The organism is Aerococcus sp. UMB1112A (genome assembly GCF_030230715.1).
In the GTDB taxonomy this organism is placed as follows: domain Bacteria; phylum Bacillota; class Bacilli; order Lactobacillales; family Aerococcaceae; genus Aerococcus.
Genome location: NZ_JASPDS010000004.1, coordinates 113,092 through 158,515 on the forward strand (window position 1 = coordinate 113,092; position 45,424 = coordinate 158,515).

At 50.0% G+C, this 45,424-nt stretch carries 42 protein-coding genes (1 of these 42 cut by a window edge); 5 read left to right on the forward strand and 37 right to left on the reverse strand.

The window, feature by feature from the left end; translation table 11 throughout:
• The 6 genes from QP860_RS03820 to QP860_RS03845 all read right to left on the reverse strand — a co-directional run.
• A protein-coding gene (locus QP860_RS03820; protein WP_168162701.1) for a pyruvate kinase crosses the window boundary here: on the reverse strand, positions 1-271 show its 5' portion. It extends 1,169 nt beyond the left edge of the window; the window shows 271 of its 1,440 coding nt (coding positions 1-271); its start codon is at positions 269-271; its stop codon lies off the left edge, out of view.
• Positions 272-1,162: 891 nt separating this feature from the next.
• Positions 1,163-3,763, reverse strand: a complete 2,601-nt coding sequence (gene clpB, locus QP860_RS03825; protein WP_070617683.1) for an ATP-dependent chaperone ClpB — start codon at positions 3,761-3,763, stop codon at positions 1,163-1,165.
• A gap of 78 nt (positions 3,764-3,841) precedes the next feature.
• On the reverse strand, positions 3,842-4,225 hold the full coding sequence (locus tag QP860_RS03830) for a hypothetical protein (protein WP_284912212.1): 384 nt from the start codon (positions 4,223-4,225) through the stop codon (positions 3,842-3,844).
• Entirely contained in the window at positions 4,218-5,573 is a 1,356-nt protein-coding gene (locus tag QP860_RS03835; RefSeq protein ID WP_284912213.1) for a Y-family DNA polymerase, read from the reverse strand. Before QP860_RS03835 ends, QP860_RS03830 begins: the two co-directional genes overlap by 8 nt.
• 109 nt (positions 5,574-5,682) lie before the next feature.
• Positions 5,683-6,876 carry a dicarboxylate/amino acid:cation symporter gene (locus QP860_RS03840; protein ID WP_070617677.1) on the reverse strand — a complete coding sequence of 398 codons (1,194 nt, stop codon included), beginning with the start codon at positions 6,874-6,876 and terminating at the stop codon, positions 5,683-5,685.
• A gap of 226 nt (positions 6,877-7,102) precedes the next feature.
• A complete protein-coding gene (locus QP860_RS03845) occupies positions 7,103-8,260 on the reverse strand; it encodes a helix-hairpin-helix domain-containing protein (protein ID WP_070617674.1) in 1,158 nt (385 codons plus the stop codon).
• Between the two features lie 234 nt (positions 8,261-8,494).
• Between QP860_RS03845 and QP860_RS03850 the strand changes: the two genes are divergently transcribed.
• Positions 8,495-9,469, forward strand: a complete 975-nt coding sequence (locus QP860_RS03850) for an asparaginase (protein ID WP_070617671.1) — start codon at positions 8,495-8,497, stop codon at positions 9,467-9,469.
• A 468-nt stretch (positions 9,470-9,937) separates the two neighbouring features.
• On the opposite strand, the gene QP860_RS03855 is transcribed toward QP860_RS03850, so the two are convergent.
• From QP860_RS03855 to hpt, 13 genes are all read right to left on the reverse strand, one after another.
• Positions 9,938-10,126, reverse strand: a complete 189-nt coding sequence (locus QP860_RS03855; RefSeq protein ID WP_070617666.1) for a hypothetical protein — start codon at positions 10,124-10,126, stop codon at positions 9,938-9,940.
• 204 nt (positions 10,127-10,330) lie between these two features.
• Complete coding sequence (locus QP860_RS03860; RefSeq protein ID WP_284912214.1) at positions 10,331-10,474, reverse strand: hypothetical protein; 144 nt, start codon at positions 10,472-10,474, stop codon at positions 10,331-10,333.
• A gap of 210 nt (positions 10,475-10,684) precedes the next feature.
• Positions 10,685-11,257 (reverse strand): HD domain-containing protein, encoded by a 573-nt coding sequence (locus tag QP860_RS03865; protein ID WP_070617663.1) that lies wholly within the window; start codon positions 11,255-11,257, stop codon positions 10,685-10,687.
• Positions 11,258-11,473: 216 nt separating this feature from the next.
• The gene (locus QP860_RS03870; protein ID WP_070617660.1) at positions 11,474-12,607 is read right to left on the reverse strand and encodes an ATP-NAD kinase family protein; all 1,134 of its coding nucleotides are present in this window, start codon (positions 12,605-12,607) and stop codon (positions 11,474-11,476) included.
• A 676-nt stretch (positions 12,608-13,283) separates the two neighbouring features.
• Positions 13,284-14,072: an L-threonylcarbamoyladenylate synthase gene (locus QP860_RS03875; RefSeq protein WP_141744579.1), complete on the reverse strand. Its 789-nt coding sequence runs from the start codon at positions 14,070-14,072 to the stop codon at positions 13,284-13,286.
• A gap of 21 nt (positions 14,073-14,093) precedes the next feature.
• Positions 14,094-14,690 carry a 3-isopropylmalate dehydratase small subunit gene (gene leuD, locus QP860_RS03880; RefSeq protein WP_070617654.1) on the reverse strand — a complete coding sequence of 199 codons (597 nt, stop codon included), beginning with the start codon at positions 14,688-14,690 and terminating at the stop codon, positions 14,094-14,096.
• Positions 14,677-16,083: a 3-isopropylmalate dehydratase large subunit gene (gene leuC / locus QP860_RS03885; protein WP_070617652.1), complete on the reverse strand. Its 1,407-nt coding sequence runs from the start codon at positions 16,081-16,083 to the stop codon at positions 14,677-14,679. Before leuC ends, leuD begins: the two co-directional genes overlap by 14 nt.
• A 4-nt stretch (positions 16,084-16,087) precedes the next feature.
• Positions 16,088-17,143: a 3-isopropylmalate dehydrogenase gene (gene leuB / locus QP860_RS03890; RefSeq protein WP_284912215.1), complete on the reverse strand. Its 1,056-nt coding sequence runs from the start codon at positions 17,141-17,143 to the stop codon at positions 16,088-16,090.
• Positions 17,144-17,146: 3 nt separating this feature from the next.
• Positions 17,147-18,679: a 2-isopropylmalate synthase gene (locus tag QP860_RS03895; protein WP_070617646.1), complete on the reverse strand. Its 1,533-nt coding sequence runs from the start codon at positions 18,677-18,679 to the stop codon at positions 17,147-17,149.
• 1,349 nt (positions 18,680-20,028) lie between these two features.
• A complete protein-coding gene (locus QP860_RS03900) occupies positions 20,029-20,895 on the reverse strand; it encodes an NAD(P)-dependent oxidoreductase (RefSeq protein WP_070617644.1) in 867 nt (288 codons plus the stop codon).
• Positions 20,892-21,443, reverse strand: a complete 552-nt coding sequence (locus QP860_RS03905) for a GNAT family N-acetyltransferase (protein ID WP_070617638.1) — start codon at positions 21,441-21,443, stop codon at positions 20,892-20,894. Before QP860_RS03905 ends, QP860_RS03900 begins: the two co-directional genes overlap by 4 nt.
• Before the next feature lie 107 nt (positions 21,444-21,550).
• Positions 21,551-22,255 (reverse strand): DUF937 domain-containing protein, encoded by a 705-nt coding sequence (locus QP860_RS03910; RefSeq protein ID WP_070617636.1) that lies wholly within the window; start codon positions 22,253-22,255, stop codon positions 21,551-21,553.
• Between the two features lie 393 nt (positions 22,256-22,648).
• Positions 22,649-23,185: a hypoxanthine phosphoribosyltransferase gene (hpt, locus tag QP860_RS03915; RefSeq protein ID WP_141744578.1), complete on the reverse strand. Its 537-nt coding sequence runs from the start codon at positions 23,183-23,185 to the stop codon at positions 22,649-22,651.
• A 168-nt stretch (positions 23,186-23,353) separates the two neighbouring features.
• On the opposite strand from hpt, the gene QP860_RS03920 reads away from it, so the two are divergent.
• Complete coding sequence (locus QP860_RS03920; protein ID WP_284912216.1) at positions 23,354-23,677, forward strand: nucleotide pyrophosphohydrolase; 324 nt, start codon at positions 23,354-23,356, stop codon at positions 23,675-23,677.
• A gap of 442 nt (positions 23,678-24,119) precedes the next feature.
• Here QP860_RS03920 and QP860_RS03925 read toward each other — a convergent pair whose 3' ends face one another.
• Positions 24,120-25,004, reverse strand: coding sequence for a mechanosensitive ion channel family protein (locus QP860_RS03925; RefSeq protein ID WP_284912217.1), 885 nt, complete (start codon positions 25,002-25,004; stop codon positions 24,120-24,122).
• A gap of 176 nt (positions 25,005-25,180) precedes the next feature.
• Here QP860_RS03925 and QP860_RS03930 point away from each other — a divergent pair, with 176 nt between their 5' ends.
• Together QP860_RS03930 and QP860_RS03935 are read left to right on the forward strand one after the other, a co-directional pair.
• The gene (locus QP860_RS03930) at positions 25,181-26,542 is read left to right on the forward strand and encodes an FAD-dependent oxidoreductase (protein ID WP_070617627.1); all 1,362 of its coding nucleotides are present in this window, start codon (positions 25,181-25,183) and stop codon (positions 26,540-26,542) included.
• 504 nt (positions 26,543-27,046) lie between these two features.
• On the forward strand, positions 27,047-27,412 hold the full coding sequence (locus QP860_RS03935) for a PH domain-containing protein (protein ID WP_284912218.1): 366 nt from the start codon (positions 27,047-27,049) through the stop codon (positions 27,410-27,412).
• Positions 27,413-27,565: 153 nt separating this feature from the next.
• Here the strand turns inward: QP860_RS03935 and dhaM are convergent, their stop codons facing one another.
• From dhaM to QP860_RS03965, 6 genes are all read right to left on the reverse strand, one after another.
• Positions 27,566-27,934 (reverse strand): dihydroxyacetone kinase phosphoryl donor subunit DhaM, encoded by a 369-nt coding sequence (gene dhaM / locus QP860_RS03940; RefSeq protein WP_284912219.1) that lies wholly within the window; start codon positions 27,932-27,934, stop codon positions 27,566-27,568.
• A complete protein-coding gene (gene dhaL / locus QP860_RS03945) occupies positions 27,927-28,520 on the reverse strand; it encodes a dihydroxyacetone kinase subunit DhaL (protein ID WP_284912220.1) in 594 nt (197 codons plus the stop codon). Before dhaL ends, dhaM begins: the two co-directional genes overlap by 8 nt.
• Positions 28,521-28,524: 4 nt before the next feature.
• Complete coding sequence (gene dhaK / locus QP860_RS03950) at positions 28,525-29,505, reverse strand: dihydroxyacetone kinase subunit DhaK (RefSeq protein ID WP_284912221.1); 981 nt, start codon at positions 29,503-29,505, stop codon at positions 28,525-28,527.
• A gap of 186 nt (positions 29,506-29,691) precedes the next feature.
• Positions 29,692-30,426 carry a CPBP family intramembrane glutamic endopeptidase gene (locus QP860_RS03955; protein WP_284912222.1) on the reverse strand — a complete coding sequence of 245 codons (735 nt, stop codon included), beginning with the start codon at positions 30,424-30,426 and terminating at the stop codon, positions 29,692-29,694.
• A gap of 474 nt (positions 30,427-30,900) precedes the next feature.
• Positions 30,901-31,251 carry a 50S ribosomal protein L19 gene (gene rplS, locus QP860_RS03960; protein ID WP_070617610.1) on the reverse strand — a complete coding sequence of 117 codons (351 nt, stop codon included), beginning with the start codon at positions 31,249-31,251 and terminating at the stop codon, positions 30,901-30,903.
• Positions 31,252-31,369: 118 nt separating this feature from the next.
• Positions 31,370-32,077: an HAD family hydrolase gene (locus QP860_RS03965; protein WP_284912223.1), complete on the reverse strand. Its 708-nt coding sequence runs from the start codon at positions 32,075-32,077 to the stop codon at positions 31,370-31,372.
• A 297-nt stretch (positions 32,078-32,374) separates the two neighbouring features.
• Between QP860_RS03965 and tpiA the strand changes: the two genes are divergently transcribed.
• Entirely contained in the window at positions 32,375-33,130 is a 756-nt protein-coding gene (gene tpiA / locus QP860_RS03970) for a triose-phosphate isomerase (protein ID WP_284912224.1), read from the forward strand.
• Between the two features lie 933 nt (positions 33,131-34,063).
• On the opposite strand, the gene QP860_RS03975 is transcribed toward tpiA, so the two are convergent.
• From QP860_RS03975 to rimM, 11 genes are all read right to left on the reverse strand, one after another.
• Complete coding sequence (locus tag QP860_RS03975) at positions 34,064-34,312, reverse strand: hypothetical protein (protein ID WP_284912225.1); 249 nt, start codon at positions 34,310-34,312, stop codon at positions 34,064-34,066.
• Positions 34,313-34,343: 31 nt separating this feature from the next.
• Positions 34,344-34,502: a hypothetical protein gene (locus tag QP860_RS03980; RefSeq protein ID WP_284912226.1), complete on the reverse strand. Its 159-nt coding sequence runs from the start codon at positions 34,500-34,502 to the stop codon at positions 34,344-34,346.
• Between the two features lie 278 nt (positions 34,503-34,780).
• Positions 34,781-34,939 (reverse strand): glycine zipper domain-containing protein, encoded by a 159-nt coding sequence (locus QP860_RS03985; RefSeq protein ID WP_070617598.1) that lies wholly within the window; start codon positions 34,937-34,939, stop codon positions 34,781-34,783.
• A gap of 245 nt (positions 34,940-35,184) precedes the next feature.
• Positions 35,185-35,397 (reverse strand): hypothetical protein, encoded by a 213-nt coding sequence (locus QP860_RS03990; protein WP_284912227.1) that lies wholly within the window; start codon positions 35,395-35,397, stop codon positions 35,185-35,187.
• A gap of 496 nt (positions 35,398-35,893) precedes the next feature.
• Positions 35,894-36,604 carry an MIP/aquaporin family protein gene (locus tag QP860_RS03995; protein ID WP_284912228.1) on the reverse strand — a complete coding sequence of 237 codons (711 nt, stop codon included), beginning with the start codon at positions 36,602-36,604 and terminating at the stop codon, positions 35,894-35,896.
• A gap of 12 nt (positions 36,605-36,616) precedes the next feature.
• Entirely contained in the window at positions 36,617-38,449 is a 1,833-nt protein-coding gene (gene glpO, locus QP860_RS04000) for a type 1 glycerol-3-phosphate oxidase (RefSeq protein ID WP_284912229.1), read from the reverse strand.
• A gap of 25 nt (positions 38,450-38,474) precedes the next feature.
• The gene (glpK, locus tag QP860_RS04005; RefSeq protein WP_284912230.1) at positions 38,475-39,983 is read right to left on the reverse strand and encodes a glycerol kinase GlpK; all 1,509 of its coding nucleotides are present in this window, start codon (positions 39,981-39,983) and stop codon (positions 38,475-38,477) included.
• A 955-nt stretch (positions 39,984-40,938) separates the two neighbouring features.
• Complete coding sequence (locus QP860_RS04010; RefSeq protein WP_284912231.1) at positions 40,939-42,363, reverse strand: AcpB/EbpR/MafR family transcriptional regulator; 1,425 nt, start codon at positions 42,361-42,363, stop codon at positions 40,939-40,941.
• On the reverse strand, positions 42,353-43,696 hold the full coding sequence (locus QP860_RS04015) for an NAD(P)/FAD-dependent oxidoreductase (protein WP_284912232.1): 1,344 nt from the start codon (positions 43,694-43,696) through the stop codon (positions 42,353-42,355). Before QP860_RS04015 ends, QP860_RS04010 begins: the two co-directional genes overlap by 11 nt.
• 151 nt (positions 43,697-43,847) lie before the next feature.
• A complete protein-coding gene (trmD, locus tag QP860_RS04020; protein ID WP_284912233.1) occupies positions 43,848-44,594 on the reverse strand; it encodes a tRNA (guanosine(37)-N1)-methyltransferase TrmD in 747 nt (248 codons plus the stop codon).
• Positions 44,594-45,118: a ribosome maturation factor RimM gene (rimM, locus tag QP860_RS04025; RefSeq protein WP_284912234.1), complete on the reverse strand. Its 525-nt coding sequence runs from the start codon at positions 45,116-45,118 to the stop codon at positions 44,594-44,596. The genes trmD and rimM overlap by 1 nt, the downstream gene beginning before the upstream one ends.
• Positions 45,119-45,424: the final 306 nt, after the last annotated feature.

Genomic DNA, 45,424 nt, shown 5'->3' on the forward strand with positions numbered 1-45,424 from the left:
TTTCAGTCCAACGCGCCTCTTCATTGGCCACTGCCTCCCCCTGGATAACCTGGACTAAGTGGTCGAGACCCGCGAGCACATTGGCCTCAATCCCCCGAAAGCCCTGGTAACCGAGCTTATCCAGACGCTCCTGAAGCTCGCGCAGGTCCCTCCGCCGCATCACCGCATAGGCCGCCAGGTTCTTAGCACTCGATCGAAAATCTTCCCGGATGGATTGCGGCTCCCAACTCGCATAGAGAGCTTGCCCTTCCTCCTGAATTTCTTTTCGCAATTGTCTGACTACTCCTACTAAAGACTGCTTCTCCATAGAAACCACCTCTCTAAATTATAGGACATTCCTTTAACCTTATCTTACCAGTATCCCAAAGAAAACGGAAAGAATATACTCCTAGGGTGTGAAGGCTGGCGTTTAGCTTTCCTTCACTGGAACAAGTCAGCAGAGCCAGTCTAAAAGACTGTGGCGGGGACTTGTGAAGTGACACGAAAGCTGCCAGACCGAACCCGACTACACAGAGTGTGAGCAAAGGCGTTCAGAAAGGGATGACTGGAGGCAAAGAGGATAAGAACGGCTTTAGCCGGTCGTTCCACTTTGCTGAAGTCACTCCCTTACTGCCTTTGCGAACCCGACTAAAGGGCGCGAGCAGTTACGTCCAGACTTGAATGACTAGAGCTCAAGCGAAAAAGAGCGACTTTAGCCGCTCATTCCGATTGGATGCAAGAGGGGGCACTTAATCCTTGATAAGTCTCCAACTTTCAATCCAAGGCTATGAGTGTGGGTTGATAGCAGCTAAGACTCAAATAAAAGCCCTAAGTGTGACTTAACAAAATAAATTCAAGGCCACAGAGTAAAGACAAATAAAAAGCGTGGCAAAAGTCACTATTGACTTTTACCACGCTCTCTTATCGCAGGTTACAGCTTTTAATATTTAAAGCTAACGATTTACTAACAACTAATTAAGCCATCACAGCTATGAGCAGTAGTGGAGCGTTGAAGTTGGTCGTTAGCCATGACCTAGCAAGCGATGTGAATTAGGGATAGTAGGCGCTAGCCGTACTAGCCCTTTGAAGCTCGCTAGGTGAGGGACCCTGGCCCGAACCGATGCCATGGCTTTTTAACGACCAAATTCAAAAGCGGAACGAATGCTCCCCAGCACCATTAAGCTTATTCGACTTCAAAGCTAACTTGGTCGTCTTTTTCTTTAATTTGCACTGCTTGCCCCGATTGGATATCGCCGGCGATAATTGCCCGGGCCAGTGGGGTCTCGATATGGTTGGTGATGAAACGACGCAGTGGACGGGCCCCAAATTGAGGTTCATAGGCTTCATCAGCAATCCATTGTAGGACCTCTTGGCTGTAGTCGAGGTGGATGTTTTGGTCAGCTAAGCGTTGGTTGAGTTGTTCCAAGAGCTTAGCCACAATGCCTGTCATATTGTCTTTAGACAGTGGGCTGAAGAAGATAATGTCATCAATCCGGTTCAAGAATTCAGGTTTGAAGTAGCTATGGAGACGGTCTTTGACTTGGTCACGCGCTTCTTCAGAAATTTCATCCTGGCCTGACTCGCTGTCTTCCAATAAGATATCGGAGCCTAGGTTAGAGGTCATGATGATAATGGTGTTCTTGAAGTCGACGGTCCGGCCTTGGCCATCAGTCAAGCGACCATCATCTAGAATTTGCAAGAGGATGTTGTAGACATCGGGATGGGCCTTTTCGATTTCGTCTAGAAGAACGACAGAATAAGGGTGGCGGCGGACAGCTTCGGTTAATTGGCCCCCTTCTTCGTAGCCAATGTATCCTGGTGCGGCACCGACCAAGCGGGAGACATTAGCTTTTTCCATGTATTCGCTCATGTCGATGCGGACAATGTTGTCTTCGCTGTCAAACATTTGTTCAGCCAAGGCCTTGGCCAGTTCGGTCTTCCCGACCCCAGTTGGTCCTAGGAAGAGGAAGGAACCGAGTGGGCGGTCAGGGTCTTGGATGCCGGCCCGCGAGCGGAGGACAGCGTTGCTGACGGTATCCACGGCCTCATCTTGACCAATCACACGTTGGTGGAGGCGGTCATCTAAGTCGAGGAGTTTTTGCCGTTCACTTTCAGCCAATTTCGACACAGGAATGCCGGTTTGACGAGAAACCACTTCAGAAATTTGTTCTTCTGTGACGGCTTCTTGGACTAGGCTGGACCGTCCTTCCATGTCCTCAGCATAGTCAGCTTCCATTTGGTTCAATTCTTTTTCTAAGGCTGGAATAGTCCCGTGTTGGAGGGTAGCTGCCTTTTCCAGGTCATAATTTTGTTGGGCCATTTCTAATTGCCGCTTGGCGTCATCCAATTCTTGACGTTTGTCTTGGATTTTCTTGAGCCCTTCTTTTTCGTTTTCCCATTCCATGGTTAACTGGTTGGTTTTTTCCCGGACTTCAGCTAATTCTTCTTGGAGTTCAGCCAATCTTTGCTTAGAAAAGTCATCCTCTTCTTCCTTGAGGGCTTCTTCTTCAATCTCTAATTGGAGAAGACGGCGGCGTTGCATGTCTAGTTCAGTTGGGATGGAGTTCATTTCCACCCGGATCTCAGCACAGGCTTCGTCGACCAGGTCAATGGCCTTGTCTGGCAGGTAGCGGTCGGTAATGTAGCGGTCCGATAACTGGGCTGCTGCCACTAGGGCTTGGTCGTGGACCTTGACATGGTGGTGGTTTTCAAAGCTTTCGCTCAAGCCACGCAGGATGGAGATGGTGTCTTCCACAGTCGGTTCTTTAACCAAGACTCTTTGGAAGCGGCGTTCCAGGGCCTTGTCGGTTTCCATGTATTCCCGGTATTCATCCAGAGTTGTGGCCCCGATGCAGTGCAATTCACCCCGGGCTAACATAGGCTTGAGCAAGTTACCGGCGTCCATAGAACCTTCTGTCTTACCAGCCCCAACAATCATGTGGATTTCATCGATGAAGAGAATAATTTCCCCATCAGAAGCTTTCACATCATTTAAAACAGCCTTCAAACGCTCTTCAAATTCGCCCCGGTACTTGGCCCCTGCAATCAGCGCCCCCATATCGAGAGAAATTAATTTCTTATCTTTTAAGTTGCTGGGGACATCCCCTTTGACAATTCTTTGGGCCAGGCCTTCAATAATGGCGGTCTTACCGACCCCTGGTTCCCCGATCAGGACGGGGTTATTCTTGGTCTTACGGGACAAGATACGGATCACATCACGAATTTCTTCGTTCCGTCCGATAATCGGATCCATCTTCCCTTCCCGGGCAAGTTGGGTCAGGTCGGCCCCATATTTTTCTAATGCTTCGTAGTTTTCTTCTGCATTCTTGGAAGTCACACGATCACCCTTTCTTAAGTCATCGATCAAGGCTTGGGCAGCCTCTTTACTGGATACGCGGTTGAGCCACTGGCTGAGCCCTAAATAAGTCAAGTCAAAAATCGCATAGAGGACGACTTCTGTGGAGAGGTATTCATCCCCTCTTTCAGCAGCTAAGTCTTGGGACTTTTGAATTAATTCAGCAAGTCCCCTGGAAATTGCCTGCCCATATTGGACATTATCCCCTCTCACACTAGCAATTTTATCGAGTTCACGGTCTAATTCAGCTTCTAAAGCATTCATGTCGATGTTTAAACGTTGATAGAAATTGTATGCGAAGTTGCCTGGCTCTACCATGGCTTTGAATAAATGTGCAACGGTAATCTCTTGATGTTGGCGGAGCTTAGCAATCTGTTGAGCATTGGCTAAGGCTTCTTGCATGGCCGTTGTCATTTCCATATTATTCATCTTATCACTCCTTTGCATACTCTTATTATAGCCTATTGGTCAGAAAAGGTCAACCTTTTAATTGACATTTTTTGACCTTTATTTTGACCATTTCTGATAAGGCAGGAGTCGGATGTGGCGGAGGTCTTCCCAGGGGTAAAAGTCCCCGCCCAGCCAAAGTCCTGTAGCATCCCAGAGGCCATTAAAATAAGCCTGGCGCTTGTCAGAGATGCGGCCCAGCTGGTCATAGCGGTTGAGCTGGAATTCAACCGGGCGCTGGTAAACATAAGCCTGGTAGAGGACTTGGCTTATTGCTCGAGCGGACATTTGAGCTTCTTTGGCATTATCTTTTTGGTCTTCTTTGATGTTGCCTTCAATGCTCTGGACCAGTTCATCTAAGGCAAAAGCCGTCCGCCACTTCAAGTGAAAACCGCGGTCGTGGTAGGCATTGTAATCGGTAAAGTGCTTGCCCCTTCTAGCCATCCGTCGCCACATCCTCGATTCCTGCCATGCCCCCTGCATGTCCGCCGACGAGCTGGGACCGTGCGATGGCGCGAGCACCGGAACAGAGCGAAATAGCGGGAACCAGGCTCTTAAAGCCATACTTCTGACGGATCTTATCGATGACTGCTTCCAGAGCATCCGTCTTGGGATCAGTGGCGAAGAGGGACAGCTGCTCACAGCCCGCTTCCTCCAGGTCAAAGGCCGAAACGCCGATATTTCGAACCACTTGCCCCTGGTAGATTTGGGCAAATAAGCGCTCGAGGACGGGGAGAAGCTCAGCCCGGCGCTGGCTGGCCAAGAGCCGACCGGAAGCCCGGCGGAAGGTCCTCCCATCCGGCGAACAGTAGCCCTTGGAATAGCCCAGGACCAAGGTCAGGCCCTGCGCCTTATAGCCCTCCCGGCGCAAACGCGTGGCCAGCTGCTCCCCCATCTCCTTGACCACAGTCAAGACCTCGCCAGCCTGGTCATAATCGCGGGGCAAGATTTGATGGTTGCCCAGACTCTTAGTCTCCGGCGGCTTGAGCGGTTCGATAAAGGATCGGTCAATCCCCCAACTGTGGGCATAGACCTGCTCGCCTAGCCGGCCAAACTTATCGCGGAGCAGATAGGGATTGCTGTGGGCCAGGTCGTAAATGGACTGGATGCCCAGGGCCTGGAGCTTGCGGGCCATCCGCTTACCGATCCCCCAAAAGTCAGTCAGGCAGTCCATTTGCCAGAGGGTCTGGGGCACATCTTCATAGCGCCACTCCGCCCGCATATTTTTCTGATGTTTAGCCGCATTGTCCAAGGCCAGCTTGGCTAATAAAGGATTATCTCCGATGCCGACCGTCACATAAATGCCAGTTCCTTCATAAACCGCCCGCTGGACCATAGCCGCAAAGTCGCCCGCTGTCTTCTGCTTGAAGAGCCGCATCGATGCGGTAATGTCCATAAAACTCTCATCGATGCTGTAGACGGCATGGTCTTCCGCCGCCACAAAAGACTGGTAAATTTGGTTAATCTCCTGGTTCTTCTCCATATAATAGCGCATGCGCGGGGGAACGATATAGAGGTCGTCAGGATAAGGATAGGGCAGGTCCCTAGCTCGGGACACATTGGAAATCCCATAGGCTTGCTTGGCAGCTGGTGACGAGGCGAGGATCAAGCCCGAAGCCCTTTTCCTCGGTCCATCTGGCGGGTAGGACATCACGACTAATTTAGCCGTCAAAGGATCTAAGCCGCGGTCTACCGCCTCCACGGAAGCATAAAAGGACTTGCAGTCAATGCAGAGAATCTCCCGGCGCGGTTCCTTATCATAGTCAAAAATATAGTCATCATGAACTTCCATAATACTCCCTCCCATAGAACGTGTGTTCCTATCCATTATAGAACGTATGTTCTTAAATTGCAATTAAAAAAGAGCCCGGTAAAATCGAGCTCTTCAGTGGGAAAGTATTTTACTTCTTGTCTTGGTGTAACTTATCGATGAAGACCGCAATGGCGTTGTCACCCGACACATTGGCGGCGGTCCCAAAACTATCTTGGGTAATATAGAGGGAAATCATCAACTGCTGCATGGAGTCTGAAACAATTCCAACCATGGGCAGGAAAGGCAGGGCCGACATAATGGCTCCACCTGGCGCTCCTGGTGCAGCAACCATGGCGATCCCTAGCATCATGATAAAGCCAAGCATCATCGAGAAAGGATGGGGCATATCATACATCAGCAAGAGGGTCATGGAACAGCAAGTAATGGTGATCATCGACCCGGCCAAGTGGATGGTCGCACAGAGCGGCACCACGAAGTTCCGGATATCCTCAGACACCCCATTCTTCTCAGCACATTCAATATTGACTGGAATGGTTGCTGCTGATGACTGGGTCCCAACGGCTGTGATATAGCCTGGGATTTGATTTTTGATCAATTGGATGGGATTCTTACCCGCATAGAGACCAGCTACCACGAACATAGCGCTGATATAGAGCAGGTGAAGAATAATCACCACAATGAAGACCTTCCAGAAGACGCCCAGAATCGTAAAGACCGATCCGGTGTAGGATAGGTTGGCGAAGTTCCCGAAGATATAAATAGGAAGTAAGGGAATCACCACTGTCGCTAAGACCTGGGTGATCACTTCCCCAAAGTCGCTGAAAACTTCATATAGGGCCTCGCCCTGGCCTTTTTGCCGTAACCAAGAAATCCCTAGCCCCATCATGAAGGCAAAAATAATAGCACCTGTCACATCAAAGAAGGGCTCCAAGGGAATTTCAAAGATAGGGGTCAAGCCCTCCCCTGCCTCATTCAGCTTCTGGACTAAGTCATCCGTGATGAAGTGAGGAAAGAGGGTAATGGCGGTGGTATAGGCGATGGACCCCGCGATCAAGGTCGAAATATAGGAAGTCAGTGCGGTAATCCCCAACAGACGCCCCGCCCCATCACTCAAGTCAGCAATCCCCTTGATCACTAAACCAATGATCATAAAAGGAATCACAAAGTTCAGGAAACTAGAGAAAATGGCGGAGAAGGTGATGAAGGCACGCAGGAACCATTCCGGAATAAAGGACAGTTGACCGGCAATAATCCCTAAAATAATAGCAATAATCAGTCGCGGCACAAGGCCTAATTTTTTCTTTTTCTGCTCACTCGTCATAAGCAATCCTCCTAAAAATAAAAAAACCACCGGGGTGGAAAATATGAGTATTTTTTAATTTTTCCCACTGTATTCTAATCATAGCAAAAGCGTCAGGCAAAGTAAACAAAATTTTAAAGGATCTTAATCTTTACAGCTCCTTGATGACACGGCAAAACAAAAAAAGATCCTGCGGTCAACAGGATCTCAGTTATTTCATTAGCGGCATGACTTTCCAATTGAGCCATTAGATAGCCAGCCCCCATTGTCTGAGACGGACTATCATTTCGTGTTCGATTCCCTTGATGGCGAGGAGGTCATTGGCGTCGACTTGGGCCAGAGCCTCAAAGCTCGCATAGCCTGCTTCTGTCAACAAGGCAGCGCCCTTCTCACCGATCACTTGCTCAAGCCACCAAGCCGCCACTTCTGGCCCAGCTTCTTGGTCATGCGCTTCGCCCCTTTCAAAAAGAAATGCGGAATAGGCCCGGTCCCGGAAGCTCTCGCTGTTATCACTCCCGGCATTATACAGGTGGTAGAGGTTGAGAGCTTCCGCCAGGTTATAGTCCTCTTCCAGGTCAGCCAAAGTCAAGCTTTGGGCTGGCTTGGCTTTAGCCTTTTCCTTGAAGAACTTATAACTGTAGTCATCAGACAAGAGACTAGGCAGGATGGGGTTAGCCGCCAAGACCAGGGTCTGGTAGTCGTGCTTGGTCAGGTAATCGACTAGATTGTGAGGGGTCATTTCGAGGTTCACAATGTCTTCAATAGGCCAATTATCCTGGTTGAAAAACTCGGCCAAGTCTGAGTTGAGCCGGTTGAGTTCTTGCCAGAAGTAATCCACCCAGAGCAAGTGGTCGGTCCGGTAAGCGAGTAGCAGGCAGGGCAGGAGGATGATCTCATGGATCTCGTCCGCCTCTATTTTGGGGTAAACTTGGACCATCCCTTCCCAGTCCCCCATATGGTAGTAGAGAATCAGGATTTCCCGCTTAAATTCAAAACGCTCAGTCATCCCTGCCCGGAGCAAGATGTCATAGATCTCAGCTGCCAGGGGATAGCGCCCCATCTCCGTATAAAGGGAGCCAATCTCGTGGAGCAAGCGGAGATAAGGCCGCTGGGCAAGGTTGGCATAGGACAGCTTAGGCCCCTTCAGATAAGTCGCCTTGTGTTCCTGGGCCAGCGCCTCCAGGTAAAGGAGCCGGGCAGGCAGGGGAATCCGCTCCAAGCGCAACATCAGGGCATCTAAGTTCTCCGGCCATAGCTCCAAGGCCTGGTCCAGGTAGCGCTCATGTGCCGACACAATCTCCAAGGCCCAGGCCCGCTCGAGATACTCCAAGGACTCGGCCTTCTCCTCATCCCCAGGCGCCTTCCGCAAGCGGTAAAATTTCATTTCAACAGTCCATTCTCCCATTCAGACGTCCTCCTCTATTCCTTTCATTTAGGGTCATTATAGCATGTCCAAGTGACAAAATAAGCTTTTTTGATCATTTTGTCCTTTTCTTGCAAAATTTGCAATAATCTTGACAGCTTTGGCGGCTGATCTTGACATCTGCTTGCCTTTTGTGTGAGTTCAGCTGACTGCTATTGACTTTTCCACCGCTGTAGCCTTTAATTAAGGAAAAAAGACCCCAGAAAGGAGCTTATTATGACAAAACGAATTCATGTCATCGGCACCGGTGGCACCATCTCAGCGGCCGGTGCAGCCGGCAAGACCACATCCTACCAGGCAGGAGCCTTCGACGCCAGCCAATTACTGGAGGGCCTCCCCTCCCTGGATGAGATTGCCAAGTTGACCTATGAACAAATCTTCTCCGTAGCCAGCGAGTCCTTGACCAATGCCCAACTCCTCCAACTGGGCCAGCGCGTCCAAGAGGTCCTGGCCGATGAAGGCATTGATGGTGTCGTCATCAGCCACGGGACCGACACCCTGGAGGAAACAGCCTATTTCCTCCATCTCACCGCGCCTTCAGACAAGCCCATCGTCCTGACTGGAGCCATGCGCCCCGCCACGGCTGCCAGTGCAGACGGCCCCATGAACCTCTACCAGGCCATCTGCCTGGCTGCTAGCAACCAGGCGGTGGGCATGGGGGCCTTGGTCGCCTTCTCCGACGGCATCTACTCTGGACGCGAAGTCCAAAAGACCAGCAACTTCCGCCCCCAAGCCTTCGACAGCCGGGACCTAGGCTGCCTGGGCTATCTACGCGAAGACCAGGCCTACTTCCTCCAGCGTCCTACGAAGCCCAGCCCTCGGATCGACTTAAGCGAAGTGGCCCAACTCCCCCGGGTAGACATCGCCTACTACCATGTGGGCGCCTCAGCCGATATCCTGGACTTCTTCAAGGACCGCTCGGACGGGATCGTCCTCGCCGGGGTAGGCACCGGCAATATTAGCCAGGACTGGTGCGACTACATCAAGTCCCATGAAGATCAGCTCCCCCCTATCGTCCGCAGCTCCCGGGTAGCGAACGGCCTGACCCTCTACGAAAGAAGTGTCGACAAGGGTATGCCCTTCATCCCCTCCGGCAGCCTCCCCCCAAGCAAGGCCAAGATCTTGTTGATGCTTCTCTTGACCCAGACCCAGGACCCCCAAGCCATCCGGGAGGCCTTTGAACGCTATTAGAAGATAAGAAAAAAGTTGAGAAACTAGCTTGAGCTAGGATCTCAACTTTTTCTTTTGCTTTAAAAACAGTAACATGATCAGAACAAAGCCTATTACTTTAACAAATTGTACTGGTGAGCATCCGTTTCGCTTTTGAATTTGCCCCTTAAAGAGCCATGGCATCGGTTCGGGCCAAGATCCCTCACCTAGCGAGCTTCAAACGGCTAGTACAGCCCCAAAAAAGGCCTACTATCCGTAATTCACATCGCTTGCTTTTCATGGTTAAGAGCCAACTTCAACGCTCCACTCCTGCTCAAAAAAGCAGCTAGTATAGGCTTCTTTAATTACTGGTTATCAATATTGATAATTAGAGAATCCCAAATTTTGAAAAGTATAGGCTATAAAATTTATAATGGCTTTATTTAAGCATGAAAGCCTCTATCTTCTATAATTAGTGCTGTAGTAACTACTAGCTATTGGGCAAGCCAATTATTTTTCTTTTGGCTTAAATATGATCAGGCAATTAAAGATAGTCACTACGGTAATGACAATAACTTTAAAGACGGTTAAGCCATCTTCGAAGAAATAATCTAATGTAGCAGCAGTTAAAACTGTAAGGTAAAAGAACTTTACAAGGTCAGGTAGTTTGTAAAAGAATTGGTGGATTTTATTTAGCATGAAAAGGCCTCCCTTAGCCTGATATAGCGGTATATCTACATGTCAAAGTTAACAAGAATAATAGGCGCTCGCAAGTGATATTGTCTATATCCAGCTTATATCAGCTATCATTTCTTAATCCCCTAACTTAGAAAAACAGCTCGAAGATGAATCCATTGATTGACCTTCGAGCTAAACTTAGTCTACTTGTATCATTGTTAACATTTAATGATTGTCTTTTTCCTCATCGTCTCTTCCTTGGTCTTGGTCCTTATCTTCAGATAGATATCTCTTTATGATCCATTGAAGAATGCCGTAAGTTACAAAAAATGAAACAAATAAGCCAAGATAAGCAGCCCAATTATCCATACGATCAGTCCTTTCTTACTGTGAACGAATGCTGATTGGGCTTACAAGGCAGAAAGTAAAAGGGCGACGGCAGTTGAGGCTAAAAACTTCTTTTTATACATATAGTGCTCCTTTCTTGTCCAAGGGGCTAGCTACATGTTTAAACTAACAAGAATTACAAGCGCTTTCAAGTGATATTGTCTAGATCTATCTCATATTAGACATTTTTATCTAACTCATTATTTCCTCATCCGCTAACTTAGCCTGGGTATCTTTACGGATTTCTTCGCGGAGCTGGGTCATGTAGTCAGAGAACTGGACCTTGTCGTCGGCGTAGGTCAGGTTGAAGGACTTCTCAAAGTCAGTCCAGGTATCTAGGTCGGAAAGGTTATGCTGGATCAGGGCTTCCTGGCTATCGATGGCCTTATAGATCTTGGCTTCAAGGGTCGTGCGCTCTTCCATCTCACGGTATAGGGCCGTCATTTTGTGTGCGGTGTCATTAGGAAGAGAATTCACCCAATTCTTCAGCAAGTCCTGCTCCTTGATCTCGTCCGCTTCGCCCTTGTCAAAGGTCGGAATATCTCCCGTGAAGCACTCGCCCAGGTCATGGATGATGCACATCTGAATCACCTTGTTCATGTCCGCCTGGGGGAATTCCTCCATCAAAAGAAAAGCCATCAGGGTCATCATCCAGGAGTGTTCAGCCACACTCTCATGCCGGCCCTCCTCTGTGTAACAGTGTCGGGTCGTGTCCTTTAACTTGGCAGCCACTGATAAAGCATCGAGTAATTTTCTTGGTTTCATTGCAAGTCCTCCTTAACAAGCGCTTGGGATTTCATCATTCTCTGCTTATCCTAACACAAATTTTTCAACTTTGAGAAGCCTCTGGAGCTTGCGGTGGGCTGATTCTATTTTTACTCGCTTGAGCCACAAATCATTCCAAATCAAAAAGCCCCTGCCCTCCTTAGGCCGACAAACAAGCTTGCCAAGCCAAGGAGCGGGGCTTTTTACTGGTCTTTTCTACTTCATGGCTTCGACCTTGTGCATGGAGTACTGGCCATAGCCGGTGGTGACCTTGTAGTAGCCGGTGAACTTCTCATCGATGGCGTCGTCCATGGTGTAGATGAGGAAGGGGTTGGTGCCGATGGTCATGATCTTACTTGGGGTGGCGACAATGCTTAACTTGTCTTTGTCGATGTGGGCGAGGACCCGCTTGGAGAGTTGCTGGTTGCCCCGGCCGAGGATGTAGCCCTGGCCGCCCATGGGAGTCACGATCAGGCGGACATCTTCTTCCCCTTCAATGGCATCCAAAATCTCCTGCTCATTGGCATCCTTAACGAGAAGCTGGCGGTTCTTGATGATATCTACCCCGAGAACCGTCACATCTAGACCCAATTCGTCCATGATATGCCGGGTGGAGGTCCCTGAGCCAATCAAGTACATGGCCTCGTCATCCATATGGTCCAAGACATCCAGGGCGATGGATTCCTGGGCCGCCTCGTCCGACTGGGGACTGGCCGACTTCAGGTTCTGCATAAATTGACTGTGCTGGGGCACGCGGAGGTAGCCGAAGACTTGGATATCGACCTCATCTTGGCGGAAACCAGCTTCATCCAGGTCCAAGACCTCGGTTTCATGGTAATCCATGGGGCTGTCCTGGGCCCATTCCGCCAGTAAGCGGCCGGCAGACTCAGGGGAATTAGCATAGACCGCCGAGTAGATCTTAACTCCGGCTGGAACGCCAAGTGCTGGAATGTCCAAGCCAATCTTCCGGCAGACATCCCGGGCTGTCCCATCTCCCCCCACAAAGACAAGGAGATCTGGCTGAGCAGCTTTGGCGGCATCCAGGAAGGCTTCCGTATCGGACTTTTGAGTCTCCAGGGCTTCCTTTCCGCTCGGTTCATAGATGACCTCATAGTCGAGGCCTGCTGCCTTGGCCGCATTTTCACCCATAGCACCAGCAGCCACCAGGAGCTTCACAGGCGCGTCAACTTCTGCCAAGTGTTGGAGGGCCTTGCCTGCTTTGACCTCCGCTTCCGGTTGGGCGCCCAAGTCTAGGGCCCGCTGCAAGATATCGGCCCCATCCGTCCCCTTCAAGCCAGCCCGACCACCCATACCGGCAATCGGGTTAATTAATAATGCCATTGTTTTCATCCCATCACTCCTCTTAAATATGTTAGCGTTTTCATTATAACATTTCTATGAAAAGAGAGCCAGGAAAATGTTGGGAGACATCAGCTTTTGCAAGGCTTCCCTCTGCTGGGGAAAGGAGGATAGCGAATGGCTCCCCTATTCGAAACTAGACAAACATACACCTTCCAAGAGCACCTCTATATATTAGAAAATCTCTAAAAAATTGATTTCATTTTCAAAAATAAAAAAATTAGCCAGGCTAAACGCTGCCTGGCTAATTTATTCATCTATGATTGAGGGAGGTAAGTGCTCGCTCTCATCCCCTAGTCGGATCGGCCTAGCAATCCACACTCGGAGGGCCTGTTTGTGTGTTGCTTGCTATCAACCCACACTTGAAGCCTCTGTTTGTGTGCTGCTTGCTATCAACCCACACTTGAAGCCTCTGTTTGTGTGTTGGCTGCTATCAATCCACACTTGAAGCCTTTATTTGAGTGTTGGACAGCGTCAACCCACACTCAAAGAACCGGTTTGAGTGTTAATTTCTTGTTCGAAATGCCCCGCGCGCCCTCACACCCTTTAGTCGGGTTCGACTTGGCAGACTCGGAATGATTTCACAAGTCAGAAACGAGCGAATCCTTCGCTCTTTTCTGACTTGCTCCAATCATCCGAGTCTAAGCGCCAAGTCTCACACCCTATCTTAATAATAATGTCCGTGGCGGTAGTCCCAGCTGTTGAAGTGGTCGGCTAGGATTTGGAGGATGCGGTCGTTGTAGACGCCTTTACGGATGAGGATTGGAGCTGGGGTGACGTCACGTTCGCCGTGTTGTTCAGGCACCAGTTCGCCGGATTCGTCTTCAACGAAGGAGACCATGACCCCTTGTTCGTAGCGGGTATTTTCGTCCTTGTTGGGTTGGATGGAGGCTACATAGTCATCGGCTTCGATGATCAGGTCGGCTTCCTGTTCGATTTCTTCCCCGATGCCTTCAACGACGCCGCGGTTCCCTTTACCTGAAGGATTGGCAGAGGAAGCGAACATCAGGCGGCCTTCGCGTTCCCAGAGTTCATGGGCGATTTGTTCCCCTGGTACCCCGAAGCGGATAACGAAGCAGCTGGTACCACGAACGTCCGTCGCTAATTCTTCAGACCCGTCTCCTGGCATGTATTTAGCCTTAGCCTCTTCTTGCCAAGGGAGGATGCAGCCCATCAAGATGTCTTCGTCCCAGCATTGTTGGTAGAAGGCTTCGATTTCAGGGGTCATCTTAGCTAGGCTCTTCAATTGTTCCATAGAACCGCAGAGGGTAACGCCTGGTTTGTTCCGTTTACGGTGTTTCACCGCGAATTTACGCTCCAAGCCTTCCTTGTCGCTAGTCCCGATAATGTAGCCCACCTTGGTCGGAGATACAATCATCCCACCTTGGCCTAAAAGAATATCAACGGCTTCCTGGTTTGTTTGGCCATCCCAATGTACTTTCTTTGTCTCTGTCATAGTAATCCTTCTTTCTATTATTTAAGCGTCGTATTTATGGTCATTCGCTGCTTCATAAGCGGCGATAGCATCTTCATGTTTCAAAGTTTCCGTAATATCGTCCAGACCTTGGAGGAACTTGTTCTTGATCTGATCATCGATGTCAAAATGCTTGTCCCCCAATGGTGAGTGGATAACTTGTGCTTCAAGATCGACTTCAATCTCTGTTTCAGAGCCGAGATCAGCCAGGCCTTGACGGTAGGCCTCGTCTTCAATGGCAACCGGCAGGAGCGAGTTCTTGGTACAGTTCATATAGAAGATATCCGAGAAGCTTCCTGCAATGACTACCTTGAAGCCGTATTGGCTGAGTCCCCAAACCGCGTGCTCACGCGAGGACCCACAGCCAAAGTTATCGCCAGCTACTAGGATACTGGCCCCTTTATATTCCTCTTGGTTGAGGATAAAGTCAGGGTTATCTGTCATCTCCTTGTCCAGGTAACGTTGCTCAAAGAAGATGAAGTCTTCATAACCGAACTTGGAGATCCGTTTGATAAAAGCTTTGGGCATGATCTGGTCGGTATCAATATTATCATTCATCATCGGCACGATACGGCCGGTGTGCTGTCTAATAGGTTCCATCGGGCACCTCGATTTCTGCGGGTTCAATTTGACGGACGTCAACAATCTTACCAGCAACAGCTGAGGCTGCGACAGTTGCTGGACTGGCCAGGTGGGTTCGAGCATGTTGGCCCATCCGGTGCTCATAGTTTCGGTTAGAGGTCGACAAGACATGCTCGTAGGCTGGATAGCCGTCGGGATTCATCCCTAGGCAAGCCGAACAACCAGGTTCCCGCCATTCCAAGCCCGCCTCCCTAAAGATCTGGTCAATGCCGAGTCGCTCTGCTGCCTGCTTGACCCGTTTGGACCCAGGCACCACAATACCTGAAATATGATCGGCAACCTTATGGCCCTTGAGATACTTGGCGGCTTCTACCAAATCGGCGAGCCGGGAATTAGTACAGGAGCCAATGAAGATATGCTGGAGCGGAACATCTTGGTGGTACATGCCAGGTTTCTCATCCATGTAGGCATAGGCCCGTTCGTAGTCCGAATTGCCGTTAATTTCTGGATAGGGTTCATCGATAGCTACCCCCATCTCAGGGTTGGTTCCCCAGGTCACATAAGGCTTGAGGTCCGACACATCCAGGGAAATATAGGCGTCATACTGGGCATCAGGGTCCGTCTTCAGTTCTTTCCAGTCCGCAATAGCCGCTGCCATATTTTCTGGCGCATAGGGGCGGCCTTCTAACCAGTCAAAAGTCGTTTGGTCAGGCGCCATCATGCCCATCTTAGCCCCGAATTCAATGCTCATATTGCAAATCGTCATCCGGGCTTCCATGGTTAGATTTTCAATGGTTTCTCCGAAGTATTCTACCGCATAACCGGTCCCAAAGCCTGAGCCATAACTGGCAATTAATTTCAAAATAATATCTTTGGCATAGGTTCCGTGGGGCAGCTTGCCGGTGATCTCAACCCCCAATTTCTTAGGTTTGGTCTGCCAGATGCTCTGGGTAGCGAGAACGTGTTCCACTTCTGATGAACCAATCCCAAAGGCTATAGCACCGAAAGCACCATGGGTCGCTGTATGGGAGTCCCCACAGACAATGGTCCGTCCCGGTTGACTAGCACCGAGTTCCGGTCCAATCATATGAACAATCCCCTGGCCGTCCGAACCGATATCGTTCAGCTCAATGCCGAAGTCCTCACAGTTCTTGCGCAGGGCATCAATCTGTTGACGGCTGATTTCATCTTGTATATTAAAAACATCCTTGGTTGGTACATTGTGATCAATCGTCGCAACGGTCCGGTCTGGGCGTCGGACTGGCCGTCCTTGTTCGCGCAAGGATTCAAAACCTTGAGGCGTGGTCACCTCGTGGATCATATGCAGGTCCACATAGAGGAGTTGGGACCCGCCTTCTTCGCCGGCTAGGACGTGGCGGTCCCAAACTTTATCAAAGAGTGTTTTTCCCATTTTTTTATTTGGCTCCTTTCATCAAGTCTAACAAGGCTTGGGTAAAGGCTGTCGTACTGGCTTCACCCCCTAAATCCTTGGTTTTTATTCCTTTAGCCATTAATTCTTCTGCTGAAGCTTCCACAAAGTCCGCTGCCTCATTGAAAACAAAGCTCTGTCTGAGCATCATAGTCACACTGAGGATCATGGACATGGGGTTGGCAATATTTTGCCCCGCAATATCAGGTGCTGAGCCGTGGATAGGTTCATAGAGCGATGGCCCCACTGTGCCGTGGCTAGCCGAGGCCTGCATGCCCAGGGATCCTGAGAGAACCGAGGCTTCGTCGGATAAGATATCCCCAAAGAGGTTCTCGGTTAAGACTACATCGAAGTCCTGGGGTTGGGTCACAATCTTCATCGATGCTGCATCGACGTAGAGGTGGTTGACCTCAACATCCGGATAGTCCGCCTTGATGGCTTCAACCGTATGGCGCCACAAGCGGCTAGAGGCTAAGACATTAGCCTTGTCAACGCTGGTTAATTTCCCGCGCCGGCTCTGGGCCAATTCGAAGGCTTTGCGGGCGATCCGCTCCACTTCCTCCCGGCGGTAAGGCATGAGGTCAGAAGCATAGTCCGTTCCTTCCACTTTGTCACCGAAATAGGCCCCGCCCGTTAATTCTCTAACCACGACAAAGTCTGTCCCAATTACCCGATCAGCCTTTAATGGCGAGAGGTCGGCTAAAGAAGCCCCCACCTTAACTGGCCGGTAGTTGGCGAAGAGGCCCAAGTCCTTGCGCATGGCTAAGAGTCCAGCTTCAGGGGTCACTTCGCAGTGCTCATACTGGGGTGCTCCAATGGCCCCTAAGAGAATGGCATCCGCTTGGTGGAGGGCTTCTTGGGTAGCCTTTGGATAAGGATGGCCGCAAGCGTCGATCCCAGCCCCACCAAAGGGCTGAGGATCAAGGTCAAAGTGATAGCCGTAGCGGTCGGCCACCGCATCGAGAACCGCCAAACCGCTGGCCATGATCTCTTCGCCGATGCCATCCCCAGCCAGGACAACAATCTTCTTGGTATCAGTCATCGGCTAGGCCTCCTTTGTGTCTTGATCAGCTTTCAGTTTACCGCAGGCTTGGACATAGGCCATAGCCGAAGCGGTAACCACATCGTAGTCGATCCCACTCCCGTTATACTGGGTCCCGTCTTCATTGGCAACAGCCACGTGGACTTCAGCCTGGGCATCGATCCCACCGGTCAGAGCTTCTAAGCGGTAGTCGGTCAAGTGGGAATTGGCCTGCATGATGTCATCCACCGTATTGAAAATGGCTTCGATCGGGCCCTTGCCCATGCCTTGGCCGGTTACCACTTCGGCATCTTCTTTGTTTTCCTTGATTTGGATCACAGTCGATGGAATGCCATTGGTCCCGGTCATCAATTGGAGGCTAACCAGTTTGTAGTCAGCGGCTTGTTCATCTTCGTGGCCGAGCACGAGATAACGAATGTCTTCATTTGATACCTGCTTCTTCTTATCAGCTAGGACCTTGAACTTAGCAAAGGCAGACTTGATGTCTTCTTCGGATAAGTCGAAGCCCAAATCTTCTAGGCGCTTACTGAAGGCATGGCGGCCGGAGAGTTTACCCAGTGGCAAGGCATTGGTTTGAACCCCCACCATTTGAGGCGTAATAATTTCATACGTTGAGGCATTCTTGAGGACACCGTCTTGGTGGATACCGGACTCATGGGCGAAGGCATTGTCCCCGATAATTGGCTTGTTACGAGGGACTGGCATCCCGGACAAGTGGGAGACCAGGTCAGACAAGCGCTTGGTCTGTTCCAGGTTGATATGGCTGGTGCATTGGTAGTGGTCTTCCCGGATTCTTAAGGCCGTCGCTACTTCTTCCAAGGCTGTATTCCCAGCCCGTTCGCCAATCCCATTGATGGTTCCTTCCACCCGGGTGGCCCCGTTCTCAATGGCAGCTAAGGCATTGGCTGTTGCCATGCCCAAGTCATTGTGGCAGTGGCAGGAGAACATCACGTCATCGAATTTGGGACATTCTTTTTGAAGGTGTTGGAAGATCTGAGCCATTTCTTCAGGATTGGTGTAGCCGGTAGTGTCTGGGATATTAATAATGCTTGCCCCGGCGTCAATGGCTGTATTGACGGCTTCGGCTAAGAAGTCCAGCTCAGTCCGCGTCGCATCTTCCGGTGAGAATTGCACACTTTCGAAATATTGTTTGGCATAGCGGACATGGTGGTCAATATTTTCGAGGACCTCTTCCTTGGTCATCTTTAATTTAAATTCGCGGTGGATAGGGCTAGTGGCAAGGAAGACGTGGATGGAAGGTGACTTTGCATTCACTAAGGCATCACGGACCGCCTCGATATCCTTCTCCCGGCAGCGGGCCAGACCAACAGTCGTTGTGGACTCTAGGCTATCTGCAATAGCTTTCACGGCTTCGAAGTCACCAGGACTTGAGATGGGGAAGCCGGCTTCAATGGCATCAATGCCCCACTCTTCTAATTGTTTAGCGATACGAACTTTTTCTTGGGTATTGAAGTTAACGCCTGGCGTCTGTTCCCCATCACGGAGGGTTGTATCAAAAAAATCAATCTGTTTCATTCGTCTCTTCCTTTCCACATTTTTGGAATTCATCACTTCAAAAGAAAAGGCACCTTGTTACGGAACAAGGTGCCTACCACCTGCTCCCTTTGTTGTACGCAAATTAGGACGCAGATGTTAGTTTAAGAACCACATATGCGCCTGCTAGCATAATAATAAGAGAGCAAGATGACGGAAATCGTTACAACAAGGATAGTTGCTGGTCATTGGCATGTTAGTTTGCGAAGTCATAAAGTCCATTGTCCTTACTCCCTTTCTGTGATTTCTTAATGCATGTTTTAATCTTAATCTAATCTGATCGAATTGTCAAACTATTTTGCCGGAAAAATTAAGTTTTTTTGAAATGATTTTAATCTTTGGGTTGTAAAGCTTTTAAAGCTGTGCTGATGAGCATCCGTTACGCTTTTGAATTTGGTCCTTGAATTATAGAGGATCAAGAACGGCTAGCACCGTTTTGTACTATATCGGTAAGTCGCTTACGCTCTAACGGCTATAGCAGCACCGGCTCGAGTCCTAGTGGTCTCTCGACTAGCAAGACTCAAACGGCTAGTACGGCTAAAAAATAGCCTACTAGCCGTAATTCGCTTTGCTTGCTTAGACGTGGCTAAGGACCAACTTCAACGCTCCACTCCTGCTCATAGATGCATTGCTGAACAAATTCTATTAAAAAATTAAATTATGCTGGGAAATGTAGAATGGTTATAAAAAAGATTAGAAGCTGAATTTCAAAGCTTTCTTTTAAACTTGCTTGGTCATAGATTTTAGAAGTGGCTACTTGCTAAGGAGTCTCTCATTTGAAAGTTGGAGAGCGGCTACTTGCTAATGAGGCCCTCGTTTGAAAGTTGAAGAGCGGCTACTTGCTAATGAGGCCCTCGTTTGAAAGTTGAAGAGCGGCTACTTGCTAATGAAGCCCTCGTTTGAAAGTTGAAGAAGGGCTACTTGCTAATGAGGCCCTTATTTGAAAGTTGAAGAGCTTTAGAAAAGAGAAACGTAAATTTATCACATAAAAAGCTTGAGACAAAAGCTCAAGCTCTCAGCATAATAATAAATTTGTTAAATATGTAAGACAGTAGACTTTTCTAAGCTAAGCACTCCCTCGCACCCTCTAGTTAGGTTCGCAAGAGCAGCTTTGGAATGCTTTCACAAGTTGGAAACGTGCAAGTGTAATTTGCCCTTATTCCAACTTACTCCAAGCATCCAAAGCTAAATGCTCTTGCTCACACCCTTAGTCGGGTTCGCAAAGGCAGAAGCTTCTCCACTTCACACGAGCGAAACGTGCAAGCTGAGCTTGCCCTTTTTCGTTCGTGCTCCAGTGGTAAGCTTCTAACCGCCTTTGCTCACACCCTCCTTTAATAATTGTTATCCCAGAGTTTCATCAGGGCCTGGGTGCCGGCGTCTTGGTAGCCTTTGTCGGCTAGGCGTTGGTAGAAGTCGTAGGCCATTTGGCAGGCGGGGAGGTCAATTCCCATGCGATCAGCTTCGGCTAGGGCAATGCCCAGGTCTTTGATGAAGTGTTTGACAAAGAAACCTGGGCTGTAGTCGCCCTTAACGATCCGTGGGCCATAGGAAGTCAGGGAGAAGTTCCCAGCGGCGCCAGAAGATAGGGTGTCAATGACCTGGTTGACATCGAGTCCTGCCGTTTTGGCATAGACCAGGGTTTCCATGACGCCTAACATGGTCGCAGAAATCATGATTTGATTGGCCATCTTGGCATGCTGGCCGGCACCTGCTTGGCCAAAATACTGGACGCTGGCACAGAAAGTGTCTAAGACAGGACGGATTTTATCTGCACTAGCTTGGTCGCCCGCTAAAAGGCAGGTCAAACGACCCTCGCGCGCCCCGACATCGCCACCCGTTACAGGCCCATCCAGAACTTGGACGCCCTTGTCTTGGCCAACTTGGGCTAATTCCTGGGCCAGGGCCGGGGTCGAAGTGGTCATATCGACAAAAACCTGCCCCTGGCGTGCCCCCGCAAAGAGACCCTGGTCGCCGAGATAGACCTCACGCACATCATCAGGATAGCCAACAATGCTTAAGACTAAATCCACCTGGCCAGCGAGGGCTTCAGGTGAATCACACCAATGTGCTCCCGAAGCGACCAGGTCATCTGCCTTGGCCTTGGTGCGATTATAGACAAAGAGTTCATAGCCTGCTTCAAGGATGTGCCGGGCCATGGATTGTCCCATCACACCCAAACCAATAAATCCAACTTTCATCTGTCATCTTCCTCCTTTTCCTGACCGAGCACCAAGGGACGTTTGAGGAGCCAGTCACACTGGACCTCTTCCCCCATCACAAAAGCGTGCTCGGAAAAACGTTCAAAACCATACTTCCTATAGAAGGCCTGGGCCCTTAGATTATGCTCCCAAACCCCCAGCCAAATATAGGGGCAGTCCCAGCCCCCTGCCTTGACTAGGGCAAAATCCATGAGTACAGAACCGAGACCTCTCCCCTGGTATCCCGGACGAATATAGAGGCGTTCGACCTCTAGCCAGTCTCGGGGTTGTTCTTCCGACTGCTGACCGCCGCGATTGACTTTGATATAGCCCAAGACCATGTCCCCTTCTTTAAGATAATAGAAGTAAGAGTCTTCCTCTGACAATTCCTGGACCAATCGCTCTGGCGCATAAGCGGTCTCTAAGTAAGCCGCCATATCCTCATCCGAACACGTTCCCTCAAAGGTCGCTAGGTAACACTCGCGACTCAGTCCAGACAAGCGCCTCGCTTCCTCAACAGGGATCGCTTCAATACTCAACTCTGCCATCCATCTCCCCCTCTCCATAAAGTCTGCTTAGTCCTATTGTGGCAGATTGGCCTCTGAAAATAAAGAAAAAGCAGCTTCCAGGGCTGCTTTTTCAAAGAACGATACATTTACTTGGTCAGCTTATCAATCAGGCCGCCCAAGAGACCGCCGTCGTCATCTTGACTGGCTTCTTTCTTAGCAGCTTGGTCCTTTTCATCGACGGTGACATTGTCGATAACCTTACCCAAGAGGCTATCATCTTCGGTCTGATTCTCATCCACCGTTACGGCATCGAGGACCCGTTCTAGGAGGCTGCCTCCTTCTTGGCGGGCCTGACCCTCTACTTCGCGGGAGGCCTGGTCGACTTCCTGACCCAGGTCTTCCTCAGCTACATTATTAGACTTCCGGCGGTGGGCCAAGTACATGAGAACCATGGGCGCTAGGACAATCAGGGTCCGCTTAACAGAAGCTGTATCCATATTCAAAGCCTGGGCGATCTTATCGATGATCCCCTCTTTCTCATTTTGGTCCTTGAAGACATGGTTGAGGATCTTGTCGCCGTCCTCCTGGTCCACCTGCTCGGCTGCCTGATCGATGGATTCGAACTGGTCGGCCTTGTCGTGATCGTTTAGGGCCTGGTTGAGCGAGTCAATCCCCGACTGGTCCTGGCTGTTGCGGTTGATCGCCTTCATAATCATCGGCAAGCCCAGCGTCATGATCTTCCCAAAGTCCGCTGAAGAAACATTGGCTTGCTTGGCTAAGGAGTCATTGGACTGGCCGCCCTGACCCGTCAACATCCCAATTAAATTGCCTGCTTGGTCAAATAAACCCATTGCACACACGTCCTTTCTTTTTTCCTTTATTATAAGTCAAAAAAATAGCGCTACCAAACAAAAAGCACCAGGGTGTGAGAGGATGCGGGAGAAAGGGAGCTCTGGAGTAAAAGGCTAGAGAAGCTCAGAGAGCTTCGACAGCCTTTTGCGAAGAGGAGCCCTTTCTGCATCCTCGAACCCGACTAGAACAGGGTGTGAGCAAAGGCGGTTAGAAAGGGATGACTGGAGGCAAAAGGGATAAGAGCGGCTAGCAGCCGGTCGTTCCCTTTTGCTGAAGTCACTCCCTTTCTGCCTTTGCGAACCCGACTAGGGTGTGAGGGCGCGCGGTTAGCTTCCTTTCACTGGAGCCAAGAGCCAAAAAAGTACCAGGTCGTTCACCTGGCACTAAGAATTCTAACTATAAACTTCTTTTTTGAGAACCGCAATCTGTGGATAATTGCGCAATTGGCCCTTGAAGTCCAAGCCATAGCCCACTACAAACTTATCGGGAATCTCAAAACCAATCCAGTCAGCCTGGAAGTCCTTGGTCCGGCGAGCCGGTTTGTCCAGGAGGGAGACAGTCTTAATGGAAGCTGCCTGGCGACTCTCTAAGACCTGGTAAAGATAGGTCAGGGTCCGTCCCGTATCAATAATATCCTCCACAAAGATCACATGGCGGTCCTTGACTGGCTGGGAGAGGTCCTTAACAATCTTCACCTCACCGCTCGACTCGAAGCCATCCCCATAGCTCGACACATCCATAAAATCGATCTCCAGGAGAATATCCATCTCCTTCATCAGGTCCGCCATAAAGGGCATGCCCCCCTTGAGGACACAGACCAAGAGCGGATTCTTATCCTGGTAGTCCTTTGCAATTTCATCCGCCAATTCCTTAATCCGAACCTGCAAGTCTTCCTTAGAAACTAAAATTTCTTCCATTAATTCATCCATGATTTGACACTCCCACTCCTTCAAATTGCTGCGCGGCCTTATCCAAAAGGCTTGAATACCCCTATTCTACCAGTAAAGGCACCGGCTTGGCAATTGCTGGTAAAAACATCCAATCTTGGACCAAGCCAGCAGAAGTCTTATAATAAGGAGAAAGAAAGGAGGATTCCAATGACCCTAATTGAACAAATCAACGCTTTCCGTGATGCGAGGGACTGGCGGCAGTTCCACAATGAGAAGGACCTGGCCCTATCCTTGGTTCTCGAAGCAAGTGAACTCTTAGAAATTTACCAATGGAAGACTGCGGAAGAAGGCAATCAAAATATCGAGGCCATCAAGGATGAGCTGGCCGATGTTCTCATCTACGCCCTCATGCTGGCGGACAACCTGGACCTCGACGTTAACGAACTCATCCCCCGCAAACTAGCTAAAAATGCTATCAAATATCCCGTCGACAAGAGCCGGGGGCAGAATAAAAAGTATACGGACTTATAATGTCAACCTTCCGGGGCCTAAGACACAATTGGGGGCGGCGAGTGTGGCTTGACGACCAGCTAGCCACAATCCGGGTCTAGGAGTGTGGGTTGGCAACTACTAAGCCACATTCGGATCCTAGGAGTGTGGGTTGACAAGCGCCAACCCACATTTAGAAAGTAGGAGCGGGGATTGACGACCACTCCCCCACAATCAGAGCTTAAGAGTGTGGGTTACTGCCCCCCAGCTTCCCCTTTAGAAAAAGCCGGCGCGTCTCTGACGAGATGGTGCCGGCTTCTTTTTCTTTCAAGAATATAGGACTAAACGACTTTCTCCCACGCTATTCAAAACCTGCTCCAAAAGTCAGCCCTGGCGTCCACTTCACAAAGGATAATCAATCGTATAGCTACGATTGATCACCCTTTGCTCCAGTGGTCCAGGACTAAACGACTTTTCTCCCACGCTATTCTTCAAATTTAACCACTTGCATGCTAGTGACTTGGATGCCGCGACTGCGCAGGTCGAAGTAGAGGGCGTTTTGCATGATCATCTTGTTGACGGCAATCTTGTCGTAGGGAGTGAAGAATTGGATGTAGACATTCATGGACCGGTTGCCGTATTCGATCCGGATCTGGGGCTTAGTTGAGGCCTCCAAACCATCCATCTTGCGTTTGAAGAGGGCCAATTCTTCTTCCGTGCACTGCTCGAGGAAGCCCTCGTACTTCTCATAGGCCACCTTGGCGGTAATCTTCTTCACCTTTTCCAAGTCTTGGCCGTAATCAATAGGCACCATAACATCCACCACCACATAGGGGCTGTCGTGGTTGTAGTTATAGATGGCGTGCTCGAAGATCCAGCGGTTGGGTACCGAGATGTAGCGGCCGGTATGGGTCCGGGCCTTGGTCATGGTCCCCACTTCAGCCAGGTTAATCTGGAGAAAATCCAGGTCCACCACTTCGCCGGAGACGCCATTAATATCGATCACACTGCCCACTTCTAAAGGTGAGCGCAGGATAATATAGAGATAGGCCACCAGGTCCACCACCACATCCCGCGAGGCCAGGGTGAGGAAGGCCAGGATAATCAGGATGATGACCCCCAGGAGCTTGGCCTGGGAGAACCAGAGGCTGAGGATAAAAATAAAGGCGAAGAAGAAGACAATGAGTCGGCTAAAGCGGTTAATTCGCTGGGCCAGGTTTTCATTATCCGTTAGCTTAGGTAAGAGCCATTTGATCCCCTTCATGAGCAAGAAGGTCAACAAGATGGCAGCCAAGGAATAAAGGGCCTTCTCAATAAAGAGTTCAGAATCGAGTTGGTCACTGTTGAGGTATTCTAAGAAATGGTTCATAAGCGCCTCCTTTACTTGTTCACTTATTCCTATTCTAGCATAAGTCGCTCCCATATGACGGGATAGAAGCCCTTATTTTCCAGCATATTTTAATCTTTTCCTGAGCCCTTTTGTTTGTGAAATCTCTCCTTTTGTACTAGGATGGGGGTAGCAAAATATTAAGGAGGATGTATACGATGAAAGTTGTTGTTGTCGGAACGTCACATGCTGGTTACGAAATGGTTCAAACTTTGCTCAAGGCTGACCAGGATATTGAAATCGATCTCTATGAAAGTGGATCCACCATGTCCTTCCTATCTTGTGGGATTCAGTCTTACTTAGAAGACAAGTCCGATCACTTGGACGATCTTCATTATGCAACAGAAGACTCTTACAAGAAACAAGGTATTAACGCCTACACCAATAGTCAAGTAGTTGCGATTGATAGTGATGCCAAGGAAGTTACTGTTAAGGACGACCAAGGTGAACACCAGGTCAGCTATGACAAGCTCTTCTTAAGTCCTGGGGCTGTTCCGGTTGAACTCCCTATTGCAGGGACTGACCTCGACCACGTCTACTATCTCCGGGGCCGTGACTGGGCAGACCGCGTCAAAAAACGTATGGCAGAAGCCAAAGAAGCCGTTGTTGTAGGCGGCGGCTACATTGGGATTGAAGCGGCAGAAGCCTTCACCAAGGCTGGCATTAAGACCACTGTGATCGATAGCCAAGACCGCATCTTACCAACTTACTTGGACAAGGAATTCACCGAAGTCCTCGAAGCTCATGCAGCTGATAAAGGTCTCGACTTCCACGGCAATGAATGCGTCCAATCTGTCGAAGGCAAAGACGGCCAAGTTGCCAAAGTGATTACAGACAAGGGCGAATACCCCGCCGATACCGTTCTCTTCGCTGTTGGCGTTAAACCAAACACCGAATGGCTCAAGGGCACCCTGGAACTAGATGACAAAGGCTTCGTTAAAGTCAACGAATACCTGGAATCCTCTGTAAAAGATATCTATGTTGCCGGTGACGCCACCGAAATTCCATTCAACCCAACTGGTAAAGGCAAGGCCATTGCTCTCGCCAGCAATGCCCGCCGTCAAGCGGTTGCAGCTGCTCAAAACATTATCGCTGGGGAAAACAAAGTCAAATCACCTAGCGTCAACGGTACCAGCGGCCTAGCCCTCTTCGACTACCACTTTGCGGCAACAGGCGTTAAGGACTGCGACAAGGCAGAAATTGATGGCGAAGTAGAAAGCCAATTCCTCCAAATTCCTGTCCTGCCTAAGTTCATGAAAGACGACCAAGAAGTCTTCATGAAGATCCATTACCGCAAAGACGACCACAAATTAGTCGGGGCACAAATCATGTCCACCATGAACTTAGCACGGGACATCAACACCCTATCCGTTGCCATCTCAGCCGGTTGGACACTTGAAGACCTCGCCTTAGCTGACTTCTTCTTCCAACCTGAATACGACAACACTTGGCACTACTTCAACCAAGTTGCCCAAGAAGCACTGGGTCAACGCTTCGGCAGCGACAAACAACTCTTTTAAAAAAGGGTGTGAGCAAAGGCGTTTAGAAAGGGATGACTGGAGGCAAAAGGGATAAGAACGGCTTTAGCCGGTCGTTCCCTTTTGCTGAAGTCACTCCCTTTCTGCCTTTGCGAACCCGACTAGAAAAGGGTGTGAGCAAGAGCGATTAGAAGTGGACCTCTGGAGCAAAGCAACAGAGAAGACTGAAAGGCTTCGGCGGCGCTTTGTGAAGAGGAGCCACTTCTGCGCGACCGAACCCGACTAAAAAAGGGTGAGAAGGCTGGCGGTTAGCTTTCGTTCACTGGAGCAAGTCACCAGAGCAGTCTGCAGGACTGCGGCGGAGACTTGTGAAGTGACACGAAAGCTGCCAGACTGAACCCGACTACAGGGTGAGAGCAAGAGCGATTAGAAGTGGAAAAGCTTCTAACTCTGCGCCCCAACTAAACAAACCACTTTAAAGCTAGGCCACCCGCCTAGCTTTTTTGCTTGCTTTTTGTTAGACTAAAGGCAAAAAAGGAGGACCCTATGTCCGAAATTAATGAAGTAACGTCCTGGATTTTTGATGAAGAAGTGCCTGTTCCAGATGACGTTCAAAAGATGTTAGTGCCCGGCGAAGAAGCCTTCCGCGCCTTTAAAACCATCCGTGATGTGGCTATCTTTACCAACAAGCGCCTGATCGTCCGCGATAGCCAGGGCCTAACTGGCAAGAAGATTGAAATCTACAGCCTCCCCTACCGCTCCATCACCATGTGGTCCACGGAGAACGCAGGCCGCCTCGACCTGACCTCTGAAATCGAACTCTGGACTCGGGCTGGCCATATCAAGATCAGCCTCGGCCGTAAGGTAGACGTCCGCGAATTCGACGACCTCTTGGCCCGTGTTTGTCTCTAATGAAACAAGAAAAAGTGTCGCCTCCCTCGACAAAAAGAGAAGGCGACACTTTTTTATTTTCATTAGCTACTAATGATTATAATATCGGCTTGGCACTGTTTTTATGGGCAGGAGTGAAGCGTTGAAATCGGAACGGATGCTCGCTAGCGCCATCTATTTCACCACTAAATCCTTCAGCTGTTTTTCCATTTCTTCCTGCTTTAAGCCAGCCTGGGTCAGGGCAGCGGCGTTGTAGGCCCCTTCGACGAAGGCGGTGTCATAGATGGTGATTTTTTTGTCGGACATTTCCTGGACCATTTCCAGGTTCATCTTGGCGGAACCCAGGTCATAGAAGGCATAGATCTGGTCGGCCTCAGCCTGGTCGATGGCGGTCTGGATCCGTTCGAAGGAGGTCCCAATCCCACCGTCTTCGAGGCCTGCTGCCTGGATGATCTCCACGTCCTTGGCCACTTCTTTTAAGAGGTCAACAAGCCCCTGGGCCAGGCCTTCCACATGAGAGACTAAAAGAATCGCACTAGTCATTAAGAACACCTGCTTCCACTAGGGCCTTGAGCCAGTAAGATGTGGACATGGCACCCGGGTCGATATAGCCAACTGACCGTTCGCCCACATAGGAGGCCCGACCTTTGCGGGCCTGCATGTCCTCTGTCGCTTGAACCCAGCCGTCAATTTGTTCGGCAGTCAAGTTGCCTTCTTGGAGGGCTTCCGCAGCGGGCAGCCAGACATCCAGCATGGTCTTGTCTCCTGCTTGAGCATGGCCGCGCTTGGCAATCCCATCAGCTGCTGCCTGGATCGCTCCTGCCCAGTTACCTTCTTGACTCTGCAGGGCCTTGGCCATCTCCAAAAAGGCCGTCCCGTAGAGCGGACCCGAAGCCCCGCCAACCTTGGACATCATGGCCATGGCTGCTGCCTTTAAGAGGTCCACCACTGAGGCGTCCTCCGCCTGGTCGTCCAGCTTCTCCTGGAGGGCATCCACGCCCCGCTTCATGTTACCACCATGGTCACCGTCCCCGATCGGCGTATCCAATTCGGACAGGTATTCTCTATTTTCCGTAACTTTTTGGCTAAAAAGGCTTAAAGCCTCGCGCACTGCTTGTTCTTGACTCATCAGTCTACCACCCTTCCACATCAACATCGGCTTGGAGTAAGTCCAGCCAGTCGTCTTCTAATTTTAAGAAAGTTAAGGAAATCCCTGCCATATCAATCGAGGTCATCAGGTTGCCGACCTTGGTAAAGGCAATGTCCAGGTCCTCAACTTCTAGAAGTTCCATCACATCATTTAAGAAAATGTACTGCTCCATCAGCGGCGTGGCCCCCATGCCGTTGACGAGGATGGCATAGCGGTCGCCGGCTTGCCAGTTGTTATAGGCCTTCAACTTCTCCAACATTTCTTGGGCCATAGCCCGGGAAGGCTGGAGTTTTTCGCGTTTGTAGCCCGGTTCACCGTGGATGCCGACCCCGAACTCGATCTCATCATCCGCCAGGTTGAAGCCCTGCTTGCCGGACTCTGGAACTGTCGCGCCAGACAAGGCCAGGCCAATGGAGGATAGATTAGCGACGACCCTCTGCCCCAATGCCTCTAGGTCTGCCAGGCTACCGCCTGATCGGGCAGCGGCGCCGAGAATCTTATGAACGAAGACAGTGCCAGCCACTCCGCGCTTGCCCTGGGTGAAGTCGGAATCTTCCACGGCAATGTCGTCATCCACGACCACCTTGGCGACCGGAATATCATCCATCTCTGCCATCTCCATGGCCATCTCGAAGTTCATGATGTCCCCCGAATAATTCTTGATCACCAGCATGACCCCCTGGCCCTGGTTGGCTTCCTGGATGGCCCGGTAGACCTGGTCGGAGGTCGGTGAGGTGAAGACCTGGCCGCAGACTGCCCCTGCCAGCATCCCATCTCCAATAAAGCTAGCGTGACTGGGCTCATGGCCACTGCCTCCACCGCTGATCACCGAAACTTGGTCTGGCAAGTACTTGGCTATCAGGATCCCTGTATCCTCAATCCGCTCGATCTTGGGATTGGCCAGAACCATGCCCGAGAGCATCTCATCGACCACATCAGACGCCTGGTTGATAATCTTTTTCATGATTGATCTTTCCTCCCTTTCATTCGATGCGCACATTCTTGTCCCCTCTAATTTACCATAAAAGCGGTTTCTTTTCTATTTTTTAATTCGCTTTATTTTGAGGGAACAACGCAACGGATGCTCACTAGTACAATTTGATAAAGAAAGCAAAAAACTCCCAGCCTAGAAGACTGGGAGATGTGCTGGTTAACTAAAAACATGGAAGAGATAGGAGCCTAAGAGAATGATCGCTGCGAAGCCGTTGTTCATCATATGGAGCAGGATGGCGTCCTTGATGTTGTTCCGCCGGCGATAGACCAAGTAGAGGGCCACCCCGATGATGATGTACATCACCGCCTCAACAATATTACTGGACAAGTGGTTGAGACCAAAAATTAGCGAACTCAAGACCAGGGGCCACCAGAAGCTTTCAGCCTTGAAGAAAAGATGCTGGAAAATGCCCCGGAAGACCAATTCTTCTAAAAACGGCACCGCAAAGCCCATCATGATAAAGAAGGCAATATTGGAAATAGGCGAGACCAAATCAGGATTACCGGAGAAGAGCATCTGGTCATTGGCCGATACCCCCGTCTCATAGACAGCTTGGTTGGCCATGGTCAATACCACCACCGCCACGCGGACCCCAATATAGTAGAGGAAGACAATTCCAATATCCTTCCATCCCAAGCGGTCGAAGTTGTCCTTGCCCTGGGCACGCTTGTAATAAAAGTTATAAAGAAAACGGTAAGTCACATAAGCAAAAACTAGAACTAAGAGGGTCAGCCCAGCTACTATTGGCCAGGAAAAACGATGGGAATTACCATTGACCACAAGCATCAAGCCCATAGGTAGGGTCCCCCAAATCATCAAGCCAATCCATTTCAAAATATCCAAGAAGCGCTGCCCCCAGCCTTTCTCTTCCGTCGTATATTCTTCAGTCATCATCACGACCTCCTTTAACTTTATTTTAACACAGGCAAAAAGCCCAACTCAATCAAAAAGGGAAAGCGGTTTAACCAGCGGGCCCTTTCCTCTCACAAGACTCACGCATGAAGCAGGCATCAGACTACTTTTTTGTAGAAAAATCAATTTGCTTTTTCTCTTAGCTAGAAAATCAAAAACTTTTACTCTTTTAGCTTAATAATTAACAATTTACTCATGAGCAAGAGTGAAGCGTTGAATTTGATTGTTAGCCATGAACAAGCAAGCGAAGCGAATTACGGAGCGTAGGCTTTAGCCGTACGGTCCGTTTAAGTCTCGCTAGGCGAGAGACCTTGGCTCGAGCCGGTGCCATGGCTCTTTAACAATCAAATTCAAAAGCGGAACGGATGCTCATCATTACAATTTGTATACCTATTACCATCCACCAAAAAGAAAAAGCAGCAAGCCAAGCCTGCTGCTTCAATATCTATCGAACTATTTACGACGGCGTTCAGCAATCCGAGCTGCTTTACCGTGACGATCGCGTAAGTAGTATAATTTCGCACGACGAACTTTACCTTGACGGATCACTTCGATTTGGTCAACACGTGGGGTATGAACTGGGAAAGTCCGTTCCACACCAACACCACTAGAAATCTTACGTACTGTGTAAGTTTCGCTGATGCCTTGGCCGCGGCGTTTGATAACAACACCTTCGAAGAGCTGGATACGTTCACGGTCACCTTCGACAACCTTAGCGTGGACACGAACGGTGTCACCAGGACGGAAGTCTGGGATGTCAGAACGTAATTGTTCGTTTGTGATAGCTTCAATTAATTTACTCATGTTTTTCTCCTTCCAACAAACACTCATAGCAGGCAAACCTACTAGCGGAATATCGTTTGATACGTGACAATTACTCACAAGTACATAGTCTAACAAATTCGAGTAGATTTGTAAAGGATTATTTGAGATTTTTTTGGACCCAAGCAAGAACTTCAGGGAAGTCCATGCAGACCTGGTCCACATAATCATCAACGCCTTCAAATTCGCGGTCCCGGTGGTTGAGCCAGACAGTATGGAAACCAGCTTCCTTGGCCGCCACCATATCGTGCTTGAAGTTATCGCCGAAGTAGACGCTCTCTTCAGGTCGGATGCCCATCCGCTGGCAGACCAAGTCAAAGATTTCGCGTTCAGGTTTGGCTACACCCACCTCTTCGGAAACTAAGATATAGTCTTCTGGAATCCAGTCCGTCAAGCCCATGGTTTCTACCTTGGCCCACTGCTTGGCGGTTTCCCCATTGGTAATCACGCCCATGGCCTGGTCTGCTGCCTTCAAGAGATCGAGGACTTGGCGCATGTCGTCTTGGAGATCCAGGTCCTTTTGGTAGCGCTGGTAGGCTTCTTGGAAGGCCCAACCTTCTTCACTGGAAATGTCAATCCTATCATCAGCCAGGGGCGACTGGATGCGCTTGATCTGCATCTGCTTGATGCCCTCGGGGTCGAAGGCAAGACCCGGGAACTCCGTATCCGAAATATAACGGCTCTTCTTATACCAGATAGGGGCCCGGTCCTGGTCCAAGTCGGGGAAGACCTCCGTCAAAGCCCGGCGGAAGGGATCCATCTGGTCGTAGAGGGTGTCATCAATATCAAAAATAAAATTCTTCAGCATAAGCTCTCCTTCTCAGTCGCTTGTCACGTCACACATCCCCTCCATTCTAACACATTTTGGGCCCTTCTCTGACGAATGAGAAAATTCTTAGCTGCTTCGTCAGAAATTTCGTTGGAACTGACTTTTATGTTGCTTATTAGTTGGGTTCAGGCTAGCAGAAATAGGTCTCTTGCTCCAGAGGTCTATTTCTCCCGCTAGCTTTCGCCCCCTTTGAGATTTTCTTCACTTTACAATAGTGTTTTCATGACAAAAATGGTAGAATACAGATGTACTTAATTTCTGAAGGGAGATTTTAAATTGGTTAAGACAATTATTGCCGGAAACTGGAAATTAAATAAGACTGCTGGTGAAGCGAAGAGCTTCATCGATGACTTGAAAGCACAAGTGGACGCTAATGTGGACGCTGATGTGGTTGTTATCCCACCTGCCCTCTTCGTGGCTGACGCTGTGGAACGCACTCAAGATTCTGCCCTTAAAGTGGGGGCCCAAAACTGCTACTCTGAAGATAGTGGAGCCTTCACAGGCGAAACCAGCCCTGCTGCCTTGAGCGACCTCGGTGTAGACTATGTGGTCCTCGGCCACTCTGAACGCCGCGAAATCTTCAAGGAAACCGACGAAGACATCAACGCTAAGGTGAAAGCTGCCCTCGACAACAAGTTAACCCCTATCCTCTGCGTGGGTGAAAGCTTGGAACAACGTGAAGCTGATGAATATATTGCCTTCATCACTGAACAATTAAAGGCTGCCCTCAAAGGTTTAGACGCTAATGACATCTCACAAGTTGTCTTCGCCTACGAACCAATCTGGGCTATCGGAACTGGTAAGACCGCTTCTGCCCAAGACGCAGAAGAAGTTTGTGCCGAAATCCGCCAAGTCATTGCTGAATTGACTTCTGAAGACGTGGCTAAAGAATCAAGCATTCTTTACGGCGGTTCTGTTAAAGCAGCTAACGCTAAAGAAATCCTCTCCCAAGACAACATCAACGGTGTCCTCGTTGGTGGCGCAAGTCTAGAAGTTGACAGCTTCACCGGGATTATTGATGCAGTTAAATAAGTTGACCTAAAATTTAAATAAAGATAGAGCCCCTAAGAGCCTGGCAGTGGCCAGCTTTTGGGGGCTTTTTTAATAATGGATTTTTAATACACAAAAAGGTGCTAGTAAATTCCTGTCGAATTCACTAACACCTTCACATTATAGGGTCAAGACGTCAAATCTTCCTTAGTCTATTTCGCTTAACATGAGTATGACTCATAACTTCCTAAGCTCGACCAACATATAGAGACCAATAGCTAATATTATATACTTGATAACCATATACACATTATCTGCTATATAACTGGGACCCGTAGAGTGCGCAATCAATGTGCCAAGTAGAACCATAAGAAGTCCCGTGTAAATATTCTTTTTTGTTTGATTTTTCATAGCTTACACCCTTTGTTAGTTAGTGACTAGTCAGTGAGCTCCATAAGCTGTTTTTAGTAACATAGCAACGAAAGTTGAGAACAATCATTAACTCTTATTATCTTACACATTTATTATATCAACAACCAAAAACGCTTTCAAATCGTTTGATCGACTTCTTTTAATTTAAGTTATAGGCTTAATAAGATTATTTGTTTTGTAAAGTTCCATTCAAACCTTTATCCTTACTCACCAGTAATAAATGTAATTTATAGCATTTTATACTTTTTCCGTAAGTTGATCACTTCAAAATTCTAATTGTTATCTATTGAAAGCGCTTATGTTTTCTTGTTAGAATGGAGGTGCAAGAGACAGTGAGTTTTTTAAGAGAGGAGCTGGCAAGTGATGAAGGACAACAAGACCATGCGCAATATCTTAATTTTTGTGGGCGGCTTAGTCGTCGGTATTCTGTTGAGCAGTCTCTTTAACGTCATGGCCCCCTTCTAGCCTATCATAAGCAATCAGGCCTCCTAACGGTATGCGTTGGGAGGCCTGTTTTTATTTGGGTTATTGTCGAGAGACTCACTAGTCACATTCTCTCAAGATAAAGAAGTAAAAAGTTAGGGCAATAATCACTGCTGGAAGAATAGCGATTAAATTGTAAGCCAAAAACTTCTGCAGGACAAAAACAAGAATATGACTGGCCGACGTGTCGAGCACATACTGGAAGTTCCCGGCCACCCCATCCACAATAATTGTGATCGCAAAGATAAGGCAATAGGCATAAAAGCCGTACTTCGCGCTCAACCGGCGCTTTCTTAACTGGTCATTCATTACAGGCCTCCTTTATTTAGTCATCACTAACTTAATCTTCCTTCTTACCATCATCCTTCAAGCCCATCCCGATTCCCGTACCGACTACAAGACTCAATCCAATACCAAGAGGCATACTGTCAATCGTCCACCCCAGGAACATGCCAACTATCATCGCTAAACCAAGCCAGAATCCAAAATTATCTTTCATACCTCTCCTCCCTCAATCGATAACCATACTTGAAAGATTGATATTTCTTAGCTTCTAAAGCTACTGTAAAGGTTTTAGCTTCCCCTGTCAATCAATATTGGTTTTATTTATTACAAATAGATCTAATTTATATATATATATATATATATAAGCAAAGGCTATTATATTTGCTGTCTTGAATTAATAAAAAAGAGTCAGCTCAAGGGCGACTCCATCAATCGATCGTATCCAGCCAGTGCCCTAGACAAGATCACTGACCTTTTTTGTATATTTTAACCCTATTTCTTAGAAGCTTTATTCTTTTCTTTTGCCGCTCCCAAGGAAACGCCAATTGCTAGGCCGACTCCTATGCCAACAGCCATTTTATCTGTCACCAAACCAAAGATCGCCCCAAAAAACAAACCTAAACCAATCCACAAACCCATACTATCCTTCATAATCAGCCACCTCCATGGCAAAAACGATTCTGATTCACCTTACACTCCTACTGTAAACCTTTCCAAACCCTTCGTCAATTATAAATAAAAGCTCAATAACTCGCAGTAAATTAATAAGCACAAGCCACCATAACAACCACAATTTCATTTGCTCAAGTCAGATTTCATATAAACATTTAACGATCAAAGTCAAGATGGAACGCATGCTCACTAGCACAATCTCAAGCCAAATTAAAAAAGTCAGCTTAAAGCTGACCTTTATATCCCATAACATCTAATCGCATCTTGCGCAAGAGAGTACTAAGACTCAGGCTATTCATCCCCTTCAAAGCAACACCTAAAGAAGCTCCGATGATTAAACCAAAGCTTATTCCAATCCCGAGTCTACCTGTTAATACACCAATAACTACTCCAAAAATTAATCCTAAACCAATCCACAATTCCAAGTTATCCTTCATTACCACTCCTCCTTGACTTTAAAAGAATCATAAATCCATCTTATAAATTCACTTTAAAGCTTTTCAAGCTGCTCGTCAAATGTAATAAGAAGCAGATAAGAAAGCAAAGCAGATCCTCACCAGCACCATTCTATTTATCAATTACTCATATTACACGCATCTTTTTGATTTGGCAGCAATTCAATCGTGAGCAGAAGTGGAGCTTGAGTTTGATCGTTAGCCATGAAAAAGAAAGCGAAGCGAATTATGGAGAGTTGGCGCAAGCCTTACTCTCCGTTTGACTCTCGCTAGGCGAGAGACCAAGGCTCGAGCCGGTGCTATGCTTTAGCCGTTGGAGCTTTAGCGACTTACGGATAAAGTACAAGACGGCTTCAGCCGTGTTGATCCTTTAAACATTTAACGATCAAACTCAAGACGGAACGCATGCTCACCAGCACAATCCCAATCCAAGCCAAATTAAAAGAGCCAGCCCCCAAGGCCGACTCTTCCATTCACTCTATGCATTAATCAAAACATCCAGTCCTGCTGCCAATAAGCCCCCTAACATGGGGCCAATAATCGGCACCCAGGCATAGGACCACTGGCTAGCCCCCTTATGAGGGATGGGCAGGAAGCTGTGGGCCAGGCGGGGGCCAAAGTCCCGGGCCGGGTTGATGGCATAGCCAGTGGGGCCACCCAGGGAGACCCCGATGCTCACGATCAAGGCAGAGACTACAGCGGTACTGATTCCCGGTGCCATGTCGGTGTAGGCGAAGGCCATAATACCGTAGGCCAGGATGAAAGTCCCAATCACTTCCGCAATCACATTATCCAGGGGTGAATCGATAGCCGGTGCCGTAGCGAAGGTTCCCAGGATAGTATCTGGATCTTCGGTCTGGGCATAGTGGGGCCGGTAGAGGAGCCAGACGCCGACTGCGCCTAAAACAGCTCCCAGGACCTGGGCGATGGTATAGGCCAGGAAGGTCCCCCAACTGATTGCCCCTCTCAGGGCAAAGGCCAAGCTAACGGCTGGGTTGAGATGGGCTGGTCCCATGTGACCGGTGGCATAGGCGGCAATGGCGACGGCCAGGCCCCAGCCGATGGTGATGGTCAGCCAACCCGCGTCCTTGCCCTTGGTCCGGTCTAGGCTGACATTGGCCACCACCCCGTCCCCTAGGAGGACCAGGAAGGCCGTGCCGAGAAATTCTCCGAGTACATCTGTGGGCATGGTGGTCCCTCCTTACTTGGCCTTAAGCTGGGCCAGGTCGTTTTCTTCAATGGTGGCTTGTAATTGGTCCAGCTGAGCTTGTTTTTCTTCTGCTGTCCAATCATAGGCTGCTGCCATGATGTCTAAGACCGGTGCGATCATATGGTCCACTTCATCCCGCTTGAAAAGCAGGTAGTTGGTCCGGCGCAGGAAGTAGTCCACTGGGGTCAGGGTCATCTCATAAGCCATGGCATAGGCCAGCATGACATTTTCCTTGAGGGTTAAACGGTCATCCTTGTCGATTTGGTCGACCAATTGGAAGACTTGGGGAGCGTTGGACCCGTAGAGGGCAGCAATTTCATAGGCTTCCTCATTGGTCAAGCCGCGGCTAACGCCAATTTGGGCATAGGCTTCGAATTCGCGCTCGATATTGTCGGGGTTGATTTCCCCACCTGAGACTGGATAGGTCCGGGAGTTGATGGCTCGGAAGTGGCGGTCGAACTTGTCAGCCAGGATGCCGATAATCTTCTCCAGAGCACCGGCTGCCATCTTGCGGTAGTCGGTGATCTTGCCGCCAGCCAAAGTAATCAGGCCATTGTCATCAATGGAGAGGTCAGAACCCCGGGAGACTTCGGAAGGTTTCAATTGTTGTTCGGACAGGCTGCCTTCCAGGTTAGCCACGACGCCTTCGACTTGTTCGCGGGTCTGTTCCTCCTTGAGATAGGCTTGGACTGATTGGATCAATTGGTCGAAGCTGTCGTCGGTCAGCTTGCCGCTATCGCCCCCGTTGTAGTCGGAAGACGAGTTGCCAGCGAGAAGTGGCCGGAGCCCTGCCCAGGAGGATTCCACATCCTCTAGGCTAATGTCCGCATCTGGGAAGCGGCCGTTGACAGCTGCCAGGAGATAGTCCACGTCTTCTTGGGTGACTTGGGGGTGCTTGAGGTCGCCTTGGTAGTCGGTGTCGGTGGTTCCGAAGTAGGTCTTATTCTCTCTTGGAATGACAAAGATCATCCGGCCGTCATTGTGGCCGCTGTCGAAGTAGACGGGATGGTTGACCTTGAGCTTGGCGGAATCGATAACCAGGTGGACGCCCTTGGTAGGCCGCATTTGGTGGATGGCTTCTTGGTCCGACCGGTCTAAGTTCCGGGTCTTATCGGACCATGGCCCTGTCGTATTGATGACCACCCGTGCCTTGATCTCGAATTCTTGGTCGGTCAAACGATCCAAGGCGCGGACACCAGTAATTTCGCCGGCTTCATTATAAGTATAACCCACTGCTTGGACCCGGCTGGCGACTAGGGCACCGTCGTCTTGGGCCCGCTTAATGTTTTCGATCACGAGACGGATGTCGCTGTTGTTGAAGTCGAGGTAGCGGCCCCCACCCAGTAAGCCTTCTGCTTTAAGGGCAGGTTCTTCAGCCAGGACTTCTTCCTTGGAGAGGACCTTGTTGGCATAAGGCGAGGTCTGGATACCTGCCAGGAGGTCGTAGAGGTCCATGGCCACTTTGAGCCGGAAGAGGTTGAAGGTTGCCCCTTCTTCATCATAGACTGGCAAAATCATGGGGTCGGGCTTAGGAATGTGGGGAGCGATCTGTTGGACCACGGCCCTTTCCTTGACGGTATCGGATACAACTTCCACGTCGAAGTGTTTGAGGTAGCGGATCCCCCCGTGGACGAGCTTGGTCGACCGGCTGGAAGTTCCTTCAGCGAAGTCCTGCATCTCAATCAGACCGGTTTCTAGGCCTGACGCGGCCGCTTGGAGGGCGACACCGGCCCCGGTAATCCCCCCACCGATCACGAGCAAGTCAAGTTCCCGGTCCTGCATCTTTTGAATGGCTTGTTGACGGCTTTGGTATGAAAATTTCATGGTTTATCCTCCTCTAAAGATTATCCTACGCTTCATCACTTGTATCGGCAAAGACCTGGGTGGCTTTAACAGCCCGGGTCCAGCCCTTGTAGAGTTGTTCCTTGCGGGCATTGTTCATGGATGGGTTGAAGGCTTGGTCGACCGCATTGAGGGTCTTCAGTTCCTCCAGATCTTCCCAGTAGCCCACTGCCAGACCTGCCAGGAAGGCCGCACCCAGGGCCGTGGTTTCCAGGTTTTGGGCCCGGGCAATCTCAATCCCTAAGATATCGGCTTGGAACTGCATGAGGTAGTTGTTCATGGCCGCCCCACCGTCCACCTTGAGGACATTGATGGGCATGCCCGTGTCCTTCTCCATGGTATCGATAATGTCTCGGGTCTGGTAGGCCAAAGACTGGAGGGTCGCCTTGACGAAGTCCTCCCGGCTAGTTCCCCGGGTCAGGCCAAAGACTGAGCCCCGGGCATCAGAATTCCAGTAAGGGGCGCCCAGGCCGGTAAAGGCAGGGACTACATAGACCTCATCCTCACTGGTGGAGGCTTGGGCCAGGTCCTCGGATTCCGGCGAGGACTGGATCAGCCGCATCCCATCCCGCAGCCACTGGATGGCAGACCCTGCCACGAAGATGGACCCCTCTAAGGCATAGTGGATCTTGCCATCGATCCCATAAGCTATGGTCGTGATCAGGCGGTTGTCCGAGAGCTGGAAGTCTTCACCGGTATTCATAATAATGAAGGCCCCGGTCCCGTATGTGTTCTTGACCATCCCAGGCTCAAAAGCAAGCTGGCCGAAGAGGGCAGCCTGCTGGTCCCCCGCCATTCCAGCGATAGGAACTTCCGCCCCGTAGAAGTGGAAGGGAATGGTGTGGCCGTAGACCTCGGAATTGGACTTGACTTCCGGCAGCATGCAGCGGGGGATATTGAGCAAGTCGAGAATTTCTTGGTCCCAGTCGAGTTCTTTCAGGTTAAAGAGCATGGTCCGGGCCGCATTGGAGTAATCGGTCACGTGGCACTTGCCATCGGTCAGCTTCCAGACAATCCAGGAATCAATGGTCCCGAAGAGGAGGTCGCCCTTCTCCGCGCGTTCCTGGGCCCCATCCACATGGTCTAAAATCCAGCGAATCTTGGTCGCGGAGAAGTAGGCGTCGATCACCAGGCCCGTCTTCTGGCGGATCATCTCCGTATGTCCCGCTGCCTTGAGCTGGTTGGCGATGGCTGCGGTCTGCCGAGACTGCCAGACAATGGCATTGTAGATAGGAAGCCCCGTCTCCTTGTCCCAGATGACGGTCGTTTCCCGCTGGTTGGTGATCCCAATCCCCTCAATTTGTTCGGGCTTGAGTCCGGACTCGATAAAGGCTCCGGCAATCACAGACTGGACGGAATTCCAGATCTGGTTAGCATTGTGCTCCACCCAGCCAGCATGGGGGAAGATTTGTTCGAATTCTTTTTGGTAGGAGCCCACATTCTCACCCTGGTGGTTGTAGATAATTGCCCGGGTGGACGTGGTGCCCTGGTCAATGGCCATAATATATTTTTCCATCTTAACCTCCTATTGTTCAAATAGAATTGGACTTGATTTCTAAGTTCTGTCTATATTATAGCGTTAGCGCTTACATAGATGGTCTTAACTTTTTTAGGATTTTGAAAAAAGCTGATAGTTCCTATGGAGTTGCTTTATTAATCCTGCTGGTGAGCATGCGTTCCGTCTTGAAAGTGATCGTTAAAGAGCCGTGGCACCGGTTCGGGCCAAGGTCCCTCACCTAGCATTCTTCAAACGGCTAGTAAGGCTATCGCCAACTAGCCGTAATTCATAATGCTTGCTTTTTCACGGCTAACGACCCCTTTCAAGCTCCACTCCTGCTCACAAATAGATGGCAAAATATAATCTTTGCTTGTTTAAAAATAGAGATAAATTTTTAAAAATTAGACGATGAAAATTTGAGGTGTACTTGGGCTTCAGAGACTGGGATTAATCCTTTTCGCATAGTCTTAGTCTAATGGGTTGAGAATATAATTTTTGTGGTCTTTTTTCATTTTTGTTAGGGTGAGGATGTAGCTAAGCCCAGAGATTAATTGCTTTGAGGAATGATTTGTTTATGGAAAAATACAAAAAAATTTCGTTTTGGTTAATTGTCAGTATTTTTACAATCGATCATTTTATTCGATTATTTATTAACCCGAACTGGGGACAAGCGATTCGAGATGTCACAAGTTCCTTCCCCCTAGTCTTAAAAATTATAATTAGCCTATTATTTATTATCTTACTTGTTTGGCTATTTCCTTACAAGAAACATGACTAGCAAAGGAGTGATTACTCTTGAAAGATACCCTACAGATGATAGCGATTCTTGTCTTGATTATCTCTAATTACTTGACGATTAAACGCTGCCACGATTTACAAAGGAAGCTTGATGCTCAGAATAAGCCAAAAGGATGAGGTCCAAGTTTGGGCATCATCCTTTTTCTTTTCTTATTTTCCTAGCCAAACGCACCTCTTAAGGTGCAACTTTTTGCTGGAAGACCTGTTTGAGGGATTTGAGGTCGTAGGGGGTTAAGGGCTGGTCGAGGTAATAGCTGGTTTGGGGATTGTCGTCGGCTTGGCGGTAGTCACTGATGAGGAAGTCGTAGGCCATGCCTTCCTGGTAGGGGTCCAGACTGAGCCGGCGGTGGATTTCAAGCTGTTGGCGTAATTCCAACATGGTCTTTCGATCCAGGTTGGTCAAGGGATCCAGGCGGACAGCGACTTGGTAGACGGCTTCTTCTCTCAGATCGAGCGTCTCCAGGGTCTGGCCCCACTTCCACTGGACCCAGGTCAGGAGGTCGCCTCGGTCATCTAGGCTGATGGGCAGGGTCTTGGGCACGACTTGGGCTAGGAGGTCCCGGGCAGCCTGGGCATAAGGACTGTTCGCATCAGGCAGAGGCCCTTGGAGGAGGGCACCCCGGAAGTAGCTGAGGGCCGAATGGGACTGGCCGGCTTCATAGACGATCCGGGCCTTTTCTCGCTTGTCCAGGGCTTGGTGCTGGTTGAGTAGGCGGACGGTCTGGCTGGTGGCTGCCATGATGGGGCCGCCGTAGCCCAGGAATTGTTCGTTGACGCTGGGTGAGAGCAGGTAGTGGGAGCTGAGGAAGAGGACATGGCTGACCAGGTCGCCCTCTTGGAAGTCGCGGGCCAGGTGGGACTGGTAGCGGAGGAGGTGCTGGCGGGCCCGCTGGTAGAAGGGACGGTCCTGGAGGTCGGCAGTCAGCTGGTAGAGAGCGCCATAATCGCGGTCATTGAAGCGAGCCAGGCGCTGGGTCACATAGAGCCAGAGAGCCAGCCGGTCTTCCCCGCGCGGCGTGAAGGTGCCCTTGTTAATCTTCTCAAAATAAGGCAGGTAGGCTTTGAGACCGTATTGCTTAATGAGCCCGTCCTTAGTTGCTGGCGGCAGGCTGCTTGTATAGAGCTGGTAGTAGAAGTAGAGGACCTGGTGGTGGGGGCCCTTGAGCCGGCCGTTTCTTATTTGCAGGCCAAATTCCTGGAGATCCTGGTTGAGCTGGGCCAGGTTTCGGTTGAGGGTGGCTTCAGAAACGAGGAGCTGGTCGGCCAGTTGGTTAATGGCGAATTCTCCCTTCTCAAATAAGTAGTCTAAGACCTGGTACTTGATGCTATCCTGGAGAAAATAGGCCAGAATCTCTTCTTGGGATAGGTGCTGGTCCAGCCAGAGATTGACCTGGTCGTCCTGCCAGTCCAAGCGCCAATCCATCTCCCCTGCTTGGCCGGCTTCCTGGATAGCACGCAGGTACTTGTCTAGGGTAGCTTGGGAGAGGTCGACCTGGTCTTTGAGCGTCTTAATCGGCAGGGGGCCAGCTTGCTGGATGAGCTGGTGGACGACTTGGTAGGTCGCAGCCTGGCTGCGTTCCATCAATTGACTAATCTGCATGGTCGCCCTCCTCTCCGTCTAAGATTCGGCGCCGACTCCGCCAGTGTTGACCGATGGCCTGGAACCAGTCCGGATCGATCAAGGCCTGGCGCCCCTGGTAGAGATTGGCTTGAAGGCTCAGGAAGTGGTCGGTCAGTCCCGCCTGGAGGGCTGTTGCCATCAAGACCAGGACCATTTGACCCGTCGATTGGTCGGATAGGCAGGCTTGGAGGCCCAAGATTTTGCCCGTGGCTTGTTCACTAATGATCTGGATAGCCAGCCCGTCACTCTCATAGCGGGTCAGGCAATAGGCCAGGTCCTGGTAGTCCGCCTCGGTCTGGCTGATCCCACCGGTAAAATAAATCTTCTGGTCCAAGGTCAAGGCCTCAGTCCTCTGAGAAACCGGCACTGGATAGCGAGCTGCCTCCAAGTTCAAGGCGGCTAGCCGCCCTGTCTGCTTGGCATGGCTGACCAGGGGCAGGTAGGTCTGAGACTTCTCCGGACCCAATGGCAGGCGGACCAGGTCCCCACAGGCAAAGACACCAGGAGCTGAAGTCCGCAAGTAGGCATCTACCCAGATGGTCCCGTCCGGGTTAAGGACAAGCTGGTCCTGGACAAGTTCTGTCCGCGGCGCCAAGTTGATAGCAAAGTGAACCGCATCTGCCAGGTAGGTCGCCTGCTGGGTCTGGACCTGGACGCCGCTCGTGTCCGCTTCAAAAGTTTGGTAGGTCGCCTGGCAGTGGACCTGGACGCCCAGCTGGATGAGCTGGTCTTGGAGCCGGTCGCCCAGCCAGGGGTCAAAGAGCTTGTAGGCCAGATAGGGGCCAGCCTCGATTAAAGTTACTTGCTTACCCAGCTGGCGGTAGAGGACGGCAGCCTCAATGCCGATAGGACCGCCCCCAACCACTAGAATATGGTCCACTTGCTTAATAATTTTCTGACTCTGTTGGCTGGTCGCACGGTCCTTGGTCCGGATCAAACGCTGGGCCTGGTCGGAGCTCAAATCTTTAGGATAGACCTGGCTGCCCATAGCTAAGACCAGGTAGTCATAAGGCTGCTGGGATACTTTTCCGTCCTCCTGGTAAGTTATGGTCCGGTCCTCGACCTGGATCGCCTGGACTGGCGCTTGCAAGTGGCAGTCAATCTTCTGTAACTCAAGCTGGCCAAGGCTGACGGTCGCTCCCTGGCTCAAGTCCGCCAAGTGACCCGTCAAGACCTCCCTCAAGCTGTTCGGGCTAAAGGCCAATTCCTCCCCAGCTTCAAAAAGCTTGACCTCCGCTTCCGGATACTCTTCCCGGCAGGTCAAAGCCGCCTCTAGCCCCGCAAAAGAGCCACCAATAATTACAATTTGCATGCTTGTCCCTCCTCTTGTCTTCAACTTGCTTCCTATTATAGAGAGCCAATTAGAGAAAAGCAAAAGAGATTGTAGCATTGACTCCCTTAGTTAGAAGCAAGGCAAGCCTAGTAGATAAAAAACCGGGCAAATTTACCCGGTTCCATACGGTTTATTCATTATTTTCTTCCTGGTCCGCCTGGATATCAGCCAACCAGATTTTTTCTTGGTTGGAGAGTTCGTAGTCCTCGAGCAGGTCGGGACGGCGTTCTAGGGTCCGACGCAGGGATTCTTTTTGCTTCCAGTCGGCGATCTTGGCGTGGTCGCCGCTCAGCAGAACATCGGGCACGGTCATACCATTGAATTCGCGCGGCCGGGTGTATTGGGGGTGCTCCAAGAGCCCGGTGGAGAAAGAATCTTCCACCACCGATTCGGCATTGCCGACAGCATCATCCAGGAGGCGGACGGTGGCGTCGATGACAGCCATGGCGCCCAATTCACCCCCAGTTAGGACAAAGTCGCCCAGGGAGATTTCATCCGTGACATAGTGGCGGATACGCTCGTCATAGCCCTCATAGTGGCCACAGATAAAGATCAAGTGGTCGGCCTGGGCCAAGGATTCGGCTTGAGACTGGTCGAAGGTCTTCCCAGCTGGATCCAAGAGAATGACCCGCTTGTCGGTGTCGGGATGGCTGGCCTTGATAGCCTCGAGGGCTTGGTAGATGGGCCCCACCTGGAGCAGCATGCCGGCTCCACCGCCAAAGGGATAGTCGTCCACATGACCGTGTTTATTTTCGGCGTATTGGCGGAAGTCGGTGATCCGGATATCCACCAGGCCTTTTTCCTGGGCCTTGCCGATGATGGACTGGGTCAGGGGCGCAAACATTTCGGGGAATAGGCTTAAGACGTCAATCTGCATTAGTCGATCAGTCCTTCCATGGGGTCAATCAGGACATAGCCCTCGTCCAAGTTGACCTCCTTGACCACGTCTTCGATGTAAGGGAGGAGGATGTCTGCTCCCTTGGCAAAGCGTTGGACATGCCAGACGTCATTGGGACCAAGCGCTGTAATCTCACGGACCCGGCCCAGACGCTCACCCTCTGTGGTCCGCACTTCCAAGCCGATAATGTCTTCATAGTAGAAGGCCCCCTCTTCCAGGTCGTCTTCGCGGTCCTCCCCTGCGACCATGAGCACCATGCCCTTGAAACGTTCCACATCGTTAATGGAGGGATAGCCCTTGAAGTGGAGGATGTGGAAGTTCTTGTGGACGTAGTGCTTATCCACTTCCACCTCCTCCACCGCTTGGCCCTTGTCGAAGAGGGTCAACCGGCTCCCTGGCTGGTAGCGCTGGTCTGGAAAATCGGTGGACGAAATCACCCGGACATCGCCACGGATGCCGTGGGTATTGACCAATTTGCCCACCTGATAATAAGTCTCTGTCATCTGCATGACCTCCCTTTAATGGTTTTGATTGTTGGTTTTGCTAAAAATAGACAAGCTTTGTTTAGTCTTAAATAGATAGAGGCTAGGCTTCAGTCTAGACAAATGTGTTTTTTACTAGTAAATGATAGTAAAAAAAGATTTTCTATACCATTTATTTTAAGCAGGAGTGAAGTTTTGAATTTGATCGTTAGCCATGAACAAGCAAGCTTCAGGGTGTGAGGGCTGGCGCTTAGCTTTCGTTCACTGGAGCAAGTCACCAGAGCAGTCTGCAAGACTGCGGCGGAGACTTGTGAAGTGACACGAAAG

Bases quoted from the DNA above. Each gene is read 5' to 3' on its own strand.
- clpB (WP_070617683.1), bottom strand. From the start codon at position 3,763: ATGAATAATATGGAAATGACAACGGCCATGCAAGAAGCCTTAGCCAAT.
- QP860_RS03830 (WP_284912212.1), bottom strand. From the start codon at position 4,225: ATGGCTAGAAGGGGCAAGCACTTTACCGATTACAATGCCTACCACGAC.
- QP860_RS03835 (WP_284912213.1), bottom strand. From the start codon at position 5,573: ATGGAAGTTCATGATGACTATATTTTTGACTATGATAAGGAACCGCGC.
- QP860_RS03840 (WP_070617677.1), bottom strand. From the start codon at position 6,876: ATGACGAGTGAGCAGAAAAAGAAAAAATTAGGCCTTGTGCCGCGACTG.
- QP860_RS03845 (WP_070617674.1), bottom strand. From the start codon at position 8,260: ATGGGAGAATGGACTGTTGAAATGAAATTTTACCGCTTGCGGAAGGCG.
- QP860_RS03850 (WP_070617671.1), top strand. From the start codon at position 8,495: ATGACAAAACGAATTCATGTCATCGGCACCGGTGGCACCATCTCAGCG.
- QP860_RS03855 (WP_070617666.1), bottom strand. From the start codon at position 10,126: ATGCTAAATAAAATCCACCAATTCTTTTACAAACTACCTGACCTTGTA.
- QP860_RS03860 (WP_284912214.1), bottom strand. From the start codon at position 10,474: ATGGATAATTGGGCTGCTTATCTTGGCTTATTTGTTTCATTTTTTGTA.
- QP860_RS03865 (WP_070617663.1), bottom strand. From the start codon at position 11,257: ATGAAACCAAGAAAATTACTCGATGCTTTATCAGTGGCTGCCAAGTTA.
- QP860_RS03870 (WP_070617660.1), bottom strand. From the start codon at position 12,607: ATGAAAACAATGGCATTATTAATTAACCCGATTGCCGGTATGGGTGGT.
- QP860_RS03875 (WP_141744579.1), bottom strand. From the start codon at position 14,072: ATGACAGAGACAAAGAAAGTACATTGGGATGGCCAAACAAACCAGGAA.
- leuD (WP_070617654.1), bottom strand. From the start codon at position 14,690: ATGGAACCTATTAGACAGCACACCGGCCGTATCGTGCCGATGATGAAT.
- leuC (WP_070617652.1), bottom strand. From the start codon at position 16,083: ATGGGAAAAACACTCTTTGATAAAGTTTGGGACCGCCACGTCCTAGCC.
- leuB (WP_284912215.1), bottom strand. From the start codon at position 17,143: ATGACTGATACCAAGAAGATTGTTGTCCTGGCTGGGGATGGCATCGGC.
- QP860_RS03895 (WP_070617646.1), bottom strand. From the start codon at position 18,679: ATGAAACAGATTGATTTTTTTGATACAACCCTCCGTGATGGGGAACAG.
- QP860_RS03900 (WP_070617644.1), bottom strand. From the start codon at position 20,895: ATGAAAGTTGGATTTATTGGTTTGGGTGTGATGGGACAATCCATGGCC.
- QP860_RS03905 (WP_070617638.1), bottom strand. From the start codon at position 21,443: ATGGCAGAGTTGAGTATTGAAGCGATCCCTGTTGAGGAAGCGAGGCGC.
- QP860_RS03910 (WP_070617636.1), bottom strand. From the start codon at position 22,255: ATGGGTTTATTTGACCAAGCAGGCAATTTAATTGGGATGTTGACGGGT.
- hpt (WP_141744578.1), bottom strand. From the start codon at position 23,185: ATGGATGAATTAATGGAAGAAATTTTAGTTTCTAAGGAAGACTTGCAG.
- QP860_RS03920 (WP_284912216.1), top strand. From the start codon at position 23,354: ATGACCCTAATTGAACAAATCAACGCTTTCCGTGATGCGAGGGACTGG.
- QP860_RS03925 (WP_284912217.1), bottom strand. From the start codon at position 25,004: ATGAACCATTTCTTAGAATACCTCAACAGTGACCAACTCGATTCTGAA.
- QP860_RS03930 (WP_070617627.1), top strand. From the start codon at position 25,181: ATGAAAGTTGTTGTTGTCGGAACGTCACATGCTGGTTACGAAATGGTT.
- QP860_RS03935 (WP_284912218.1), top strand. From the start codon at position 27,047: ATGTCCGAAATTAATGAAGTAACGTCCTGGATTTTTGATGAAGAAGTG.
- dhaM (WP_284912219.1), bottom strand. From the start codon at position 27,934: ATGACTAGTGCGATTCTTTTAGTCTCTCATGTGGAAGGCCTGGCCCAG.
- dhaL (WP_284912220.1), bottom strand. From the start codon at position 28,520: ATGAGTCAAGAACAAGCAGTGCGCGAGGCTTTAAGCCTTTTTAGCCAA.
- dhaK (WP_284912221.1), bottom strand. From the start codon at position 29,505: ATGAAAAAGATTATCAACCAGGCGTCTGATGTGGTCGATGAGATGCTC.
- QP860_RS03955 (WP_284912222.1), bottom strand. From the start codon at position 30,426: ATGACTGAAGAATATACGACGGAAGAGAAAGGCTGGGGGCAGCGCTTC.
- rplS (WP_070617610.1), bottom strand. From the start codon at position 31,251: ATGAGTAAATTAATTGAAGCTATCACAAACGAACAATTACGTTCTGAC.
- QP860_RS03965 (WP_284912223.1), bottom strand. From the start codon at position 32,077: ATGCTGAAGAATTTTATTTTTGATATTGATGACACCCTCTACGACCAG.
- QP860_RS03975 (WP_284912225.1), bottom strand. From the start codon at position 34,312: ATGAATGACCAGTTAAGAAAGCGCCGGTTGAGCGCGAAGTACGGCTTT.
- QP860_RS03980 (WP_284912226.1), bottom strand. From the start codon at position 34,502: ATGAAAGATAATTTTGGATTCTGGCTTGGTTTAGCGATGATAGTTGGC.
- QP860_RS03985 (WP_070617598.1), bottom strand. From the start codon at position 34,939: ATGAAGGATAGTATGGGTTTGTGGATTGGTTTAGGTTTGTTTTTTGGG.
- QP860_RS03990 (WP_284912227.1), bottom strand. From the start codon at position 35,397: ATGAAGGATAACTTGGAATTGTGGATTGGTTTAGGATTAATTTTTGGA.
- QP860_RS03995 (WP_284912228.1), bottom strand. From the start codon at position 36,604: ATGCCCACAGATGTACTCGGAGAATTTCTCGGCACGGCCTTCCTGGTC.
- glpO (WP_284912229.1), bottom strand. From the start codon at position 38,449: ATGAAATTTTCATACCAAAGCCGTCAACAAGCCATTCAAAAGATGCAG.
- glpK (WP_284912230.1), bottom strand. From the start codon at position 39,983: ATGGAAAAATATATTATGGCCATTGACCAGGGCACCACGTCCACCCGG.
- QP860_RS04010 (WP_284912231.1), bottom strand. From the start codon at position 42,363: ATGCAGATTAGTCAATTGATGGAACGCAGCCAGGCTGCGACCTACCAA.
- QP860_RS04015 (WP_284912232.1), bottom strand. From the start codon at position 43,696: ATGCAAATTGTAATTATTGGTGGCTCTTTTGCGGGGCTAGAGGCGGCT.
- trmD (WP_284912233.1), bottom strand. From the start codon at position 44,594: ATGCAGATTGACGTCTTAAGCCTATTCCCCGAAATGTTTGCGCCCCTG.
- rimM (WP_284912234.1), bottom strand. From the start codon at position 45,118: ATGACAGAGACTTATTATCAGGTGGGCAAATTGGTCAATACCCACGGC.